The organism is Solirhodobacter sp., assembly GCF_964715405.1.
Genome location: NZ_CBAICG010000014.1, coordinates 1 through 54,841, shown reverse-complemented (window position 1 = coordinate 54,841; position 54,841 = coordinate 1). Strand labels below are relative to the sequence as shown.

Sequence of the window (54,841 nt, the reverse complement as noted above, 5' to 3'; positions counted from 1 at the left end):
CTTCGTGACGCTGCGTGACGTGGTGGAACAGGCCGGGACGGACGTGACCCGCTTTGTCATGCTGACGCGCAAGAACGACGCGGCGCTGGATTTCGACTTCGCGAAGGTGCTGGAACAGTCGAAGGACAACCCGGTCTTCTACGTCCAATACGCCCATGCGCGCGTCTGTTCCGTGCTGCGCCGCGCCACCGAGGCGGGCATCGCCTGCGACGACGCCACCCTTGCCGCGGCCGATCTGGCGCGGTTGAACCACCCGGCCGAACTGGACCTGGCGCGCAAGATCGCCGAATGGCCGCGCCTGGTCCAGATCGCGGCGCGCGGCCATGAACCGCACCGCGTGGCCTTCTACCTTTACGAATTGGCGGGCGATCTGCACGGCCACTGGAACCGCGGCAACGACGACAGCTCGCTTCGCTTCGTGCAAGAGGGCGAGATTGAGACATCACAGGCGAAAATCGCCCTGGCAAGAGCCGTGGCGGTTGTCATTTCCGCCGGTCTTGGTATCCTTGGCGTGACACCGGTCGAAGAAATGCGCTGACCAAGGCGCGCCGCCGGTTCACGAGCAGGTCACCACGGGCGGAACAACCGTCCGGGCAGCGAGGCAGAACATGGCGGAAGCGAACTTCGAGGATTTCGGAGACGCTGCGCCCGCGTTGCATGCGGGGCAGACACAGCGGCTGATCAACCTCGTCGGCGGGGCGACCTCGGTTGCGCTGATCCTCGGACTGGCGGTCTGGGGTTATCGGCTGGCGGTGCGCGACGTGAACGGCATCCCGGTGATCCACGCGATGGAAGGCCCGATGCGGATGGCGCCCGACGACCCCGGCGGGCAGATCGCCGACAACCTGGGCCTGACGGTCAACCACGTTGCGGCCGATGCCCTGGGTCAGACGCCAAGCGACAATCTGGTGCTGGCCCCGCGCCCCGTCACGCTGAGCCCGCAGGACGTCGCGCCCAACGCCCGCGTGGCCGCCGCGCCAGTGGCTGCTCCTGCGGCTCCCGTTGCGCCCGCGCCAATGGCCGCGCCAGCACTACTGGCCGCGCCCGCGCCACAGGCCGCGCCCGCGCCACTCCCCGCCGCCGCACCGGCGGCAGTTCCGGCGCCAACCGGCGCTGCGGAGACCTCTGCCAGCATGGCCGCCCCGGCCCCTGCGCCCGCCGTCCCGGCGCCCGTGGTCGCCGTTTCCGCGCCCGTCCACGGTGCGCCGATGACCTCGCCCCGCCCGATGTCGCGGCCAAAGACACCTGCGGCCCAGCCCGCAGCCGCCACCGCAGTCGCGACCACCGCCGCCACCGCGCTGGCCCCCAAGCCTACCGCCACCGCGGCGCCGTCCAAACCCGCCGCCGCTACGCCGCCCAAGGCGAACGCCGCGCCGCCGCCCAAGCCCACCGCTGCCGCGGCACCCAAGGCCCCCGCCAAAGCCCCGCCCGTGCCCGAGTCCGTCGATCCGGCGACGATCGTGGCGGGAACCCGGCTGGTGCAGCTTGGCGCCTTCGACTCGCCCGATGTGGCGGCCTCGTCCTGGGCGCTGCTGCAGGCGCGTTTTGGCGACCTTCTGGTCGACAAGTCGCGGGTGGTGCAGAAGGCGACCAGCGGCGGGCGCGACTTCTACCGGCTGCGCGCCTATGGTTTCAAGGACGATGCCGAGGCGCGCCGGTTCTGCGCCGCGCTCGACGCCGCCAACGCGCCCTGCGTGCCGGTTCTCGTGCGCTGATGGCGCCGGGGGCGACGATCCTGGGCTGTCTCGGGCCCACCCTCGCGCCCGACGAGGCGGCGTTCTTTCGCGCCGCCGATCCCTGGGGCTTCATCCTGTTCGCCCGCAACGTGGAGGCGCCCGATCAGCTTCGCCGCCTGACCGCCGACCTGCGCGCCACCGTTGGGCGCGACGCGCCGATCCTGGTCGATCAGGAGGGCGGCCGGGTGCAGCGCCTGCGCGCGCCGCACTGGCGCGAATGGCTGCCCCCGCTGGAACAGATGGCGCGGGGCGGGGCGCGGGCGATGCGGCTGCGCTATCGCCTGATCGCCGCGGAACTGCGCGCGGTGGGGATCGACGCGAACTGCGCGCCCACGCTCGACATTGCCACCGCCGCCACCCATCCGTTCCTGCGCAACCGCTGCTATGGCACGACGCTGGCGACGGTGGTGCAGGCCGGCCGCGCGGTCGCCGACGGCTTGCTGGCCGGGGGCGTGCTGCCGGTGATGAAGCATATGCCGGGCCACGGCCGGGCTGCGGGTGACACCCACCACGACCTGCCGACGGTGGCCACCGACCTTGAAACGCTGGACGCCAGCGACTTTGCCGCCTTCCGTGCGCTGAACGACCTGCCGATGGCGATGACCGCGCATCTCGTGTTTTCCGCGCTTGACCCCACCGCGCCCGCCACGCTGTCGGCCCCGATGATCCACCTGATCCGCGAGCGGATCGGCTTTTCCGGCCTCCTGATGACCGACGATCTGTCGATGCAGGCGCTGTCGGGCTCGCTGGCGGATCGGGCCGCCGGTTCGGTCGCGGCAGGCTGCGATATCGTGCTGCACTGCAACGGCAAACCCCGCGAGATGGCGGAGGTCGTCGCGGCGTCTGGTCACCTGACCCCCGAGGGTGTCGCGCGGGCCGAGGCCGCGCTGGCCGCGCGCCACGCACCCGATGCGGTTGACTTGGGCGCGCTCGCGGCCGAGTTTGAGGCGGTGATGGGCGCAGGGCGATGACGGACACCGGCTGGGACGACACGCAGGGCACCACCGTCGCGGCGCGGCTCGCGGCCGAGGCGCTGATTGTCGATGTTGACGGCTACGAGGGGCCGCTGGACCTGCTTCTGACGCTGTCGCGCACGCAGAAGGTCGATCTGCGCCGCATCTCGGTGCTGCAACTGGCCGAGCAATACCTGGCCTTCGTCGATCAGGCCAAGGCGCTGCGGATCGAACTGGCGGCCGATTATCTGGTGATGGCGGCCTGGCTCGCCTACCTCAAATCGCGGCTTTTGCTGCCGCCCGACCCGACCGACCAGGGGCCGAGCGCCGAAGACCTTGCCGCGCATCTGGCGTTCCAACTCGAACGCCTGCAAGCGATGCGCGAGGCGGCGGCGCGGCTGATGGCGCGCGACCAGAAGGGGCGCGACTTCTTTGCGCGCGGGTTGCCTGAGGATGTGCTGCGCCTGCGCCGCACGGTCTGGACGGCCTCGCTGCTGGACCTGATGCAGGCCTATGCCCGCATCCGCACGAAAGACGATTTCCGCCCCTACGCGATGGACCGCCAGAACCTTTACACGATGGAACAGGCGCTGGAGCGGATGCGCGGGCTGATCGGCTATGCGGGCGACTGGACCGATCTGGTCAGCTACCTGCCGGAGGGCTGGGAGACCGATCCCCGTCGCCGCCGATCCGCCACGGCGGCCCATTTCGCGGCCTCGCTGGAACTGGTCAAGAGCGGCCAGGTCGAGATGCGCCAGGGCGAGCCTTTCGCGCCGATCCAGATAAGGCGGAGGCCCGACGCATGACCGACGAGGCCGAACGCAGCCTGTTCGCCGCGCCCGTGATGGCCGAGCAGGAGCGGATGGTGGAGGCGATCCTGTTCGCCACCGCCGAGCCGGTAACGGTGGCCGAACTGGCGGCGCGACTGCCGCTGGGTTGCGACCCGGCCGAGGCGCTGGTGCATCTGCGTCGCCGCTACGAGGGGCGCGGGGTCCAGGTGGCGAAGGCCGGCGACGGCTGGGCCTTCCGCACTGCGCCCGATCTGGGCCATCTGATGCAGAAGGAAACCGTCGAGACCCGCAAGCTCAGCCGCGCCGCGATCGAGACGCTGGCGATCATCGCCTACCACCAGCCCTGCACCCGCGCCGAGATCGAAGAGATCAGGGGCGTCGCGGTCAGCCGCGGCACCGTGGACCAGTTGCTGGAGATGGAGTGGATCCGCTTTGGCCGCCGCCGCATGACGCCCGGCCGCCCGATCACCTTCGTGGTGACAGAGGCGTTCCTTGATCACTTCGGGCTGGAATCCGCGCGCGATCTGCCGGGTCTGAAGGAGTTGCGCGCGGCCGGGCTTTTGGACAACCGCGCTCTGCCGGGCGGCCTGACCGGCGCCGACCCCGACGAGGGCGAGGACGTCGCCGGGCAAAGCGAACTGTTCGAGGACTGAAAGGGATCGCGATGAATCTGAACGCGCTGATCAACATGCTGCTGCGGATGGTGTTCCGCTCCGCGCTCGATGCCGGGATGAAGACCGGGACGGGCCGCAACGCCGACCCCGGCCGCCCGCTGACGCCCGACGAGCGGGTGAAGGCACAGCAGGGCAAGCAGGCGGCCAGGCGCGCGCGTCAGGCGATGCAGATCATGCGCCGCATCGGGCGCTGATCGCTACTTCGCGAAGGTTGCGCCGAAGGCCGTCTTTTGCAGCGTCAGGATCACGGCGGGCACCGCATCCAGCGCGAAGGTCGTGCTGCCGTCGGCATAGCCGGTATCGGTGCTGAAATGCCAGTCGACGGTGACGTAGCCGCCGGTCGGCTGCGGCACCGTATCCATCGACAGCGCCGTCATCTGCTCTTTCACCGCCGCCGTCAGTTGCGCGATCTCGTCCGGCGTCGCGGGGCGCGAGTCGCTTTTCGTCCCGTCCGGCCCGTCGATCTCAAGCTCGGCATTGCCATCGGAAATCGACAGGAACTGCGCCTTGACCGGGTCTTCGTCGGGGCTGTTCCAGAGGTAGACGCCGATGCTCATCGCGGTATTGGCAAGGGCGGGCGCGGCCATCGGGGCAGCGAGAAGGGCGGTCACAAGGAACACGAAGGCGCGGTGCATGATTCGATCCAACCCGGAATGTCGGCGCCATGTAGGGACGCGATGCCCGCGCCGCGCAAGGGGCACCCCCTAGACCGCACGAAAATGTTTCGACAGCTTCAGCCCCTGGCCCTGATAGTTCGAGGCGATCCCCGCGCCGTAAAGCGTCTCGGGCACCGCCGCCATCCGTTCATAGACCAGCCGCCCGACGATCTGGCCGTGTTCCAGCACGAAGGGCGCCTCGTGGCAGCGCACCTCCAGCACCCCGCGTGACCCGGCGCCTCCGGCCTCGGCCCAGCCGAAGCCGGGGTCGAAGAAGCCCGCGTAATGGACCCGGAACTCGCCCACCATCGCCAGATAGGGCGCCATCTCGGCGGCGTGGTCGGGCGGGATCGTCACCGCCTCGCGGCTGACCAGGATGTAGAACGCGCCGGGGTCGAGGATGATGCGGCCCTCGGCGGTGCGCACTTCCTCCCAGAACTCGGCGGGGTCGTAGTAGCCGATGCGGTCGAGGTCGATCACCCCGGTATGCGGCTTGGCGCGGTAGCCCACCAGCGTGCCCGCGGCGGGGCGCAGATCGACCGAGAAGCCCAGCCCATCCGAGATCACCGCTTCGCCCGACACCAGCCCGACGCGGGCGTGCAGCGCGCCCAGCGCGGCATCGCTCAGTACGGCCTGACCCTGCCGCAGGCGAAGCTGGTTCAGCCGCATCCCCGGCCGCACCAGCACCGAGAAACTGCGCGGGCAGATCTCGGCGTAAAGCGGGCCGGCATAGCCCGCCGGGATGCGGTCGAACTCGGCCCCGCCATCGGTGATGGTGCGGGTCAGCAGGTCCAGCCGCCCGGTCGAGCTTTTCGCGTTGGCCAGCGCCTGAATGCCATCGGGCAGGGCCAGCCGTTCCATCAGCGGCACGACGTAGACGCAACCCTTTTCCAGCACCGCGCCGCCCTCGAGGCTGACCCGGTGCATCTCGAATTCCGCAATCCGCTCGGCCACCGTGCGCCCCGCGCCCGCAAGGAACGAGGCCCGCACGCGATAGGCGACGTCGCCCAGCCGCAGATCGAGGCTGGCGGGCTGCACCTGCGCCGCAGTCACAGGCGGATCGGCGGTGATGGCGCCCGCGGCGATCAGGGCGGTCAGCATCTGTGCGGGCAGAACGCCCGTGCCGGATGTGCCGCTCATGCCGCTGTCCCCTTGCCGCGATGTGATGGAAACGGAACCGCCCGCCTCCGGACGGAAGCGGGCGGTGCCATTTTGGTCGGGCCGGTGAGATTCGAACTCACGACCTTCCGCCCCCCAGACGGACGCGCTAACCAGGCTGCGCTACGGCCCGACGGCGACGATACATAGCGACTTTCCGGACGGGGGCAAGGGACAATTCGCATCGGAAAACCGAACCCTTAGCGGGCGCCGCGGCGGTTCGCCTCGGCCATGCGATCGCGCAGATCCCGAAGCCGGGCATAGATCCGGGCAAGCTCGGCCGCCCGTTGCGGCGCGGTGCCGGGATCAACGGCGCGGATCTGCTCCACCAGCGCCGCGCGGTCCTGAGGATCGACGGGGAAGGGTGCTGGCGGGGCGGTTTCGGGCTCTGGCAGCGGCTCTGCCGGGGCGACGACCTCGGCGGCGGCGGGGTCCACGACCGCGTGGTCCATGACCGGCGGCGGCGCGGCGCGGGGCGGCGCGACGGGGACGAAGGGCAGTTCGGGCTCCGCCACCGGCGCGTCGGCGGCCGTGTCCTCGGGCTCCGTATCGTCCATCCCGAGGTCGTCAAAGAGGTTTTCGGTCTCGCTCGCGTCGGCGTCCTCGACGATCACGCCCGGCGACGACAGCCCGGCGACATAGCGGATTCCCTGTTCGCGCAACATGCGCTGCACGCCGCGGATGGTGAGGCCGTCGTCGTGCAGCAGCTTCTTGATGCCGCCCAGCAGGGCCACGTCGGACGGCCGGTAATAGCGCCGCCCGCCCGCCCGCTTCACCGGCCGGATCTGCGGAAACCGGCTTTCCCAGAACCGCAGCACATGGGCCGGCGTTTCAAGCGAGTCGGAAACTTCGCTGATGGTGCGGAAGGCGTCGGGCGACTTTTCCATCCGCGCGCCGCCCCTCAGCCGCCGTTGCCGCTGGCCACACGATCCTTCATCAGGTGCGAGGGCCGGAACGTCAGGACGCGACGGGGATGGATCGGCACTTCGTCGCCGGTTTTCGGGTTGCGCCCGACGCGGGCGGCCTTGTCGCGCACCGAGAAGGTGCCGAACGACGAGATTTTCACCGTCTCGCCCGCCGCGAGTGCGTCCGAGACATGCAGCAGAACGCTTTCCACCAGTTGGGCGGATTCGTTTCGTGACAGGCCGACCTCGCGGAATACCGCCTCGCTCAGGTCCATGCGCGTCAGCGTCTTGTCGCCCATAGCGTCCCCCCGTTTTCACGGGAGTGTGTGGCACAAGATTTTCCGAGTCAATATCAATGACTTGGGGCAGGGGGTTCAGATCGCTCTTACCAGCGCAAAACGACCGAGCCCCAGGCCAGTCCGCCGCCGATCGCCTCGGTGACCAAGAGATCGCCCGGCTTGATCTGGCCACGCTGCTTGCCGACCGACAGCGCAAGGGGAATCGATGCCGCCGAGGTGTTGCCGTGGTCCTGCACCGTCAGCACGACATGGTCCATGCCCAGGTGCATTTTCTGCGCCGTCGCCTTGATGATGCGCAGGTTCGCCTGATGCGGCACGATCCAGTCCACGTCGGCGCTGGTCAGCCCGACCTTGGCCAGCGCGGTGTGGGCGGTTTCGGCCAGTTTTTCGACCGCATGGCGGAACACTTCCTTGCCGTGCATCCGCAGATGGCCGGTGTTCTGCGTCGCCACGCCGCCGTCGACGTAAAGGATGTCGCGGTAGCGGCCATCAGAATGCAGGTCGGTGGACAGGATGCCACGGTCGGCATTGGTGCCGGTGCCTTCGGCCGCCTCGACGATCAGCGCGCCCGCGCCATCGCCGAACAGCACGCAGGTGGAGCGGTCGGTCCAGTCCATGATGCGGCTGAAGGTCTCGGCGCCGATCACCATCACGCGGCTGGCCTGCCCGGACAGGATCAGCGCATTGGCGTTGGCCAGCCCGAACACGAAGCCAGCGCAGACCGCCTGCACATCGAAGGCAAAGCCGCGCGTCATGCCGATGGCGTCCTGCACCATCGTGGCGGCGGAGGGAAAGGTGAGGTCGGCGGTGGAGGTCGCGACGATGATCGCGTCAAGGTCGTTGGGCTGCATCCCCGCATCGGCCAGCGCCGCGCGGGCGGCGCGGGCGGCCATGTCGGAGGTGGTCTGCCCCGCGGCCGCGAAATGCCGGCGCTCGATCCCCGAGCGCGAGCGGATCCACTCGTCGCTGGTTTCCAGCGAAGCCTCGAATTCGGAATTCAACACGACGCGGTCAGGCAGATAATGCCCGACGCCCTTCACTACGGCGCGTATCGTCATTCCGGTTTACCGATCCTCTCCGCGCTCGCGGGCGCATCCTGCCGCGCCGGACCGGCCAAGGCAACCCGCGCCGCGAGCCGTTCCTGAAAGCCCGATTTCGCCAACTGGAAGGCCAGCTTCATCGCCGCCGAAATGCCGGTGGCATCGGCCGCGCCATGCGATTTCACCACGATGCCGTTCAGCCCGAGGAACACGCCGCCGTTCACCCGGCGCGGGTCGATGCGCTTTTGCAGCCGCCTGAGCGAGGTGATCGCCAGCAGCGCCGCGATTCGGCTGAGCGGGGTGGCCGCGAAGGCTTCCTTGAGGAAGTCGCCGATCAGCTTGGCGGTGCCCTCGCCGGTCTTCAGTGCGATGTTGCCGGTAAAGCCGTCGGTGACGATCACATCGACCCGATCCGATGGCAGATCGCCGCCCTCGACGTAGCCGACATAATCGAAGGCACCCGCCTCGGCGGCGCCGGCGATCAACTCGCCGGCCACCTTCATTTCGGGGCGGCCCTTGTGTTCCTCGGTGCCGACATTCAGCAGACCGACGCGCGGCCGCGCCAGATGCAGGCCATTGCGCGCATAGGACGCGCCCATCAGCGCGTATTGGCGCAGATCCTCGGCGTCGGCCTTCACATCGGCGCCGACATCCAGCATCAGGTTGAAGCCGCCGGGATTGCGCGAGGGCCACAGGCAGGCGATCGCCGGGCGGTTCACGCCGGGGATCTTGCGCAGCCGGATCATCGACAGCGCCATCAGCGCGCCGGTGTTGCCGCAGGACACCGCCACCGTCGCCTCGCCCTTGCGCACGCTCTCGATCGCCGACCACATCGAGGTGCCTTCGCCGTTGCGCATCACATGGCTGGGCTTTTCATGCATCGTCACCACGCGCGGCGCGTGGCGCACCTCGCAGCGGCCCGCCAAGGCGCGCCGCCGCCCGATCAGGCGGTTCAGCACCGCCTCATCCCCATGCACGATGAAATAGATGTCGGGGTTCTTGGTAGCCGACTGTTCAATGCCGGCGATCACGGTCGCAGGGCCCCGGTCGCCACCCATCGCATCGACGGAGATGACGATGCGGGACGAGGCGACCTTGGCTGGCTCGGGTGCGTTGGGCATCTGACAAGACGCGCCGGGCGCGGCTCTTATGCCGCGTCGTCGTCCAGACCCGCGTCGATGACCGAAGCCACCACTTCGCGCGCGGCATAGTGACCGCAGGAGGGGCAGACGTGGTGCGGGCGCTTCAGCTCACCGCAGTTCGGGCATTCCGCCGGGTTGGCGGCAACAAGTGAGTCATGCGCGCGGCGCATGTCACGGCGGGAACGGGTAACGCGGTTCTGCGGGACAGCCATGTCTCGACCTCGGTCTCTTGGGGGCGAAGCCCCTTGCTTTTATCTCAAGGTCGAAACGGTTCTGCCCGCAGGCCGCAACGTCGTCAACCCAACATGTAAACGAGGCGCGGAACATACTGCGTTTGCGCCCGCGCGCAAGTGCTTTTCTCTGCGGCCCGTCAGCCGCCCTCCTCGGGCTTGGCCAGACGGTCGCGCAGCGCGCCGAGCCCGGCGAAGGGGCGCACCTTTTCATCGGTCAGCGGCTCCGCGCCCGGCGCGGTCGCCTGCAACGCGCCCAGTTCGGCCCCCGGCGCCCGCGGGTAGAGCGGCAGCGCCAGCGCCAGCGCCTCGGCCAGCACCTCGGCGAGGTCGATCACCGCGGGCAGCGGTTCGGCGCTGTCGTCCTCGGGCATCTCGACCTCGTCGCCCTCGGGTTCGGGCATCTCGGCCAGGTAGCGGCGCAGCACGGGCGCGTCGATCCGGGTCGTCACCGGGGCCAGCGTGATCCCGCAGGGCTGCACCGCGGTGGCGCGCAACCGCGCCTCCAGCACCACGTCATGGCGCCCGGCGGGGCGGAACTCGCCCTCCAGCGTCACGGCGCGCAGGGACTGCGCCCCGACCAGCGGCGCCAGCGCGGCAAGCTGGGCGGCGTCCGGCGCCCAGTTGAAGCGATGCGGTTTGCGCGTCGGCAGGTCGGTCACGCGATAGGGCAGCGAAACGGGAAGATCGGTCATCATGTCACCTTTCCGGTGAAAGCGCGGGTCCGGGCCCGCAGGACGCCCGCGTTCCTTCCTTGAACCGGCGCCGTTCCTTCTGTAAGTCGGATAAGCGGCTGCGGGCAGCGAGGCAAGAGGGCGGAATGGGCAAGGTCATCAACCTGGTGCGCGTCACTGTGGCGGGCCTCTTGCTGGCCGCGCTTGCCGCCTGCGCCGCGACCTATATGGATCATGGCTATGTGCCGGCCGATGACGAGTTGGCGCTGGTGCATGTCGGCGACAGCCGCGACGCCGTCACTAAGGCGATCGGCCGCCCCTCGATGGAAGGCATGGTGAAGGCAGACGCCTGGTACTATGTGCAAAGCCGCTGGCGCCTGTACGGCCCGATCAAGCCGAAAGAGGTCAACCGTCAGGTTGTCGCGGTTTCCTTCACGCCCGCGGGCAAGGTCGCCAACATCGAGCGCTTCGGCCTCGAACGCGGCGAGGTGGTGGTGATCTCGCAGCGCGTCACGACCTCGACCGTGAAGGGCATCGGGCTGTTGCAGCAACTGTTTACCGATCTCGGCCGGTTCAATCCGGGCCAATTCCTCCAAAAGACCAACTGACGCCCGACGGCTGGCCTTGGTGTCGTGGTCCCGACACACGATTCGTGCTATCTTTTCCCTCACGTGCGGCGCCCGTTCAGCCAGCGGGCCCGGCGACGGAGGACAGGCATGCTGGCGCTTCGCAAGGGTCGTTACATCGCGCGTTTCGCCGAAGGGGCGGAGGATGTGCTGAAGGCGCAGCGGCTGCGCTACCTCAGCTTCATCGAGAACCGCGGCGCCGCCGCCCGCGCGGGCGGGCTGGATGCCGACGCTTTCGACACGGTCTGCCGCCATGTGCTGGTGGAAGAGGCGAAAACCGGCACCTTGGTGTGCTGCTTCCGGCTGCTTCCCTTGCGCGGCGGCGCCGAGATCGGGCGCAGCTATTCGGCGCAGTACTACAACCTTTCGGCGCTGCAATCCTTCGACGGCCCGATGGTCGAGATGGGGCGATTCTGCATCCACCCGGCTTGGCGCGACCCCGATATCCTGCGCGTTGCCTGGGGCGCGATGACCCGCTTTGTCGATGAGGCCGGGGTCGAGATGCTGTTCGGCTGCTCGTCCTTCGAGGGCACCGAGGCCGAGGCCTACCTTGACGCCTTCGCGATGCTGAAGGAACGCCACCTGGCGCCGAAACGCTGGCTGCCGCGGGTGAAGGCGCCCAACGTGTTCCGCTTTGCCCGCGTGCTGCGGCTGAAGAAACCCGATGCCAGGCGCGCCATGCTGGCGATGCCGCCACTTCTGCGCACCTATCTGGTGATGGGGGGCTGGGTCTCGGACCACGCCGTGGTGGACCGCGACCTGAACACGCTCCATGTTTTCACCGGGCTGGAAATCCGCGCGATCCCGCCCGCGCGGGCGCGGTTGCTGCGCGGCGCGGCCGGGTAGATTTTCGCCGAAGTTTCGCGCTGCCGTTGACCTTTCGCCAGCCGCCGGTTAGCTCGCGGGCATGGCAAACGCACCCCTTCTGCAACTCTCGGGAATATCGCTCGGCTTCGGCGGCAACCCGGTTTTCGACGCGCTCGACCTGGTCGTGCATCCGGGCGACCGGGTCGCGCTGGTCGGCCGCAACGGCTCCGGCAAATCGACCCTGCTGAAGGTGATGGCCGGTCTGGTGGAGCCCGACGCGGGCCTGCGCATCCTGCCGCCCGGCACCCGCGTGGGCTACATGGAGCAGGATCCCGACCTGTCGGGCTTTGCCACGCTGGGCGATTATGCCGCCAGCGAGCTTGAGGCCGATGAGGGCTACCGGGTGCCGATGGTGGCCGAGGGGCTGGATTTTTCGCCCGATCAGCCGGTCGCCACCGCCTCGGGTGGCGAAAGGCGGCGGGCGGCGCTGGCCAAGCTGCTGGCCGAGGCACCCGACCTGATGCTGCTGGACGAGCCGACCAACCACCTCGACATCACCGCGATCCGCTGGCTGGAGGCGGAACTGTCGGCCACCCGCACCGCCTTCGTGCTGATCAGCCACGACCGCGCCTTCCTGCGCACGCTCAGCCGCGCGACACTCTGGATCGACCGCGGGCAAGTGCGGCGGCGCGAGTCGGGCTTCGAGGGCTTCGAGGAGTGGCGCGACACGATCTGGGCCGAGGAGGACGAGGCCCGCCACAAGCTCGATCGCAAGATCAAGGCCGAGGCGCGGTGGGCGGTGGAGGGCATCAGTGCGCGGCGCAAGCGCAATCAGGGCCGGGTGCGCGCGCTGGCCGCGCTGCGGGACGAACGCTCGTCGCAGATCCGCCGTCAGGGCACCGCCGCGCTGGAACTGGAGTCGGGCGCGCAGTCGGGCAAGCTGGTGGTCGAGGTGAAGGGGCTGATGAAAGCCTTCGGCGCCAAGCCGATCGTCACCGATTTCTCGTTGCGCGTGCTGCGCGGCGACCGGGTCGCCTTTGTCGGGCCGAACGGGGTGGGCAAGACGACCTTGCTGCGGATGCTGACCGGCGAGGTCGCGCCCGATGCGGGCAGCGTGAAGCTGGGCACCAACCTTGAAATCGCCGTCTTCGACCAGTCCCGCGCCCAGCTCGACCTGGATGCGAGCCTGTGGGACAACATGACCAACGACCCGCAGATGCGGGTGTCGGGGCAGTCCGATCAGGTCATGGTGCGCGGCGTGCCGCGGCATGTCGTCGGCTACCTCAAGGATTTCCTCTTTGACGAAAACCAGATGCGCGCGCCGGTGCGCTCGCTGTCGGGGGGGGAAAAGGCGCGGCTGCTGCTGGCTCGGCTGATGGCGCGCGAATCGAACCTGCTGATCCTCGACGAGCCGACCAACGATCTTGACGTCGAAACCCTCGATCTGTTGCAGGACATCCTGGGCGACTATGACGGCACCGTGCTGCTGGTCAGCCATGACCGCGATTTCATCGACCGCGTCGCCTCGACCACCATCGCGATGGAGGGCGACGGGCGCGCCACCGTCTATGCGGGCGGCTGGAGCGATTATCAGGCGCAGCGGGCGCAGGCCGTGACGGCGCCGGAACCCGCGCCGCGCGCCAAGGCCGCCGAAGCGAAGCCGGTGGCGGCGGCAAGGCCCGCGGGCGGCAAGCTCAGCTTTGCCGAGCGGCACCGGCTGGCGGCCCTGCCCGGCGTGATCGAAAAGATCGAGGCCGAGATCGTGCGGCTGGGTGCCGCGATGGAATCGCCGGGCCTGTTCGAGAAAGAGCCGGTGAAGTTCCGCAAGACCGCCGAGGCGCTGGCCGACCGGCAAAAGGCGCTCGCCGCCGCCGAGGCGGAGTGGATGACGCTGGAAGAGAAGGCCGCGGGCTGATCAGCCCGCCGTCGGGTGCAGCACCGGGCGGTAGCCATTGCGCAGCGCCGTCACGGTCGGGCGCGGCGTCAGCACGGTGACGATGGCACGCAGCGGCCGGGGCAGGGCGGCGCCATAGCCCGCAGGCGCATAAGGCATCAGCCGGTCCTCGCCGAGCAAAAGCGGTGCCGTGACGCCGGGCAGGCGCAGGAAGGTGCCCGCTGGCAGATCGTCAAGCGGCGCGGCAAAGGTGATCTGCGCGCGCCCCCGCGTTACCCGCGCGGCGTGAAGTGCCAGGTCGATCGCGGGCGCCGCAAGCGGGGTCGGCGCGACGGCCGCGCGGAAGCGCAGGTAATCCGCGCGGCGGCACTCGGCGCAGGGGCGGTGCCCGGCGGCCAGCGCCACCGCCTCGTCGAGAAAGAACAGCTCGGTATAGCGGTGCGGCGCCATGATCGGGCGGCGGCGGCCCTTGAACGCCAGCACGCAGGTCACCCAATGCGGATGCCGCCAGCGCGTCGGCCCCAACCGGCCCGCGTCATCGTGCAGGCAGCCCCGGTTGCCCATGAACATCCCGCGCGCCGGGTCGGCGAGGATCTGCCCCTCGGGTGTGACGCGGTTCGGATGGGGCATGGCTCCTCGGGTCAAGGCCGCTTCGGCCATGTTTGACGGACCGATGAAGAGGTGTAAACTCGCCCGATATTCAAGCGGAAGGTCTTTTCATGCGGGAACTTCGCTGCGTCAATTTCTACGGCCATAACGATCCGCTTGTCGTCGGACTTCCGGCGGGCGTGGCCCCCTTCGGCGATCTGACCAACGAGGCCAAGCGGATCGTGCATCGCAGCATGCTGCATGTGATTTCGCGCGATCGGGTTGGCGGCCTCTACACGCCGGGCGGCTATGATCTGGGGCCGTTCTCGACCCCGAAAGCCGTTTACGACCTGCACTGGGTCTATGACTTCAACTCGGCGCTGAACCCCAGCACGGCGCGCACCGTTGCCGCCGGCATCTACGACACCATCGTCGGCGACAGCCAGCGGTGGGCCAAGGCGGTCGACAAGCCCGCGCCCGATCTGGTGTTCCTGATCACCGGATACAGTGCCGGTGGCGTCACGGCGCTGACCTTCGGCCAGTTGCTGAAGACCAACCGGCAGGAGGCGATGTACATCGGCCTGTCCGATCCCGCCTTCCAGCGCGGCGAAAGCGACAGCCTGATGCAGGCCGCCGGGGTCTCGGCGAAGTACATGAAGAATTACTACCAGACGCTGGAAAATGATCCTGCGGTGACCGAGATTCACGACGCGGTGGCGGGGTTCGCCAACTTCAACCTCGACGGCGAGGTTGACAAGGACGACCCCCACACCAGCGCCGTGAAGAAGGGCAACGACAAGATGTACTGGGACATCGTCTATTGCGTGAACGGCTTCAAACCCTGACTCCGGGGCCCCATCACCGCATCCGGAGCGCGCCGTCAAGCCGGATCACCTCGCCGTTCAGATAGTCCGCACCCAGGATGAAACGCACCAGGTCGGCGAATTCCTCGGGGCGGCCGAGGCGCTTGGGGAAAGTCACGTCAGCGGCCAGCCCGGCCTGCACGTCGGCGGGCAGCCCTTCCAGCATCGGCGTCAGGAACACGCCGGGCGCGATGGCGCAGACGCGGATGCCAAGCCCCGCCAGATCGCGCGCCAGCGGCAGCGTCATGCCCGCGATCCCGGCCTTCGAGGCGGCATAGGCGGCCTGCCCCTTCTGGCCGTCGAAGGCGGCGACCGAGGCGGTGTTGACGATCACGCCGCGCCCTTCACCGGCGTTCTTCGCCATCTCGGCGCTGACCAGCCGGACGCAGTTGAAGCTGCCCACCAGGTTGATGTCGATCACCCGGCGGAAGCTGGCCAGCGCGTGCGGCCCCTCGCGCCCCACCGTGCGCTCGCCGATGACGATGCCGGCGCAATTGACCAGCGCCGTGACGCGGCCCATCGCCGCGACCGCCGCAGCGATTCCCTCGGCAACCGAGCCTTCGTGGGTCACGTCGACCTCGGCGAAATGCGCCCCGATCTCGGCGGCGAAGGCCGGGCCGCGCGTGGCATCACGGTCGAACAGCGTGACCGCCGCCCCCGCCGCCCGCAGGCCGCGCGCGGTCGCGGCCCCAAGGCCCGAGGCACCACCCGTGACAATGGCGGCGATGTCCTTGATCTGCATGGCGCTCCTCCTGATCCCTGCGCAGGGTGGCGCAGGGCGGCGCGGCTGTCCATCCGGTCCCTGCTGAATCCTTCGGCGGTTTTTCGCCCGCGTCGGCAAGGATCAGCGCACAACATTTCGTGTAAAGTCGTGTGCTTAACCTGCCCCCTGAATGCGCCTACCTGTAGCCCACGCCGGGTCCGGGTGGCCCGGTCGGCAAGGCCACAAAAAGGCCATACAGGAGATACGGAATGAAACTCATCACGCTTGTCGCACTGGCGACCACGGCTGTCACGGGCTTCGCGCTGCCCGCGCTCGCCGGTTCCTTGCAGCAACCCGTCGCCGAGGCTCCCGTGGCAGCGCCCGCCCCGGCGGCCCCGGTGCAGATGGCCAGCGGCGACTGGACCGGCGGCTACGTCGGCCTTGGGCTGGGCTATGACCACGCCGGCACCACGCCGGACATCGGTTCGGGCTCGAGCGGGCTTGGCAGCATCTTCGGCGGCTACAACTACGACTTCGGCCGGTTCGTGCTCGGCGGTGAACTGAGTGCCAACAAGGCCCACGCGAACTGGGGCGCCGACACGGTGAAATCGACCTATGACGCCAAGCTGCGCGGCGGCATCGACCTTGGCAAGACGCTGGTCTACGCCACGGTCGGTGGCGAACATGCCGATGGCGTGCATGGCGTCGGCACCCTGGTGGGCGCGGGCATCGACTACAAGCTGACCGACCGGATCATCCTGGGCGGCGAGGCTGACTACACCAAGTTCAACAACGCCGACAACGCGGGCACCGACCTCAAGAACACCACGCTGACCGCGCGCGTCGCCTTCAAGTTCTGATCCGGCCAGCGGGGCGGCTGCGGTCGCCCCGTCCCGGCTTGTGGCGCCGACCTTTGCCAACGCTCACGAAACGGTAATCCTTTTCGGCGAGAACAGTGGTGGCGGCGCCGGAAATGCGGTAATCACATCCATGTGATGGGGCGGCGTCAAGGCTGCCCCATAGATGTGGAGATCGCACCGAACATGAAAACACTGATCAGAATTGTCGCCTCTGTGGGGCTGCTGGCGGCCTGCGCCTCCGGTTTTTCCACCAATTACGCGCAATCGGTCGATCCCGCGGTGTCGAAAGGCTGGCGGCTTGCCGCGGTCAACGTGCAGGTTCCCGACAGTCTGACCATCTCGGAAAGCAACGTGCTGGTGCCCGAGGCCGATATCGTCTGGCAGGAAGACCCTCCGGGTGACCGCCGCGCCCAGGTGGCCGCGATCATGTCTGCGGCCGTTGCCGCCGGGGCCAGCGCCCTGCAAGGCCACGAACCTGTCAACATCGTCATCGTCATGCAACGTTTCCACGCACTGACGCCCGCCGCCGAGGCGCTGCAGATGGATAACGTGGGCGTCCTCAACGTCGATTTCACGATCTCGGTTGTCGATGCCGCCAGCGGCAAGGTGCTGGTGCCCGCGCAATCGGTCATGGCCGCGCTGCCCGGCCTGACCGGCCAGGCGGCGATCGCCGCGCGTCAGCAGGGCCAGACCCAGAAGACCGCGATCGAGGCGCATGTGCGCGCCGTGGTCGCGGGCTGGCTGGGCGTCGGCCCCGACGTGCGCGGCAGCTTCGAGCGGATCGGGGCCTGACGCGGCTCACGGCATCCGGCTGTCCGCGAAGGCGGCCAGCCGGGTCAGCGCCTCCTCGATCAGCTCATCGCCGATGGTCAGCGCCAGCCGCAGGTGCCCGGCCGAGGCGTCGCCAAAGCTCTCGCCCGGCATCACTGCGATCTTCTCGGCATCGAGCAGGGCGTTGGCGAAGGCGTTGCCGCTCATCCCCGTCGCGCGGATGTCGAGCATCAGGTACATCGCGCCCGAGGACGGGATCACCCGGATCGCGTTCGAGCCCGCCAGCACCCGCATCGCGATGTCGCGGCGGCGCCGGAACGGCGCGGCGATCTGCCGCTCGAAGCTTTCGCCCAGGTTCAGCGCGAACAGGGCGGCATCCTGGATATAGGCGGGCACGCCGTAGGTCGTGTTGGTGGCCAGGTTGGTGATCGCCTCCGCGACCTCTTCGGGCGCCACCACCCAACCCAGCCGCGAGCCGGTCATGGCGTGGCTTTTCGACATCGAGCCCAGCACGATGGTGCGATCCGCCATGCCGGGCAGGGCGCGCGGGCTGAAATGCTCGCCCTGCCAGACCTGCGTATCGTAGACCTCGTCCGAGATCAGCCAGAGGTCGGCCGCCACCGCCGCCCGCGCGATTCCGTCCAGCGTGGCACGGTCGTAGACGACTCCGGTGGGGTTGTTGGGCGTGTTCACCAGCAGCGTCTTCGCCCCTTCGGCGCGGGCCAGAATATCCGCCTCCTGTGGCAGGAAGCTTTGATCCGACGTGGTCGGCACCCGCCGCGCGTGCGCGCCGGTGGCGCGGATCGTGCCGGGATAGGTGGCGTAGAACGGATCGCAGTGCAGCCCGGTATCGCCCGCGTCGAGCAAAGCCATATGGGTCGAGAACATCGCCGACTGCCCGCCGGGCGTCACCACGACGTTGCGCCAGGTGGTCGGCACCCCGGTGCGGGCCTGCACCCGTGCCGCGATCGCCTCGCGTAGCGCCGGCTTGCCGGGACCGAAGGCATAGCCGGTGTTGCCCGCCATCGCGCTGGCGTGCATCGCCTGCAGGATCGCGGGATCGGTGCGGATGTCATGCTCGCCGATCGTCAGGGTCAGCACTCGTTCACCCGCGGCCTGCATGTCGCGCGTGCGATAGTAGATTTCCCAGCCGTCCGAGCCGCCGCCGGTGATGTGGCCGTTCCGGTTCGCGATGCGCATAATACCCTCCGTCGATTGCCGCGCGACGTGGCCACGAAAGCGCCGCCAGCGCAAGCGATGGCGCGACCTGCCGCGGCTTGGCAGCGACCACGACACCCGCTAGGATGCGCGCCATGAAGGCAAACGGCACCATCTGCATCTGCATTACCGGCTGACCCAGGTCAGGCGGGCCGTTCTTCTGTTTCAAAGCCGGAACGAAGTTGCTAAGCCCGCCGCCGGGAGCGCGCGAGGAAACGTCATGGTCGAGATCAGGCTGCACAACACGAAGACGCGGGCGAAGGAAGCCTTCGTCCCGATCGACCCGAAGAACGTGCGGATGTATGTCTGCGGCCCGACCGTCTACGACCGCGCCCACCTGGGCAACGCGCGCCCGGTGGTGGTGTTCGACACCCTCTTTCGGCTGCTGCGGCACGTCTACGGGGCCGATCACGTCACCTATGTGCGCAACTTCACCGACGTGGACGACAAGATCAACGACGCGGCCTTGGCGCGGCGGCAGGCGGGCGACCCCCGAACGCTGGAGGCGCTGATCCACGAGCGCACGGACGAGACGATCCACTGGTATCATCAGGACATGGACGCGCTTGGCGCGCTGTGCCCGACGCTGGAACCGCGCGCGACGGACTACATCGGGCAGATGATCGCGATGATCGCCGGGTTGATCGCCTCGGGACACGCCTATGCGGCCGAGGGCCATGTGCTGTTCGACGTGCGCAGCTACCCCGACTATGGCCGCCTCTCGGGCCGCAGCATCGACGACATGATCGCCGGGGCGCGGGTCGATGTGGCGCCCTACAAGCGCGATCCGATGGATTTCGTGCTGTGGAAACCCTCAGGCGGCGATCTGCCAGGCTGGGAGAGCCCCTGGGGCCGGGGGCGCCCCGGCTGGCACATCGAATGCTCGGCGATGAGTGACGCGCTGCTGGGCGACAGCTTCGACATCCACGGCGGCGGCATCGACCTGCAGTTCCCCCACCACGAGAACGAGATCGCCCAGTCGATGTGCGCCCACCCGCACGGCGATTTCGCCCGCGTCTGGATGCACAACGAGATGCTGCAGGTGGAGGGGAAGAAAATGTCCAAGAGCTTGGGCAACTTCTTCACCGTGCGCGACCTGCTGGATCAGGGCGTGCCGGGCGAGGTGATCCGGTTCGTGATGCTGAGCACGCATTATTCGAAGCCGATGGACTGGACGGCGGAGAAGGCGGCGCAGGCGAAGGCGACGTTGGATCACTTCGTGGGCCTTACAATGGGCGTGATGCCCACGGAACCAGACGTGGGGATGATCAACGCGCTTTGTGACGACCTAAATACGCCCTTGGCGATCACCAGACTGCACAGTCTCGCGAAGGCGAAGGAAAGCGGCGCACTTCGCGCATCGCTGCAGTTGTTGGGCTTTGACTTCTTAACGCTCAGAAGCGGCTGGACGTTTCCGGAATTTTACGATGGCCTAGCCTCGTTCGAGCAGACCATCTCAGCTCTTCGCTCCACGGCACAAGAAACGAAAGACTTCTCTGTGGTTGACGCGATGAAGGCCGCACTCCTCGCCGCTGGCGTAGAGGTGCGCATGGGCAAGGACAGGATTGATCTTATGCCAGGTCCGAACTTCGACCCCGCCAAGCTGGAGGCGCTGAAATGACCCGCACCCGTCTCTATCTCTACGACACCACGCTCCGCGATGGCCAACAGACGCAGGGGGTGCAGTTCTCGGTGGCCGAGAAGGGGCAGATCGCGCAGGCGCTCGACGCGCTGGGGGTGGACTACATCGAGGGCGGCTGGCCGGGGGCGAACCCGACCGACAGCGACTTCTTTGCCGCGGCGCCGAAGCTGCGGGCGACCTTTACCGCCTTCGGCATGACCAAGCGCACGGGGCGGTCGGCCGCCAATGACGATGTGCTGGCGCAGGTGATGAACGCGGGCACGCCGGCCGTGTGCCTGGTCGGCAAGACGCATGATTTTCATGTGAAAACCGCGCTGGGGATCACGGGCGGGGAGAACGTCGAGAACATCCGCGCCTCGATCGCGCATGTGGTGGCCGAGGGGCGCGAGGCGCTGTTCGATGCGGAGCATTTCTTCGACGGCTACCGCGCCAACCCCGCCTTTGCGCTGGAATGCCTGCGGGCGGCAGAGGGGGCGGGCGCGCGGTGGATCGTGCTCTGCGACACCAACGGCGGCACGCTGCCCGCCGAGGTCGGGCGCATCACCGCCGAGGTGATCGCGGCGGGCATCCCCGGCGACCGGCTGGGCATCCATTGCCACAACGACACCGAAACCGCGGTGGCGGCCAGCTTGGCCGCGATCGACGCCGGGGTGCGGCAGGTGCAGGGCACGCTGAACGGGCTGGGCGAACGCTGCGGCAACGCCAACCTTGTCAGCCTGATCCCGACGCTGCTGCTGAAGGAGCCCTACGCCAGCCGGTATGAGACCGGCGTCACGGCGCAGGCGCTGGCGGGGCTGACGCGCATCAGCCGGATGCTCGACGACATCCTGAACCGGGTGCCGCTGCGCGCCGCGCCTTACATCGGCGCCTCGGCCTTTGCGCACAAGGCGGGGCTGCACGCCAGCGCGATCCTGAAGGATCCCGCGACCTACGAGCATGTCGACCCGGCGCTGGTCGGCAACGAGCGCATCATCCCGATGAGCAATCAGGCGGGCCAGTCGAACCTGCGCGCGCGGCTGGCGGCGGCGGGGATCGAGGTGGCACCGGGCGACCCGCGCCTGGCGCGCATCCTCGACGTGGTGAAGGTGCGCGAGGATCAGGGTTATGCCTATGACGGGGCGCAGGCCAGTTTCGAGCTGGTGGCGCGCGCCGAACTGGGGCTGTTGCCGCAGTTCTTCGAGGTCAAGCGCTACCGGGTGACGGTGGAGCGGCGCAAGAACAAGTACAACCGGATGATCAGCCTGTCGGAAGCGGTCGTGGTGGTGAAGATCGGCGAGCAGAAGATGCTGTCGGTCTCCGAGTCGATGGATGAAACCGGCAGCGATCGCGGCCCGGTCAACGCGCTGTCGAAGGCGCTGGCGAAAGACCTCGGGCCCTATCAGGCCTATATCGACGACCTGCGGCTGGTGGATTTCAAGGTTCGCATCACGCAAGGGGGAACCGAGGCGGTGACCCGCGTCATCATCGACAGCGAGGACGCGCAGGGGCGGCAGTGGTCGACGGTGGGGGTCTCGGCCAACATCGTCGATGCCTCGTTCGAGGCGCTGCTGGACGCGATCACCTGGAAACTGATCCGCGACGGGGCGCAGCCGTCGTGAGTCTGGCGCATTGCCGCGCACTGGTCGAGGCGGGCGACCCCGACCGGGCGCTGGTGACGGCGGGCGCGCCGGAGGCGACGCAGGCGAAGCTTTGGCCGCTCTGGGCGTTCAACCTCGAGGTCGCGCGCGCGCCTTGGGCCAGCCGCGAGCCGATGGTGGCCGAGATGCGGCTGCAGTTCTGGGCCGACGCGGTGGACCGGCTGGCCGAGGGCCGGGTGCCGGGCCGCCATCCCGTGCTGGCGCCGCTGGCCGAGGCACTCGCGGGGCAGGACGTTGCACCGCTGGCCGCACTGGTCGAGGCGCGGCGGCGCGACGTCTGGCGCGAGGGGTTTGCCGATGCGGCGGCGCTGGCGGATTACCTTGACGCGACCGCCGGGGGGCTGATGTGGCAGGCGGCGCGGATGCTGGGCGCGCTGGAGGCGGCGCAACCGGTGGTGCGCGACTACGGCGGGGGCGCGGGGCTGGCGGCCTGGCTCTGCGCCGCGCCCGGCCTGCGCGCACGCGGCTATCCGCCGTTCCCCGACGAGACGCCCGAGGCCATCGCGGCCTTGGCGCGCGCGGGGCTGGCGCGCATTGCGCGGGCGCGGGCGGCGCGGGCGGCGGTTCCGGCGGCGGCCTTTCCCGCGCTGGCGACGGGGTGGCAGGCGGCGGCGATCCTGCGCCTTGCCGCCCGAGATCCGGACCGCGTCGCGCAGGGCCGGTTGCAGCGATCCGAGTTCGCCCGGCGCGGCGGGCTGGCCTGGGCCGCGCTCAGCGGGCGGTGGTGATCACTCGTCCGCCGGGCGGAAGGCGAGCCAGATCAGCGCAGCCCCCGCCAGCATCAGCAAGGGCGCCATCATCAGGTTGACCGCCTGCCAGCCCGCCTGCGGCGTGCCGCCCGAGCAATTCAGCAAGCCCCCCGAGGCGAGCGAGGCCATCGTGACGCCGCCAAACACGATCAGGTCGTTCAGGCCCTGCATCCGGCCGCGTTCCTCGGGCGCGTGGGCGGCGGCGAGCATGGTGGTGGCGCCGATGAAGCCGAAGTTCCAGCCGATGCCGAGCAGGATCAGCGCGCCGAAGAAATTCTCGATCGCGACGCCCGACAGCGCCACCGCGCCCGCCGACGCAAGAATGACGAGGCCGATGCCGATCACCTTCTCGACCCCGATCCGGGCGATCACGAAGCCGGTGAAGAACGAGGGCACATACATCGCCAGCACGTGCCCCGTCACCACATTCGCCGCGTCCGAGGTGTGGAACCCGCAGCCGACCACGGCGAGCGGGGTCGAGGTCATCACCAGGTTCATCAGCGCATAAGACACCGTGGCACAGATCACCGCCACGGCGAAGCGGGGCGAGCGCAACAGCTCCATCCGCGACCGCCCCTGCGCCGCGTCCTGCGCGGCGGGTGCCGGGCGCGGGATGTCGAGGAACGGAAACAGCAAGAGGCCCGCGAGGTTCAGCCCGATCACCGCGAGGTAGGTGCCGAGGAAGGGCACCACCATCGCCTGCGCCGTCAGCTTGACCAGTTGCGGGCCGACCACGGCCGACAAGAGTCCCCCGGCCATGACGTAGGAGATCGCCTTGGCCTGAAATTCATGCGAGGCGGTATCGGCGGCGGCGAAGCGGTAGAACCCCTGCGCCGACATGTAGACCCCGGTCAGGAGCGAGCCGAGCAGGAACAGCGGAAACGACGCCTCGATCAGCCCGACGGCGCCGATCCCGGCACCGATCATGCCGCCGAACGTGCCGGTGATGAACCCCGCCCGCCGCCCGAACCGCTGCATCAGCGCCGAAAGCGGCGTCGCCGACAGCATCGAGCCGAGCACGATCAACGAGATCGGCAGCGTGGCAAGGCAGGGGTTGGGCGCCAGCGACTGGCCCGCAAGCCCGCCGATGGTGAAGATCATCGGCATCTGCGAGCCAAGGACAGCCTGCGCCGCGACAAGCACGGCCACGTTGCGGCGGGCGCGGCCGTCGCGCGCGGGAAAGGATGCGATATCGGTCATGTGGCATGGGTAGTTCGGCGCGCGCGCGGCGGCAAGGGGACGGCGCCTTATGGCGGACGAAAAACTCACTAGCCTCCGGCGGGAGTATTTTGGGCCAGGAAGAAGACGCAAGCATGGTCGGGCGCATCATCGAGACGGAGGGCTGCGTGGCCGAGGGCGCGGCCTGGCTGGCGGCGCGGGAACCTCGGTTCGCGGCGGCGCTGGCGCTGACCGGGCCGCTGCCGCTGCGGCGGCGCGAGGGCGGGTTCGCGGCGCTGCAGGATGCCATCGTCAGCCAGCAGGTCAGCGTCGCCTCGGCCCGCGCCATCGGCGGGCGGCTGGCGACGGCGGGGTTGGTGACGCCCGCGGCGGTGGCCGCGGCGGATGATGCGGTGCTGCGCGCCTGCGGGCTGTCGCGGCCAAAGCTGCGCTATCTGCGGGCGCTGGCGGGGGCGGGACTGGACTATGACGCGCTGGCGCGGGCGCCCGAGCCCGAGGTGGTGGAAACGCTGGTCGCGCTGCCCGGCATCGGGCGCTGGACGGCGGAGATTTACGCGATGTTCGCGCTGGGGCGGGCGGATGCCTTCGCGGCGGGCGATCTGGCCCTGCAGGAGGCGGCGCGGGTGCTGTTCGAACTGGGCGGGCGACCGTCGGAGGGTGCGCTGCGCGCGATGGCCGAGGAGTGGTCGCCGTGGCGCGCGGTTGCGGCGCGCGCGCTCTGGGCCTATTACCGCGTCATCAAGGCGCGCGAGGGGGTGACATGAGCAAGGGTCTGCAATTCGGGCGGCGGGCGCCGACCTCGGGCCGGGCGAAAAGCCTGGTGGTGTTCCTGCACGGCTATGGCGCGGATGGCGACGACCTGCTGGGCCTCGCCGATCCGCTGGCGCCGCACCTGCCGAATGCGGTTTTCGTGGCGCCGAACGCGCCGGAGCGGTGCAGCGGCAACCCGTTCGGCTATCAGTGGTTCCCGATCCCGTGGCTCGACGGGTCGTCCGAGGCGGCGGCGGCGGCGGGCATCGCGGCCTCGGCCGCCGCGCTGAACGCCTTTCTGGATGCGCGGCTGGCCGAAGAGGGGCTGACCGACGCGGCGATGGCGCTGGTGGGCTTTTCGCAGGGCACCATGATGGCGCTGGAGGTGGCGCCGCGGCGGGCGGCGCCGGTCGCCTGCGTCGTCGGCTTCTCGGGGCGGCTGATCGCGCCGGAGCGGCTGGCGGGCGAGATCACCGCCAAGCCGCCGATCCTGCTGATCCACGGCGACCGCGACGAAATGGTGCCGCCGTCGTCGATGCCCGAGGCCGCCGCCGTGCTGACCCGCGTCGGCATCGAGACCTACACCCACGTCAGCCCCGGCACCGCGCATGGCATCGCGCCCGACGGGCTGGGCGCCGCGCTGGGGTTCCTGCAGGACCGGCTGCCGCGCTGACATGTCGCGCTGTCATCTTGCCGTGAACTTGGCGGTTTAGGGACTTTGACCACGGGCACCGTATCTTGCGGGGCTTGTCAGGCGGCGAACGCCATATATAGTTTAAGGATATGGGGCGGGCGCGTCCTGCCCTGGACACGGGACGCCCCTTGGCGGCGGGATCGGAGGCGGGGACGATGGATGGGGATTTCAGGACGACCTTCGTGCGCGAACCTGCGGTGCTGCGGCATTACCCCGCGCTGGTTCTGAACGCCGATTACCGCCCGCTGTCCTACTACCCGCTGTCGCTCTGGCCCTGGCAGGAAGCGGTGAAGGCCGCCTTTCTCGACCGGGTGTCGATCGTGGCGGAATACGACGCCGTTGTCCGCAGCCCGACCACCGAGATTCGAATACCCTCGGTGGTGGTGCTGAAGGAATTCGTCAAACCGCAGAAGCGCGTGGCATTCACGCGCTTCAATCTTTTTCTGCGCGACGAATTCTGCTGCCAGTACTGCGGCGCCAGGGGCGATCTGACCTTCGACCATGTGGTGCCGCGCGCGCGCGGCGGCATCACCAGCTGGGAAAACGTGGTGGCCGCCTGTTCGCCCTGCAACCTGCGCAAGGGCTCGAAATCGCTGCGCCAAGCCGGGATGAGCCTGCGGTTGCCGCCGCGCCGCCCGACGACGGAAGACATGCAGAACATCGGCCGCCGCTTTCCGCCAAACTACCTCCACGACAGCTGGCTCGACTTCCTGTATTGGGATGCCGAACTCGAGGCGTGACCGCGACGGGGACGCTGGTGCTGGACTCTGCGCTGCATTGCGGCTAAAACACAGCCGTTAGCGCTAACGGCGGCAGCGGCCGGGTGGTGGCGCCATCGAGGGGAAAGGGCGAAGAATGGTTTCGCGCGTGATTCCGGTCGATCCGTTTGACCTGGTGGTGTTCGGCGGCACGGGTGACCTTGCCAAGCGGAAGATTCTTCCGGGACTTTTCATCCGCTTCCGGGCCGGGCAGATGCCGCCGGAAAGCCGGATCATCGGCGCGGCACGGGCCGATCTGACCGATGAGGGCTATCGCGCGATTGCCGCCGCCGCGCTGGCCGAGTTCGTCGCCAAGGACAAGCAGGACGCGGCCGTGATCGAGAAGTTTCTCGGCCAGTTGCACTACGTCCGGATCGACGCGACCGGCGAGGGCGGCTGGGCGCAGCTTGCGGGCCTGATGCGCACCGGGGTGGTGCGGGCCTTCTACTTCTCGGTCGCGCCGACGTTGTTTGGCGACCTGGCCGAGCGGCTGCACTGCCACAACATCGCCGACGACCGCAGCCGGATCGTGGTGGAAAAGCCGTTCGGGCGTGACCTGGCCTCGGCAGAGGCGCTGAACGCGGTGCTGGCCGCGCATTTCGACGAAAAGCAGATCTACCGGATCGACCATTACCTGGGCAAGGAGACGGTGCAGAACCTGATGGCGGTGCGTTTTGCCAATATCCTGTTCGAGCCCCTGTGGAACGCGCAATACGTGGACCACGTCCAGATCACCGTGGCCGAAACGGTCGGGGTCGAGGGCCGCGGCAGCTACTACGACAAGTCGGGCGCGATGCGCGACATGGTGCAGAACCACATGATGCAGCTTTTGTGCCTGATCGCGATGGAGCCGCCCTACAAGTTCGACCCCAACGCCGTGCGCGACGAGAAGCTGAAGGTGATCCGCGCGCTGGAGGCCGTGCCGGCCGAGGATATCGTGCGCGGCCAGTATCGCGGCGCGGGCAAGAAGGACGGCCCCGAGGCGGCCTCGTATCTGGAGAATTGCGGCGACCCGCAAAGCCGGACCGAAAGCTACATCGCGCTGAAGGTGCGGGTGGCGAACTGGCGCTGGCAGGGCACCCCGTTCTATCTGCGCACCGGCAAGAAGCTGCGCGCCCGCACCTCCGAGATTGCCATCATCTTCAAGGAGGCGCCGCACTCGATCTTTGGCGAAGACGAGGGCTGGAAGGCCAACGTGCTGGCGATCCGGTTGCAGCCGAACGAGGGCATGAACCTGACGGTGATGATCAAGGAACCGGGGCCGGGTGGCATGCGCCTGACCGAGGTGCCGCTGGACATGTCCTTCGCCGAGGCGCTGGGGGAAGAGGGGATGGACATTCCCGACGCCTACGAGCGGCTGATCATGGACGTGATCCGCGGCAACCAGACGCTGTTCATGCGCGGCGACGAGGTCGAGGCCGCCTGGGCCTGGACCGATCCGATCATCGAGGGCTGGGAGGCGCGGGGCGACAAGCCGCGCGGCTATGATCCCGGCTCATCCGGCCCCGAGGATGCGCTGATGCTGCTGCATCGCGACGGGCGCCGCTGGCGGGAGATACGGGAATGAAATTCATCGAATACCCCGATCGCGACCTGATGTTTCTGGCGCTGGCCAACAAGGTGGCGGGCCAGTTGGGCGATTTCCTGCGCCAGCAGGATCGGGTCTCGCTTTGCGTCACCGGCGGCAGCACGCCCGGCCCGGTGTTCGACGGGCTGTCGGCGGTCGATCTTGACTGGGGCCGGGTGGGGGTGTTCCTGAACGACGAACGCTGGGTGCCGGAAAACGCGCCGCGATCGAACACGCGGCTGGTGCGCGAACGGTTGCTGGTCGGCCGTGCCGCCTCGGCAACGCTGGTGCCGCTGCATTCCGATACCGAGACGCCGGAAGAGGCGCTCGATGCCTTGTCGGCCGGAATCGCGCCCTGGCTGCCGATTTCGGTGCTGATCCTCGGCATGGGCGCCGACATGCACACGGCCTCGCTGTTTCCCGGCGGCGACCGGCTCGCCGATGCGATGGAAGCGCGGGCGCCGATCCTGATGCCGATGCGGGCCGAGGGCGCGGGCGAGCCGCGCATCACGCTGACGGCGCCGGTGCTGGCGGGCGCGATGGTCACGCATGTGCTGATCACCGGCCCCGAAAAGCGCGCGGCGCTGGAGCGGGCGCAGGGGCTTGACCCGATGCAGGCGCCGATCCGCGCCTTTCTGGGCAATGCGACGGTTCACTGGGCGGAATAGTTCTGGGCGGAATAGCGAGGCGGACGATGGACATCTGGGCGAACCTGGCGGCGCATCACGCGGGCGTGGCCGAGCGTGGCATCCTGCGGCTGTTCGACTTCGACGACGGGCGGGCGGCCGACTTCTCGGCCCGGTGGGAAGGGATGCTGTTCGACTACTCCAAGACCAACATCGATGTCACCGGCCGCGCGCTGCTGCTGGAGCTCGCCGAGGCCTCGGCCGTGGCGGCCAAGCGGGACGCGATGTTCGCGGGCGCCAAGATCAACGAAACCGAGGGGCGCGCGGTCCTGCATACCGCGCTGCGCAACCTTGACGCCTCGGTGATCGTCGACGGCCGCGACGTGATGCCCGAGGTGCGCGCCACGCATGCCCGGATGCAGGCCTTCGCGCACGATCTGCGCGCGGGCCGGGTGCGGGGGCAGGGCGGGGCGATCACCGACGTGGTGAACATCGGCATCGGCGGGTCCGACCTTGGCCCCGCGATGGCCTATCTGGCGCTGGCCCCCTATGCCGACGGGCCGCGTTGCCATTATGTGTCCAACATCGACGGCGCGCATGTGCATGACGTGCTCAAGGGACTGAACCCGGAAACCACGCTGGTGATCATTGCCTCCAAGACCTTCACCACGATCGAGACGATGACCAACGCCGAGGCCGCCAAGCGCTGGATGGCGGGCAGGGTCGCCGCCCCGGCCGCGCAATTCGCCGCGGTGTCGACCGCGCTCGACAAGACCGCCGCCTTCGGCATCGACCCCGCCCGCGTCTTCGGCTTCGAGGATTGGGTCGGCGGGCGCTATTCCGTCTGGGGGCCGATCGGGCTGTCGGTGATGCTGGCCATCGGGCCGGAGCGGTTCGACGAGTTCCTCGCGGGCGGCGCCGCGATGGACGCCCATTTCCGCAGCGCGCCATTTGCCGAAAACCTGCCGGTGCTGCTGGCGCTGGTGGGGATCTGGCACAACCAGATCTGCGGCTACGCCACCCGCGCCGTGCTGCCCTACGAGCAGCGGCTGTCGCGCCTGCCCGCCTATTTCCAGCAACTGGAGATGGAGAGCAACGGCAAGCGCGTGGCGATGGACGGCACCGACCTGACGCGCAACTCCGGCCCCGTGGTCTGGGGCGAGCCCGGCACCAACGGCCAGCACGCCTTCTACCAGTTGATCCATCAGGGCACCCGGATCATTCCGTGCGAGTTCATGGTGGCGGTGCAGGGGCACGAGCCCGATCTGGCGCACCAGCACCTCTTGCTGGTCGCCAACTGCCTGGCCCAGTCCGAGGCGCTGCTGCGTGGCAGGAACCTCGCGGAAACCACGGGGATCATGGCGAAAAAATGCCTCACGGGGGCCGAACTGGACCGTCAGGCCCGGCACCGCGTGTTCCCCGGCAACCGGCCCTCGACGACGCTGGTCTACCCGCGCCTCACGCCCTTCGCGCTGGGCCAGATCATCGCGCTTTACGAACACCGGGTGTTTGTCGAAGGGGTGATCCTGGGCATCAACAGCTTCGATCAATGGGGCGTCGAACTGGGCAAGGAACTGGCGCTGGCGCTGATGCCGATCCTGGAGGGCAAGGCCGGCACGGAGGGCAAGGACGGCTCGACCCGGATGCTGGTGGAGCAGCTGCGGGGCTGACCCGCGCGCCGCTCAGTTTCGGTCTTCAGATATCCACGGGGGTGATGACCGCTCGAAAATCCTCCCGTGGAGGATCTCCAGCGAAGAACGCCCGGCCCCGTGGGCGTGCTGGGGGCAGACGGCCCCCCGCCCTTGGCTCAGGCCAGCGCCGCCGTCACGATGACCTCGACCAGATACTCCGGCGCGACCAGACGCGACTCGCCGGTGGCGCGGGCGGGGGTGTGGCCCTGCGGCACCCAGGCATCCCAGACCGCGTTCATCTCGGCCACCGTCGAGGCGTCGGCCAGCCAGACCTGCGCCGTCAGGATGCGGGTCTTGTCGCTGCCCGCCAGCGCCAGCAGCCGGTCCACCTCGGCCAGCGCGGTGCGGGTTTGCGCGGCGACACCGTCGCCCGGATGGCCGACCTGACCGGCCAGATAGACGATGCGGTTGTGGATCACGGCCTGGCTCATGCGCGAACCGGATTCGATGCGGGTGATGGCGGGCATGGTCGGCCTCTTTCGTGTCGGAGGGGATGGAGCGGGTGAAGGGAATCGAACCCTCGTCGTAAGCTTGGGAAGCTTCTGCTCTGCCATTGAGCTACACCCGCGGCGCGGTCAGAGGTAAGCGAGACGCCCTGCGCCGTCAAGTCGTGAAGAAGCGATCGGCGGCGGCGAGGGCGGCGGCGTCGGCGGCGATCTCGCCCGGTGCGTTGGCATCGCCCAGCAACACGCCCGCCAGCGGCGCCTGCATGTAGTCGGCGGAAAAGCGCAGGCATTCCACCGCCGGGGCAATCTGTTCGGGCGATGATCCGGAATGCGCCATCACCAGCCAGACGCGCTTTGCAGGCATCGCCGCCTTGAAGCCGGTCGCGGGCACCCGCATCCAGTGCGACCAGTGGTCGATGTAAAGCTTGGCCGACGCGGGCAGGCCATACCAGTAAAGCGGGGCGACGAAGACCAGATCACTTGCCGCCAGCGTGGCGCGCATCAGGTCGGTCGCCACGCCCTCGGGCGCCGCGTAGGTATCGCCGTGGCGGCGGTCGTGGAAGGCGGGCAGCGCCGGATCGGTCAGATCGCGCCAGGTCTGGATGGTGTCGGCGGGCAGGGCGGCGGCGGCGCGGCGGGCCAGCGCCAGGCTATTGCCGTTCTGGCGCGCGCTGGCGCAGAGGAAAAGGAAATGGCGGGCATCGCTCACGGCGCGGGCTCCTGTCGCGTCTCGGTCGCGCCGATCATAGCCAGCGGGCGCGCAGGCGCCATGCCCGATGGTGCGACCAAACGGCAGCGGACCGCCCCGATATTGGGCGGCCCCTTCTGTCGCGGTTCCAGGTGTGGGGACGGTTGACGGATGCGGCAGAAGCCCGGATCACATCGCGGGCAGCAGCACCGTGTCGATGACGTGGATCACGCCGTTCGACTGCATCACGTCGGCGATGGTGACGGTGGCGGTGTCGCCCTGGCCATCCATGATCATCAGCATGCCGTCCTTCGCGGTCGCGGTGAACTTGCAGCCGCCGACGGTATCGAGCGTGACCATGCCGCCGTCCTTCATCGCCTCGGCCGCGATCATCTTGGCGGTTTCCTTGGCGGCCAGCACATGGCAGGTGAGGATCTTCACCAGCTTGTCGTGGTCTTCCGGCTTCAGCAGGCTCTCGACGGTGCCCGCGGGCAGCTTGGCGAAGGCTTCGTTGGTGGGGGCAAAGACGGTGAAGGGGCCCTTGCCTTCCAGCGTCTCGACCAGCCCCGCGGCCTTCACGGCGGCGACGAGGGTGGTGTGGTCCTTCGAGTTCACGGCGTTCTCGATGATGTTCTTGGTGGCGAACATCGCGGCGCCGCCGACCATCGGGTTGTCGGCAAGAACAGCGCCGGCGACGCCGGTGAAAGCGGTGGCGATGGCAAGGGTGCGGAGGGTGAAGGTCATGTTCGTCTCCTCAAGGGGTTGGCGGACAGGGCGTTTCCCTGATCCATGCCCGAAGCTACGAAGACGGCGCGGCGGAAGTTTCAGCGGCGGCGCGAAATCTTCGCGCGGCGGCGATCACAGGGTGGTGAGCGGCCCGGTCGCCAGCACGGTGGTCGGCTTGCCGTTCGGCGATCCGCCCGCGGGCTCGATGCTGACCGCCAGCACAATGCCAGGCGCAAGGCCCGCCACATGCTGGCTGTCCTTCGGCGCGCTGACGAGGCCCAGCGGCTTGGGAACGCCGTCCGCCCCGATCGACCACAGTTGATAGTCATGCCCCGCGGTCGGGCCGGGGCCTGCGGTGCGGGTCACGGTCAGCGTGCCGGTCGCGGGCGCGTAGGCGGCGGTGAACACGACGGCCTGACCGGTTGCGGCAAGGGTGGCGAGATAGGTCGGCGCCGATGGCCGCGGCAGACCGACCAGCAGCACGGCGATCAGCGCGACCGCGACAAGGGCGCCGCCCAAGCCACCGAACCAGAGCCGGAACCCCCGGCGGCGCGGGGCCGCGCCGAACAGCCGCGCCTCGATCGCGGGCAGCAGGTCGGGCGCGGGCGCCTCGGTGTAGTCGTCATTGAGGGGGGCAAGGCGGTCCTCCCACACCGCGATGCGGGCGGCAAAGGCCATGTCGTCGCGCAGGCGGCGCTGCACCGCCAGCCGGTCGGGCAGCGGCAGCGTGCCCAGCACATACTCGGCGGCGAGCATGTCGTCGCCCTCGGGGGCTTGGGGATCGTCGGGGGCGCTCATCCGTCCATGCACTCTTTCAGGCGCGCCAGGCTGCGCCGCAGCCAGGTGCGCATCGTGTTCAGCGGCACCGCGAACCGCTCGGCCAGATCCTGATAGGACAGGCCGTCGAGATAGGCGCCCTTCACCGCCGCGGCGCGGTCGGGGTCGAGCGTGTCGAAGCATTCGGCGATCCGGCGCGCCTCGCCGCGCGCCACCAGCACCGTTTCGGCGCGCGGCTGCGGATCGGCGATGGACTGAAGCGCGTCGTCACCATCGGTCCGTGCCGTGGGTCGGGTGCGCAGCCGGTCGATCGCATGGTGACGCGCGATCGAGATGAGCCAGGTCATCCCGCGCGCCTTGCCCGCATCGAACCGGGCGGCGTTCAGCCAGACCCGGGTGAACACTTCCTGCAACGCCTCCTCGGCTTCGGCCCTGTTGCCCAAGATACGCAAGGATACGCCCATGAGTTTCGCCGACGCAGCGGAATAAAGCGCGCGAAACGCCGCGCGGTCCTGCGCGGCGACCCGGATCAGCAGTGCGGCAACGGGATCGTCGGTCATGGGCGACGAGATGTGGCCGCCGCGCGCCGCGTCAAGGCCGATCAGCCCCGGCGCCGCCGTCCACCGCCACCACCCTGCGGGTTGAACGACACATTCGGCAGGGTGACGATCTTCGCCAGTTCGGGGAAGGGCGCGGTGGCGTGCGGGATCGCGTTCGCCGCCACGAAATGTTCCTGAAAGCGCGGCTCGATGGCGGTCTCGACCTTGTGGATCTCGCGCACCACGCGTTCCACCTCATCCCGCGCGGCGACATTGCACAGCGCGATGCGCGCGCCGGTGCCCGCGGCATTCCCGGCCGAGAAGACCTTGTTCAGCGGCGCGTCCGGGATCATGCCCAGCACCATCGCGTGCTTGGGCGAGATATGCGCGCCGAAGGCACCGGCCAGCACGACCCGGTCGACGGTGTCGATGTGCAACTCGTCCATCAGCAGCCGCGCGCCCGCATAGAGGGCCGATTTGGCAAGCTGGATCGCCCGGATGTCGCCCTGCGTCACCAGAATGCGCGGGCCGCCCTCGGCGCTGCCGTCATAGAGCAGGTAACTGTGCGTGCGCCCCTCGGGGATCAGCCGCGCGCTGCCGGTCTGTTCGGCCGAGCCGATCAGGCCCGAGGGATCGACAATCCCGGCCATCCGCATTTCGGCCACCGCCTCGATGATGCCCGAGCCGCAGATGCCGGTGATGCCGCTGGCCGCCGTCGCGGTGGCAAAGGCGGGATCGGTCGACCACAGATCGCAGCCGATCACCTTGAAGCGCGGCTCCTTGGTGACCGGGTCGATCTCCACCCGCTCGATGGCGCCGGGCGCGGCGCGCTGGCCGGAACTGATCTGCGCGCCCTCGAAGGCCGGGCCGGTGGGCGAGGAACAGGCCAGCACCTTGTCCTTGTTGCCCAGCAGCAGTTCCGCGTTGGTGCCGACATCGACGATCAGCACCATGTCGTCGGACTTGTTGGGCTCTTCCGCCAGCGCCACGGCGGCGCAATCGGCACCGACATGGCCGGCGATCAGCGGCAGGATATAGACGCGGGCATTGGCGTTCACCGAGGTCAGCCCCAGTTCCGCCGCGTCGAGCGACATCGAATCCGAGGTCGCCAGCGCGAAGGGCGCCTGCCCAAGCTCCACCGGGTCGATGCCCAGCAGCAGGTGGTGCATCACCGGATTGCAGACGAAGACCGCCTCCATGATCCGGGTCGGGTCGATCCCGGCCTCGGTCGAGATCGTCTGGGCGAGGCCGTTGAGCGCGGTGCGCACCGCCCCCGTCATCTCGCGGTCGCCGCCGGGGTTCATCATCACATAGCTGACCCGGCTCATCAGGTCTTCGCCAAAGCGGATCTGCGGGTTCATCACCCCGGCCGAGGCCAGCACGCGGCCATCGCGCAGGTCGCACAGATGCGCCGCGATGGTGGTGGAACCAAGGTCGATCGCCAGCCCGTAGATGCCGCCCTCGTAAAACCCCGGCCAGATGTCCAGCACGCGGGTGCGTGCGTCGTGGTTGCCCTTGTGCAGCGCGACCGTCACCTTCCACTCGCCCTTGCGCAGCGCCGGTTGCAGTTTGCGCAGCACGTCGAGATCGGCGTAAACGGCGCCGATGCCCCATTGCTCGCGCAAGCTTGCGCCCAGCCGTTCGAGATCGCCCGAGGGTTCGTGCATGTCGGGCTCGGCGACCTCGACGTAGTAAAGCCGCGTCGCCGGGTCCATCGTGATGTCGCGCATGGTGGCGGCCTTGCGCACCACCTGCTTGTGCACCTGGCTTTCGGGCGGTACGTCGATCACCACGTCGCCCTGCACCTTGGCCTGGCAGCCCAGCCGCCGCCCGTCGATCATGCCGCGCTTGGATTTGTAGCGTTCCTCGACCGCGTTCCAGTCGCTCAGCGCGCCCGCCTCGACCGTCACGCCATGCTTGGGAAACTCGCCGTAGCCCGGCGTGATCTGGCATTTGGAGCAGATGCCGCGCCCGCCGCAGACCGAATCGAGATCGACTCCCAACTGGCGCGCGGCGGTCAGCACCGGGGTGCCGATGGGGAAATGCCCACGCTTGCCGGAAGGTGTGAAGATCACGAGCGGATCACGGGTCTCGGTCATGTCTCGGTCTCCGGCAGGAAAAGGCGTCCCGCAAAGTCATAGTTTGCTTTGGCCCGGGCGCAACGTCCAACCGCGGCATTCGGCGATGCGTCCGCGTCACCGAAGGTCAAGATCTTTCGCAGAAAAATTCTTTGGCGCTTCCGGTGCGGGCGATCGGATTTGCAGGTCACACGCAGGTCAAACACGCCACGGCCAGCGGAATACCCGGCCGTGGCGGGGGGGGGTGCCGATGTCAGCTCCGGGCGCGACCGGCGCGGCCGCCCGAACGTCCGCCACGGCCACCGGCCGCCGCTGCCGCCGCCGAGGCTTCGGCGAAGGTGGCGCCCGCCTCCACCGCCTCCAGCACGCGGGCGAAGCGGATCCATTCGCCGCCATTGGCGTCGTGGTTCATCAGGAAGTTGGCGGCGCGGATCGCCTCCATTTCCGGCAGGCGAACCGGGTTCATGATCGCCGAGGTCATCCCCGCGCCGATCGCCATCGGCAGGAAGGCCGCATTGATGCCATGCCGGTGCGGCATCCCGAACGAGATGTTCGACGCGCCGCAGGTGGTGTTCACGCCCAGTTCGTCACGCAACCGGCGCACCAGCGTGAAGACCTGCTGCCCGGCCGAGCCAAGCGCGCCGACCGGCATCACCAGCGGATCAACGACGATGTCATGCGCCGGAATGCCGAAATCGGCGGCGCGTTCGACGATCTTCTTCGCCACGGCAAAGCGCACATCGGGGTCTTGCGAAATCCCGGTATCGTCGTTCGAGATCGCCACCACCGGCACGTTGTATTTCTTCACCAGCGGCAGCACGAGTTCCAGCCGCTCTTCCTCACCCGTCACCGAGTTCAGCAGCGGACGCCCCTCGCAGGCCGCCAGCCCGGCCTCCAGCGCCGCGGGCACCGACGAGTCGATGCAAAGCGGCACATCGACGATGGCCTGAATCCGCGCGATCAGCTCGCGCATCAGCGGCGGCTCGACGAAGTTGTTGTCGGCATAGCGCGGGTCTGCGGCCATCCTGTTGGTGAAGACCGCGCCCGAGTTCACGTCCAGCACGGTAGCGCCGCAGGCGACCTGTTCCAGCGCGTCCCTGAGCACGGTCTCGAAGTTCCCGGCCTCCAGTTCCGCCGCCAGCTTCTTGCGGCCGGTGGGGTTGATGCGCTCGCCAATCACGCAGAACGGCTCGTCGAAGCCGATGATGACGGTCTTGGTTTTCGATTCGATCACGGTCCGGGTCATGGTCTGTCCTCAGTCTTGCGCGGCCGGAACAGCGGCGGCGCCGCCATGCTCGGTGGCCCAGGTTGCGTTGGTCTTGATCCCGCCGAGCGGGAAGAAATGCACGGCCTCGATGCCGAAACCGGGATGCGCGGCCTTGTGCGCGGCGATCCCGGCGATGAACTCGTTCGGCTCGAACGGCATCAGCAGCTTGGTGACATCCTTGGCGCGCTTTTGCAGCACGCGCAACGAGGCGCCAACCCCGCAGGCGATGGCGAATTTCAGCAGCGTTTGCAGCTTGGCGGGCCCCGCGACGCCGATGTGGATCGGCAGCTTGATCCCTTCGGCGGCCAGTCGGTCGGCCCAGGCGATCACCGGGCCCGCCTCGAAGCAGAACTGGGTGGCGATCGCCATTTTCGCATCGGTGCGCTCGGAAAACGCCTGTTTCCACGCCAGCGCCTGCATCACCATGCGGTCGCTGCCGTCGGCGTCGATGTCCTTGTTGCCCTCGGGGTGGCCCGCGACGTGCAGCCGCTCGAACCCGGCAAAGAGCCCGGTTTCGATCAGTTGCATCGAGCTGTGGAATTCGCCCGCCGGAGTGTTCACGCCGCCGCCCAGCAGCAGCGCCTGCTTCACGTCGGCCTCGCCCTGATAGCGGGCGATCCAGTCGGCCAGCGTGGCGCGGTCGTGGATGATGCGGGCCGGGAAGTGCGGCATCACCGGGTAGCCCTGCGCATGCAGGCGTTTGGCGGTGGCCACCATGTCGGCGATCGGCGTGCCCTCGATATGGGCGATGTAGACGCGGGTGCCGCGCGGCAGAAGGGCGCGGAAATCCTCGATCTTTTCGGCGGTGCGCGGCATCACCTCGATCGAGAAGCCGGTCAGAAGCGCCTCGACCTCGGCCGAGGAACCCTCGGGTTTCGGCGCTTCGGCGCGGCGGAAGTTCAGCAGAGCCATTGCGGCCTCCCAGGGGTCATGCGGCGCGGGCTCAGGCCCGGCCCTCGTTGGCGATCAGCACCTTCAGGCGCTCCGTGTCGTGTTCGGCTTCCAGCCGCGCGGCTTCAGCGGTGGCGATTTCTTCGGGGTCGCCCTCGACCTCATAGGGGGCGGCCTTGCGCCATTCGGCCAGGTAGGCGTCGGCATCCTTGGCACCGCTTTTCATGGCGCAGCGGTCGATCGCCTGTTCGAAGCGCTCCGACAACTGCCGCTTGGAGCCCCGGCGGCCCTTGCCGACGATGACCTGCGCGGGAATGTCCCGCCAGTAGACGATCGTGACTTCGGGCATCGCTGATTCCCCCGCGGTTTGCGTTGTCGCCGGTATAGGCGTGCGGCGCCGACATCCGGTGTCGGATTTCGACATCCCGCACGCGGCGAGCGACCCGCCCCCCGTTTGCTTCTAAGGCACCCCGTCGGCACGGGCCAGCACGCCGCGTCGGAAAAATCCGCACCAGGATGATGCGCCGTGGGGCAGGGTGCGCAGCGCGCGCTTGCGCGGCGGGGCCCCGGTCACTAGTCTGTCATCAACTTGACATCGGAGGGCGACGCGATGACGCCCGAGCGTCCCTACGGGGCGGACGCGATCCCGGTGGCAGACGACGTGCAACCGGTCGAGCCGACCGCCCCGCGTACATCAGACCCGGCGCAGCTTTATGCGGCGCTGGATCTTGGCACGAACAGTTGCCGGATGCTGATTGCCCAACCCCGGGGCAGTCAGTTTGACGTCATCGACAGCTTTTCCAAGACCGTGCAGCTTGGCATCGGGCTGGAGGCCTCGGGGCGGCTCAGCCGCGCCTCGATGGCGCGGACGGTGCAGGCGCTGCGCATCTGCCAGAAGAAGATCGAGAAGCACGAGGTCAAGCGGATGCGGCTGGTGGCGACCGAAGCCTGCCGCCGGGCCCGCAACGCCCGCGACTTCATGCGCAGCGTCGAGTATGAAACCGGGCTGGTGCTGGAAATCATCGCGCCCGAGGAAGAGGCGCGGCTGGCCGTCGTGTCCTGCGCGCCGCTGGTCAGCCCCCGGACGGAACAGTTGCTGGTGGTCGATATCGGCGGCGGCTCGACCGAACTGGTCTGGATCGACCTGTCCGGCGTGCCGCACCGTGACCGCCCGCGCGCCATCATGCGGCTGCACGCGGGGTTCCATCAGCCCGACCGTGGCGTGCCCGCCGCGCGGGTGGTGGACTGGATTTCGGTGCCGCTGGGGGTGGCGACGCTGAAGGACCAGTTCATCGACGTCGAGGATGACGCTGCCCGGTTCGCGCTGATGAGCTGGTTCTTCGAGGAGAACCTGGCCAACTTCTCGCCCTACAACGCCGAAAACCCGCGCGAGGGGTTTCAGATCATCGGCACCTCGGGGACGGTGACGACCGTCGCGGCCTCGTTCCTGGGGCTGAAACGCTATGACCGCAACAAGGTCGATGGCTTGCGGATGACCTCCGACCAGATCGACACGGTGATCCGCGACTACCTTGATCTTGGCCCGGAAGGGCGGCGCACCGACCCGCGCATCGGGCGCGACCGCCATACGCTGATCATGTCGGGCGCGGCGATCCTGCAAGCCCTGATGCGAATCTGGCCGACCGATCGCCTGTCGGTCGCCGATCGTGGGTTGCGCGAGGGGCTGCTCTACGCGCAGATGAGCGCCGACGGCGTATTGGAAGACGGACCTTACCTGACATGAGCACACCCAAAAGCACCTCGGGCCGCGGGGCGCGCGAATTGCGCGTCAAGGTCAAGACGGCGAAGGGGCGCAAGCTCAGTTCCACGCTCTGGCTCGAACGGCAGTTGAACGACCCCTACGTCATCGCCGCCAAGCGCGAGGGCTACCGCGGCCGCGCGGCGTTCAAGATCCGCGAACTGGATGACAAATACGGCTTCCTGAAGCCCGGCGCCCGCGTCGTCGATCTGGGCTGCGCGCCCGGTGGCTGGTGCCAGGTCGCGGTGACCCGCGTCAACGCGCTGGGGGAAAAGAAGGGCAAGCCTGTCGGCACCGTGCTGGGCGTCGATCTGCAAGAGGTCGCGCCGATTGCCGGGGCCGATATCCACATGCTGGATTTCCTGGAGGATTCGGCGGAGGCGCTGGTGAAGACCTGGCTCGGCGGCAATGCCGACGTGGTGATGAGCGACATGGCCGCCGCCGCCTCCGGCAACAAGCAGGTCGACCACCTGCGCATCATCGCGCTGTGCGAGGCGGCGGCGGAGTTTGCCTTCGACGTGCTGGAGCCGGGCGGCACCTTTGTCGCCAAGGTGCTGGCCGGCGGCGCCGAGGCCGAGTTGCAGGCGCGGCTGAAGCGCGCCTTCACCAAGGTGGTGAACGTCAAGCCCCCCGCCAGCCGCGCCGACAGTTCGGAAAAGTTCGTGGTGGCGACCGGGTTCAAGGGGCGCCCGGCGGATGACGTGGACACGCGGGCCGCAGAGGGCACGCTGTAAAACACCTCAACTCGGGGTGTCGGGGATTGGACAGCGGGCCTGGGCGCGCCATATTGCGCCTTGTCACTACGGTGGAGGACATCCGATGACATTGAAGACTTATGCCAAAACGCCCGAGGCGCTGGCCAAGCTGACCCCGGAACAGGTGCACGTGACCCAGCACAGCGGGACCGAACGGCCGTTCATGAACGCCTTCCACGATTTCAAGGGCGAGGGCCTTTACGTCGACATCGTATCGGGGGAACCCCTGTTCACCTCGCTCGACAAGTTCGATTCGGGCTGCGGCTGGCCCAGCTTCACCCGCCCGCTGGTCGAACAGAACGTGGTCGAGAAATCCGACGTCAGCCTTGGCATGCGCCGCGTCGAGGTGCGTTCCGCCCATGCCGACAGCCATCTTGGCCATGTCTTCAACGACGGCCCGCTCGAGTTGGGGGGGCTGCGCTACTGCATCAACTCGGCCTCGCTCCGCTTCATCCCGGTCGAGGAACTGGAGGCCGAGGGCTACAGCGATTACCGCGCGATGTTTGACTCGGATCAGGGGGAGGAGGAGTGATGGCCGACATGACCGAACGCGCGATCCTGGCGGCGGGCTGCTTCTGGGGCGTGCAGGACTTGCTGCGCCGCAAGCCCGGCATCCTGAAAACCGTTGTAGGCTATTCCGGCGGTGAAGTGCCGAACGCGACCTACCGCAACCACGGCAACCATGCCGAGGCGGTGGAGATCCTGTTCGACCCGACGCAGATCAGCTATCGTGACCTGCTGGAATTCTTCTTCCAGATTCACGATCCGAGCACACCCAACCGGCAGGGCAACGACCGTGGGGCAAGCTATCGCTCGGCGATCTACACCACGTCGGACGAGCAGACGCGGGTGGCGCTGGACACCATCGCCGATGTCGATGCCTCGGGTCTCTGGCCCGGCAAGGTGGTGACCGAGGTCGCACCGGCCGGTGACTTCTGGGAGGCCGAGCCCGAGCATCAGGATTATCTGGTGCGCATTCCGCACGGCTACACCTGCCACTTCGTGCGGCCGAACTGGAAACTGCCGCGCCGGGCGGCGGCGGAATAGCCTAAGGCAGGATCGCGTCCACATCCTGCTGCGGGACGCCGAAGGCCGCCATCAGGCTCGCGGCGCCCGCGCGCAGCACATTGAAGGGCCATTTCAGCACTTCGTAGCCCAGATTCTCCCAGGTGACCTGCGCCTGATCGGGATCCGCGGCGACCAGCGTCATGTTGGTGAATCCGGCCCAGCGAAACGAGGCCCAGGCGCGCGGCAGATGGAAGCGGTTGGTGACCAGGATCACCGGCGCCGCGAGGTCGCCGCCGAGGTCGCGCGACAGCACCCGGCGGGTAAAGAGCGCATTCTGCAAGGTGGAACGCGAGTCCGGCTCCAGCCGGATCGCGGCGGGGTCCACCCCCGCCAGCACCGCGCGCGAGACCATCTGCGCGGACTGGTTTGCCCCGGCCTCGTCCCAGAGCGCGCCGGTGAACAGCAGGATCGGCGCCGCCCCCGCCTGCCAGAGCGCGACGCCGCGATCCACCCGCGCGGCGGTTTCGGCGCCTAGCCGCACGGTGTCCACATCGCCCCCCAGCACGATGATCGCGCGCGCGTCCGGTGGCAGCGCGGGGTCGTGGTAGGTCAGCACCGCAACGACCGGCATCGCCAGCGACACCAGCGCGACAACCAGCCCGAGGGCGACAAGACGGATCAGCCAGCGCATTTCAGCTTGCCGGAGCGGTCAGGGACTGCGGCGCGCTGGTCTCTTCGCTCGCCTCGCGCGCGTCCAGCCGGTCGGCGTTGTAGAGCGCCGGGAACAGCCGCGCCCAAGTGCCGGTGACGATCAGCGTGCCGATGCCGCCAAAGACCGCCGCACCGACCGGGCCAAGGAGGCGGGCGACCACGCCGCTTTCGAACTCGCCCAGTTCGTTCGAGCCCGAAATGAACAGGCCCGACACCGCCGAGACGCGGCCGCGCATGTGGTCCGGCGTGACGATCTGCACCAGCGTCTGGCGCACATAGACCGAGATCATGTCGGCCGCCCCCAGCACCGCCAGCGCGAGAATCGACAGCGGCATCGACTTCGACAGCGCGAAGACCAGCGTCGCCAGCCCGAAGGCGCCCACGGCGGCAAACATCCGCGCCCCCGCGCGGCGTTTCAGCGGCCACCGGCTGAGGATCAGCGCCATCGTCGCGGCGCCAATGGCCGGGCCGGAGCGCAACAGGCCGAAGCCGTCCGGGCCGACATGCAGGATATCCGAGGCGAAGGCGGGCAGCAGCGCCGTCGCCCCGCCCAGCAGCACCGCGAAGAGGTCGAGCGAAATCGCGCCGAGGATGATCTTGTTGGTCCAGACATAGTGCAACCCCTCGCGCACTTGCTCGATCCGGCTACCGGGGCGGCGTTCGGGGCGGGTGTCGGCGCGGATGAAGGTGAGGGTCAACACGCCAAGCGCATAAAGCACCGCCGCCACCTCATAGGCCGCAGCGGGCGAGATCGCGACAAGCAGACCGCCGATCCAGGGCCCGACGATCACCGCCCCCTGCCACGACAGCGACTTGAGCGAGATCGCCTGCGGCATGTCTGCGCGTGGCACCAGCATCGGCACCACCGCTGACCCGGCGGGCGACAGGAACGCCCGCGCGCCACCGAACAGCGCCGCGATGGCGAAGATTGGCGCCACCGAGGGGCTGGGATGCAGCGCCATCGCGACGAGGCCGAGGACACAGACGAACTCTACCCCCAGGCTCGCCATCACGATTCTGCGGCGGTCGTGCCGGTCCACCACCGTGCCCGCGTAGAGCGTCAGCACGAACAGCGGCAAGAACTGGCACAGGCCCACCATGCCGACCAGAAAGGCGCTGTGCTCGATGTCCAAAGTGGTGCGGCCAAGCGCGTAGATCTGCCAGCCGATGGTGACCGCCTCGATCTGCACCGCGACATTGACGAACAGCATCGCCAGCCAGAACAACCCGAAATCGGGGTGGCGCAGCAGGAAGACGGTCTTGGTCTGGGGGGCGGTCATGGAATCGGGTCCGGGCAGGAACGGTCGGGCAAGGCGCGCGGCCTACTGTGCAGCTTCACGGCTGGACGGCAAGCGTCAAAGGGCAGGACCACCGAGGCATTGCGTGCGACCGGACTCACTTCTTCCGCGAAGAATTGCCTTGATTTTTCTGCGAAAAATCGGGGTTTGGAGGGGGGAAACGGGTCATTCCCACTCGATTATCAACGGAAGCCGTAAGGCATTGAATTAACAGCACTAAAAATATTTTTGGGAGCGGTATACCGTCAGGCGTCCCGACAAAAATGTCGGCTCTTGAAATCACTGGGATTTTTCGGGATGCTCCCAAAACCGTGCTTTCGGGGACTATCGTCAAACGAGGAATGCAGGAGACAATCCGACTAGATCCGTGCATCCCACCTATTCCACATTAAAATGCTATCATCCCGACTTCCGAATGTCACGCTGGCGCATCTCGGCGAAACTGGCTCTATGCGGGACCGGCCGTCAGTAAGACGCACACGTCATCCTTTGGCGTCATGATTGTCGTCCGGATCTTCGCGCGCGTGACACTGACCCGGAAATTCTGACGTGCCTGCGTCATCGCCCCATCATGAATATTTCCTCGGACGATTCGATCTGGATTGCCGACAACCTCATTCTTCACTCGCTTTGGCCATCCTTCGAAGATGATAACTTCGTCGAACTGTTTCCCCTTCGCCTTGTGCATGTTCATCACCACGATGCCAGATTCCGGCTTATGAGCCGCTGCGAAATGCTCCTGAATAAAAGACTGGCGGGTAATCGCGAGCGCGTTGTCGTAGGCGCCAGCATTGCGCCAATCTTGCGCTAAACCCTGACGGAGCTGTGTCCCTCGCTCCAGCAAGCGCACATTACGAACATCCTTTGCAGCATCTTTCAAACGCTGACAGGGGCCGCCCTCCAGCACGCCGCGCACAGCGACCCAATCGGCATCAGGGTCACCTGTAAATGTCAACGCGGCATTCGCCTGATGAACGGCGTAAGTTCCGTTTAGAACGCTGTTACCCGGTGGCGCCCGTCCCTTCGCCAGACATTCGTTCCACTTGGCCAGCGCCCCGCGAAATCGCGCTGCCTCGTCCATGTCCCCCTTGGTCGGTGTTGCGCCACCTCGGCCGTGAAAATAGCTACACATCAACTCGACGAATTCGTCGAAACATCCGTCGTTCCGACGCTGCTGGAGCAAGAAGGCTATGATCTCTGCGGCGAGGATTGGACCCTCCATATCGACTGCCGCCGCGTGAAGGATCGGTGGGACATTGCCGAATGGCGCGCGCAGGACGTCAGACACCATCCGCGTCATTTTCTTGGTCGGCACGAGAACCGCGAGCGACCATTCGCGCCGGTCGGCGTCAATCAACCGCTTCCGGGCTTGCAGCACCTGGCCAATAAGGGAGGCGTAAGCTTGGTTTGGGTTCGACCCAAACGGCGCAAAGGCTATGCCCTTGTAGTCCTTATGCCGAAAATTGCCGGTCAGGATGTCGTTGCCGAACAAGGCAATCTCCGTCCCCTTGCTCCGATGGTTGTCACCTGCAAGATCGTGAACCGTTGGCGCGAAGGCCGCCACGAAGTGGTTTAACCTTTCCGGATCGGCGCCGATAAAGTCGAAAATGCGCTGTTCCGGGTCGGCCAGAGTGATGAGCGTACTAGTGGCACCAAGGGCTTGAACCACTCGCCACTGATCGGCGCTGGTGTCCTGAAACTCATCCAGGATAATGTATGGATACATTGTCGAGATAAGCGACCGAACCTTATCCGAGCCATGAAGCAGGGTCGCCACGCGGCCTGCGAAAAGGTCGAAGCAGACCTTCCCTTCTTCGGTCGCCAGCCGGACGCGCTCCGCGTCCTCCTTCGCGCGCTTCTCCGCCTTTTCCTCGTCCGACAGGTGCTTGGCCGCCTTGTAGCCGCTTCGCACCGACGATAACGCGATCGCCTCATTCGGCGGCGTAAGGATCGTCATCCGCCGCGGAAACCCGACGAGGTAACCGTGTGTTTTGAGGATGCGCCAAAAAAACGAGTGGTAGGTATCGACATCGATCCGTCGCCTTTCCTCCCGCGTGATTGCGCGTTCTTCGTCGATCGCCTCTAGGACACGTGAAACGGTCGCACGCGCGAAGCTGAGGAAGAGGATGCTCTGACCGGGCTTCAACTCCTCGCATGCAATTTTCGCCGCTTTGAGGATGGAGACAGTCGTCTTCCCCGAGCCGGGCCCCCCAGTGACGAGTTGATGCCCAACGGTTTGGAGAATCTCCTCCTGCGTTTTAGTCAGATCCACCACGACAGAACCGCCTATCCAAATAGATCATCGTCGCCGTTTTCGTCTTCGTCGCCGGCCGGCAGCGGATCACATAGCGCTTTCAATGCAATGCAGACGTCGCGAAGCCACTGCGGGATTTCGGCTTCAGAGCACTGGGCCAAAAACTCTGCTATTCCCCAATTGCCTTTCGACCAGCCGAAATACTCCCCAAGCGCGGCAGCAGCCTGGATTTTTGGTTGTGGGTATTTTGCGAGAAGGTGCGGCGGCCAATCCAGTTTATCAGCAAAGCGCTCCAATGCAGCCTGGGTGGTATTCTTGAGGATTAGCTCCTCAATACCCTTCTCGCCGTGCATGAACAAAGATTCCACCTGCGCCTCGATAGCTGCCTTGCCGGCATCGGCCTGTTTGTCGCACAACGCAAAGGTCCGCTTTCCGAGGCTCTTGTACAGCGCCCCAAGGTCGGCGATCTGTGTCTCGCTACCGGCATCGATCACGCAAACGCCCAAGGCTTCCATAGACGCATAGGTCGCCGGGTTGAGTTCAGCCAATCGACGCGCGACGACTGGGAATGAGGTAGCCTCCGTCGCACCTTCCGCAATGAGCACGCGGCGCGAAAGCAGACCCTCACAAAACCGGGTTCGGAAATCCTGCCGATAGCGTTTGTGCTTGATGCTCTCCGGCAACTGAATCTTGGCTTGGCTCAGTTGGCCATCATCCGACCGCGACAGGATTACTGTTTCGTTGAGGTTGAACTCCTCGAGCACATACGGCGAGTGCGACGTGAAAAGCGACTGCGATGACAGTTTGCGAAGTTCATGGACAATTCGCTTCTGAGCGTATGGTGGAATCGCCGTTTCAGCTTCCTCCATCGCGAAAATAACATTCTGCTTGTCCTCGGCGATCTGTGAAAGCATCGCGAGCACCAGCATGTTGATCGTCCCCGTTCCCTGCCGGTAGAAGGGAGCGGCGTGATCTCCGGCGCCTGTGGCGATGAATGCGGTGATCACCTTGCGCAAATGCTCTCGTGTCAGATTCGAGACCTTCAGGTGCGGCTTCACGCCCCATTCGCGCGGAACATATTTCTTCAGCGACCTATCGATGCTTTCCAGCACCCCGGAGATACCGATTGCCGGATCGCTCGCGACATCGAACTCCGCGAGCGTTCCGATTGTCCCTTCCCAAATCTGCGGCCGGATTTCCTTGAGTCGGAGGATGATGTCCAGCAGGCTGCCGTGTTCCAAGCTGAGAGCACGAGATCCGGTCCTGAGCGAACGTAGGAACAGAAAGCCACAGTGTTGCTTGTCCTTCTTTGAGAACGATGCAGGAGTTTCATCCTCTGAAAGGCTACGTGCGAAATAGCTGTTGCCGACAAAATCATCCTCATCGGAATCGTATTCGCCGATGAATGTTACGCGCAGCGCTGCCTTAATCTCCGCAGCATCAACCCCGGCCGGGTTCGGATCCTGATAGAAATCTCCAGTAGTGGTATTGAGCCATTCGACATGGGCTCCAAATCGCGCCTCCTGCTCTGGCGACAGATTAGTGATCGTCACCTCGACCGTGATTTTCGGCGCGGCGCCAAGTTCGGCGCCTTCTGGAGCCTCGGGCTTTGGGATGGGAAGATAGCGACCCTGATAGAAATCATGCTCATCCACGGGCGGTCGTCGGCTCAGCCGGTCTGGACCCAAGGCCAGATCGATAGCTTCAAAAACCGACGATTTGCCGGTGTTGTTGTCGCCGATTAGTACGGCATGGTCTGGCAGGACAAGCTTACCCGACCGGATGCCGCGAAAATTTTCGATAGATACAGAGAATATTTTCACTGGCCGCCCCTTTGTGCGCCCGCACGATTAGCCCTCGTTGCTATGTCAGCGCATCGCACCATCAGCGCATCGAACGGCTCGGAGTCGTCGAAGAGAAGCCCGTCCTCGACCATGCGGACGTAATCGTCTTCCAACGCCTTCGCACCATCGCCGACCGGAACGAGATGCAAGCCGCCGTTGATGGCCGCTGCGTAGTCGATCGGCGTTCGGTCGGCGGCCTTCTCTGCAAAGAACATCGACTTGTGCCTGGCAACGGCGTTCGCCAGTTCGCGATCGGCGAAAGCAGCTTCTGCAAAGCCGGCTTCATCCAGCCGGGCAATGTCGTGCCAGTGTCGCGCGAAGCGTTCGCCACGCAGCCGCTCCTGAAGGCAGAAGACGTGGATGGCGGTCGCCTTCTCCCAAAACGTCCGTTCCGCGAGCATGACGCGGGGCCGCGCCGCCGGGAATATCAGCCCTTCGATCAGCCCGGCTGCATCGCAGACGACTTCGCGTAGGCTCGCCGGTTCACCCGTCGAGCGGGCGCCGAACTCCAGCATGACGCTGGGCGCGACATAGCCGGAGCCTGCCGCGGTCGCCTCATAGTCGATAAAGAGCTTCTCATCCTCGACGCGGACGGATGCCGCCAGACCTTCGACGGCCAGCGCGTTCGCGATCACGGGTTGCACAGTTTCCGCGACCCATTCCGGCAAACGCCGGCGGACTTCGCTGGACCAGCGCTTCTCCTCGCTGCGGGTTTTCGGGAGAGCCTCGCCTTTGTCCCCAACCAAATCAGGCGCAATCGCACGAATGTCGTAGGTCAGATCCACATCCTCCGAAAATCGGCGGATGACCTGATAGGCTTTCGACAAGGACGTGCCGCCCTTGAACACCAGATGTTCGCCGAGCGGCGCGGCGTAGAGGGTCGCCAGCGCCCAAACCACCCACACGTCCTTCTCCAGAAGATGCGTAGGACGGCCCGAACGGTCAGCCGCGACACCCAGCGCATCGCGGCGATCCTGGGTCGATAGTTGAAGGAAAACGTCAGCCATAGGCAACCTTCCCGACGCTCTGCGCGAGCCATGTCGGAAGCTGAGGCGCGGCCGCGACCAGCTCGCCAAACACTCCGGGCGGCATTTTCTGCTTCAGTGTCTTGAGCGCAGTTTCCGCCCGCTCAGGGCCGAGCCAGGCAAGCGCCCGGACGGCCTCCCCGGCTGGCCTACTGGCCAGAGCCAATTGCCAGCGCGGCGCATGCCGCAATTCCACAACCTGCTTGCCGAGGTGCATCGTCCGGCTGCGTCCGGATGTCAGATAGACCGAACGGACAGGCACCTGCGTCGTCAAGCCAAGAGCGTTTGCCGCAGCGGCGCCGTTCGAGACAATGACCTCGCCGCGTTGAGTCGCCAGAGCCTCAACGGCCTGCTCGACCGAAGGCGTTCGCGTTCCGAACCGGCTGGCGACGGGACGAAGATAGACTCCACGACCCGCGCGAATGAGCTGTCCACGCTCGGCCAGGCGCGATAGCGCTTGATCCACCGCAGCTCGATTTCCAAGGTGGAGCAGCCCCTTAGCGGACACAGGCACCCCTTCGGGCAGTCCCGCCGCATGCGTCAATATCTGTTCGGTCAGCCGAGTCATCGTCGTTCTCCTGTTAGAAGCATATACGGTTTTCTGACACTTTTCAATGAAGCCCGCATGAGGGTGAAGCCGGGTAAGGGGGAAAGCCTTCCCCTGCGGCCGAGCCATGATCTCGGCCGACCCCTTCTGCGGGGACCTCCCCCGCAACGCCCCCTTTAGAGTGAGAGTGCGGACGGGATTTCCGTGACGGGTTTAGGGCTGGAGAAGAGGTCTCCGGCGCCCGTCGCGGAGAACCGCGATGTTCAGGAATAACCGCAACGGGCGTGCCGGCAACGACCGGGCGAGCCTTTACGACGACATCACCAGCAAGATCATCGCCGAGCTGGAGGCAGGCCGCTTCCCCTGGGTTCAGCCCTGGGGCACGGCCACGGCCAAGGCGCCCCTCGCCATGCCGAGGAACGCTGCAACCGGACGACACTATTCGGGGATCAATGTGCTGATCCTGTGGGGCGCCGTGATCCAGCACGGCTTTCCCGGCCAGAGCTGGCTCACCTTCCGCCAAGCCTTGTCCCTCGGCGGGAATGTCCGCAAGGGCGAACGCGGCACCACCGTTGTCTATGCCGACCGTTTCACCCCGGAGGACGAGAAACGCCGCGCCCGCGAGACCGGCGAGGAAGCGGCAGCGGTCCCGTTCCTCAAGCGCTTCACAGTGTTCAACGCGGCGCAATGTGACGGCCTGCCAGAAGACGTAACCATCGTTGCTCCGCCGCCTCCGCCCGGCCTCATCGAGCCCCGGGTCAAGGCCCTTATCCAGGCCACCGGCATCGACTTCCGCATCGGCGGCGATCGCGCCTTCTATGTCCCGGCGCACGACTATGTGCAGGTGCCTCCACCCCAAGCGTATTTCGAGTCGATCAATTGGCACCGGACGGCCCTGCACGAGCTGGGGCACGCCACAGGCCACCCCGCGCGCCTGAACCGCGATTTCTCGGGTTCATTCGGAACGAAGAAATACGCTTTCGAGGAGCTGGTCGCCGAGATCAACGCCGCCTTCTGCTGCGCCTCGCTTGGCATCACTCCCACCGTTCGCCATGCCGACTACATCGGCTCCTGGCTCGAGGTGCTGCGTGAGGATAACCGCGCCATCGTCCGTGCCGCCTCCCAGGCCAGCAAGGCGGCCGATTGGCTGCTCGGCTTTCTGCCGGACGCCGATATCGGCCTCGCCGATGACGAACGGCAAGCGGCGTGATGACACTGAAAACCGGAAAGGCGGAAAATCTGACTTCCGCCTTCACGCCTTTCCGCTTTTCCGGCGCTGTCCTTCTCAGAGTGAGAGGGCGGCGCTTCGCTTCGTGACGGGTTGGAGGTCGAGAGAGAGGCTCTCGCCGCCCGTCGCGGAGTAAGGAACATGGCGACTGCCGTTCAAAAAATCACCCTGTCGTCGGCGCGCGACATCCCCTTCAACAAACTGGTGCTCAGCCAAGCCAATGTGCGGCGCGTAAAGGCCGGGACATCGATCGAGGAGCTGGCCGAGTCCATCGCCCGGCGCGGCCTCATTCAGAGCCTGCATATCCGTCCTGTCCTTGACGCCGATGGCGCCGAGACCGGCATGTTCGAGGTCCCCGCAGGCGGCCGGCGCTATCGCGCGCTTGAACTGCTGGTGAAGCAGAAGCGCCTGGCCAAGACCGCGCCAGTGCCCTGCGTTGTTGGCGACGCCAGAAGCGGCATCCTCATCGATGAAATCTCGCTGGTCGAGAACATGGAGCGCGCGCCCCTCCATCCACTCGATCAATTCCGCGCTTTCAAGGCGATGCGCGACAAAGGCATGACCGAGGAGGCCGTCGCGGCCGCCTTCTTCGTCAACGCCAATGTTGTGAAACAGCGCCTGCGCCTCGTCTCCGTCTCGACAAAGCTGCTGGAGATTTATGCCGACGACGGCATGACGCTCGAACAGCTCATGGCCTTCAGTGTCTCGTCAGACCATGCCCGTCAGGAGCAGGTGTGGGACGCGATCAAGGATAGCTGGCAGAAGGAGCCCTATCACATCCGCCGGATGCTGACCGAGACCGCAGTACGCGCCGCCGACAAGCGAGCCGTCTTCGTGGGTGTTGAAGCGTACGAAGCGGCCGGCGGCGTCGTGCTGCGCGACCTGTTCCAGTCCGACGATGGCGGCTGGCTGCAAGACCCGGCCCTACTCGACCGCCTGGTGGCCGAAAAGCTCAAGGTCGCCGCTGACGAAATCGCGGGCGAAGGCTGGAAATGGGTCGAGGCCGCCCTGAGCTTTCCCTACGGCCACGAGCGTGGGCTGCGCGAGCTTGCAGGGACAACGGTCGATCTGACGGTGGAGGAACGCGCAGCCCGTGAGACGCTACGAAACGAATATGACCGGCTCGAAGCCGAATATTCCGAAGCCGACGAGCTGCCGGACGAGGTCGATGCGCGTCTCGGCGAAATCGAAAAGGCCCTCGACGCCTTCGAACAGCGCCCGGCGATCTACGACCCGGCCGACATCGCCATCGCGGGCGTTTTCATCAGCATCGACGCCAACGGCTCGCTGTCGGTGAATCGCGGCTATGTCCGCTCCGAAGATGAACGTCCAGCCGACCATGACGGCAACGATACGCCAGCAACTGACGGCGATAGAGTTCATGCGACCGCGCCAACCGTTCAACGCGCCGTCGTCACCATCGGTGGCCAGGCTGTGGCGCCGGATGACGACGAGGAAGAGGGCATCAAGCCGCTGCCCGAGCGCCTCGTCACCGAACTCACCGCGCATCGCACCCTGGCGCTACGCAACGCGGTAGCCGAGCATCCCGACATCGCCATGACCATGTTGCTGCACAAGCTGGTCAGCGACACCTTCCGGCGTCCCGCGCCGACCGGCTGCCTCGAGGCCAGTGTCCGCCATGTCACCTTCTCCGCCCAATCGGAGGAACTGAAGGACAGCGCGCCGGCGCGCGAGATCGCCGAGCGGCATGAAAGGTGGGGCGATCATATCCCCGCAGAGGATCAGGCTCTGTGGGATTGGTTGAGCCAACTGGACGACGGAACGCGCGTCGACCTGCTTGCCCATTGCGTCAGCTTCGGCGTGAACGCGCTGTTCGAGCGGCCGAACCCTTACGGATCGGGCGTCAGCCAACACGGTCTGGACGTGCGCATCTCCCAGGCAGACCGGCTGGCGAGGGCTACTGGACTCGACATGGTCGCGGCAGGCTGGCGGCCAACAGTCAGCAACTATCTTGGCCGCGTCACCAAGCCCCGCATCATCGAAGCCGTCCGAGAGGGCGCGGGCGAACGATCCGCCCAGCTCATCGACCATCTGAAGAAGGGCGACATGGCCAATGAAGCTGAGCGCCTGCTGGCCGACACGGGCTGGCTGCCTGAGCCGTTGCGTCTGATCGATTCCAACGACGCACAGGCCATCGAACCGGGAACAGAGAGCGACGCTGACGATGACGCCGCCTTGCCGGACTTCCTCAGCGAGGACGGCGACGACGAGGAATCCGACGGAAGCGAGGAAGAAGACGCCCTCACGATCGCGGCCGAATGACCCACACGGCGGGGGGGCGCCAAGAGGTCGCTTCCCCGCAACCTTGTAAGGAGACCTTCCATGATTGAATCCGACCTTTCCAACAGTCGCCGCGCCACCTTCCAGTACCTCGTGCCTGTTCATGTAGAGGTCAAAGACGGTCTTGTCGTTTGCGTCACCGTCGTCGACGAAACTCCAGTGCGTGATCCAATCCTGGTCGAGGGCGATGCCAGCTACCTTCCGGAAGCCGTGGCCGCCGCTGACAATGGCCAGCCCTGGCCATCCTGGCGGTTCGGCTACTGACCGACTTCGATCATCCCTCAACCCAGCCCGGCCATCGCGCCGGGCTTTCTCGTTTCAGGAGCCTATGATGGCCGACTATTTCACCCATTTCTCATGCCTGCTCGACGTTGGCACGTCCGAGAACGCCGCCCGCGCGCTCGACCTCTACAACAAGCTGTCCGAGGAAAGCGCATCGGAGGAACCGCCCTCCGAAGGCTTCCTGCTCTCGATCCAGCCCGAGCATGGCGGCAACCAGCTCTGGATGCGCGATGACATGACCGGTGACCCCGAGCGCCTCCTCCAATTCGTGAAGCGCTGCGGCGCCGAGTTCGGCCTCATGGGCCGCTGGGGATTCCAATACGCCAACACCTGCTCGAAGCCCCGGCTCGATGGGTTCGGCGGCGGCGCCCATGTCATCGACCTCGCGACCGGCGAGACTGTGGACTGGATCTACACCGACGGCTGGCTCAACCAGACCATCTCCGCCGAGGGAGGGCCGCTATGAGCATCCCCTCTCATGCCCGAAGCAATTTCCAGACCCTGCTACGCGCGGCAAGTGACGGAAATCTCGCCCTCATGGAGTGCCTCGACGCTGTGAGCGGCAGCCCGCGCTACGTCATTTGCGCCGTGGGGCGCGACAATGGCGACTACCTCTTCACGCCCTTCGGCCATCTCGCTGACGGTAATCCCTACGACGCCTATCTGCCGCCCGATCCTGACGATCCCGAAGGCTTCGTGCGGCCAGAAAGTGGAGAGGCGCCATGACCGGCATCGACGCCATCTTCGCAGCGGATCGTCAGCATCCCCCGCACGAACGGTCTTTGCCCTGGAAGGACACCCGCGACGGCCTTACCGTCGTCGTCGAGCCCAAGCCCCATTGGGCCAGCGACATGCGGGCGTTCCGGACCGAGAGCCGAGAATATTGCGCCTATGCCGATTGGACCGCGAACGGATCGCGGGCCAGATTCTTCGGGCACGTCGATACCTGCGGAGAGGACCTGATCTGCAAGGCCCGCATTCTGCTCGCCGGAGAGATCGCGGTAGGGCTCTGGAACTGATCCCCTCAAAAAGCGCCTCACCTCACGGTCGGGCGCTTTTTTCATGCTGCGATCTTGAGAGTGAGAGTGCGGCCGGAACGGGTTTGAGCCGGTGCGGTCGAGAGAGAGCGCCGCGCAGGCTCTCCCCTTCGCGCTCTCCTTAAGGTTCCCACCATGACCATGATTTCAGCATCCGCGTCGTCCGCTGCCGCGCCGCTTGTGCTCGGCCGTAATCTCGCACCTGCCGCCACCGTCGCGGCAGCCGGCCTGCTTCTGCCCCATCTCGAACGCGGCAAGCGCGTCGATGCGGCCACCCTGCGTGCGGCGATGGAAACTGCCTTCGGCGCGTCGGACGCCACCGGCGCCTGGGATTGGAAGACGGCCTATGACGCCTGCGAAGCGGCGACCGTCCTTTTCCTGCGCAAATACGGACGCGCGCTTTTCCGCAAAGCCGGGTCTCCGGCTTCCCGGCTTTCCGCGTTGTCAAAAATCGCCGGTCTTCTGCCGACACATACGCGCCGGTCCGCGGAGAGCCAGACCTTCCAGCAATTCTCGACGCCGATCCCGCTCGGCCTGGTCGCGGCCCAAGCTGCGGCCGTGACTCCGGCCGACCGGGTGCTGGAACCTTCGGCGGGCACCGGCCTCCTCGCCATCCTCGCCGAGATCGCCGGCGGCGCGCTCGTCCTCAACGAGCTGGCCGACACCCGCGCCAGCCTGCTGTCCCTTCTTTTTCCGGCCATTCCCATCACCCGCTTCGACGCGGCCCAGATCGACGATCATCTCGATCCCGCCGTCACGCCCACCGTCGTGCTGATGAATCCGCCCTTCTCTGTCATGGCCAATGTCGAGGGCCGCATGGCGGACGCCGCCTACCGACACGTCGCCTCCGCGCTGGCGCGTCTGGCGCCCGGTGGCCGGTTGGTGGCGATTACCGGTGCCCGCTTCGCGCCTGATAACCCAGCCTGGCGGCACGCCTTCATTCGGCTGCAAGCGCGCGGACGCATCACCTTCTCCGCCGTCATCGACGGATCGGTCTATGCCAAACACGGCACAACAATCGAGACGCGCCTAGTCGTCATAGACAAGCTGCCTGCCGACGATCCCGCCAGGTTCCCGGCAACGCTTGGCGTCGCGCCGGATGTCACCACGCTGCTGGGCTGGCTCGACAACCATCTGCCGGAACGACTCGCCCTCGATTCCTCCCTCACGGTGTCGGTTGCCGCGCCTTCTGTTCCTCGCAGCGTGCGCGGCTCTATCAACAGCACTGCCAAAGCCGCCCTGGCGACCGCGCCGATCGCCGAACCGGAGAGCTTGCCGCTCGCCTATGAGACCATCGACTGGCAGGCCGGAGAAGGCGGTCGTCTGTCCGATGGCATCTATGAGGAATACGGGGCACCTCGAAAAATTGCGCCTGATCTGACGGCGGTGTAGATATTGGGTCAGCATTGGACGGAGGCCGGTTGTCATGGCGCAGATGGGTTTCTTTGATCTTTCAGATCGTTACGCGAGCCTGGATGCGAAGAAGGACCCGCTGGTCG

59 protein-coding genes and 2 tRNA genes (1 of these 61 cut by a window edge) are annotated in these 54,841 nt (G+C 67.1%); 32 read left to right on the top strand and 29 right to left on the bottom strand.

The window, feature by feature from the left end; genetic code table 11:
• The 6 genes from argS to AC11WY_RS08455 form a co-directional block, all read left to right on the top strand.
• A protein-coding gene (gene argS / locus AC11WY_RS08480) for an arginine--tRNA ligase (protein ID WP_482924415.1) crosses the window boundary here: on the top strand, positions 1-538 show its final stretch. Its footprint begins 1,208 nt before the window's first position; only the last 538 of its 1,746 coding nucleotides appear in the window; its start codon lies off the left edge, out of view; the stop codon is at positions 536-538.
• 70 nt (positions 539-608) lie between these two features.
• Positions 609-1,715, top strand: coding sequence for an SPOR domain-containing protein (locus AC11WY_RS08475; protein WP_482924413.1), 1,107 nt, complete (start codon positions 609-611; stop codon positions 1,713-1,715).
• The gene (locus tag AC11WY_RS08470; protein ID WP_482924411.1) at positions 1,715-2,707 is read left to right on the top strand and encodes a glycoside hydrolase family 3 N-terminal domain-containing protein; all 993 of its coding nucleotides are present in this window, start codon (positions 1,715-1,717) and stop codon (positions 2,705-2,707) included. Before AC11WY_RS08475 ends, AC11WY_RS08470 begins: the two co-directional genes overlap by 1 nt.
• Positions 2,704-3,495: a segregation and condensation protein A gene (locus tag AC11WY_RS08465; protein WP_482924409.1), complete on the top strand. Its 792-nt coding sequence runs from the start codon at positions 2,704-2,706 to the stop codon at positions 3,493-3,495. The genes AC11WY_RS08470 and AC11WY_RS08465 overlap by 4 nt, the downstream gene beginning before the upstream one ends.
• Positions 3,492-4,133 carry an SMC-Scp complex subunit ScpB gene (gene scpB / locus AC11WY_RS08460; protein WP_482924407.1) on the top strand — a complete coding sequence of 214 codons (642 nt, stop codon included), beginning with the start codon at positions 3,492-3,494 and terminating at the stop codon, positions 4,131-4,133. Before AC11WY_RS08465 ends, scpB begins: the two co-directional genes overlap by 4 nt.
• Before the next feature lie 11 nt (positions 4,134-4,144).
• Complete coding sequence (locus AC11WY_RS08455; RefSeq protein WP_482924406.1) at positions 4,145-4,348, top strand: hypothetical protein; 204 nt, start codon at positions 4,145-4,147, stop codon at positions 4,346-4,348.
• A gap of 3 nt (positions 4,349-4,351) precedes the next feature.
• Here AC11WY_RS08455 and AC11WY_RS08450 read toward each other — a convergent pair whose 3' ends face one another.
• The 9 genes from AC11WY_RS08450 to AC11WY_RS08410 form a co-directional block, all read right to left on the bottom strand.
• The gene (locus tag AC11WY_RS08450; protein ID WP_482924404.1) at positions 4,352-4,789 is read right to left on the bottom strand and encodes a hypothetical protein; all 438 of its coding nucleotides are present in this window, start codon (positions 4,787-4,789) and stop codon (positions 4,352-4,354) included.
• Between the two features lie 69 nt (positions 4,790-4,858).
• On the bottom strand, positions 4,859-5,950 hold the full coding sequence (locus AC11WY_RS08445) for a 2'-deoxycytidine 5'-triphosphate deaminase (protein ID WP_482924402.1): 1,092 nt from the start codon (positions 5,948-5,950) through the stop codon (positions 4,859-4,861).
• A 73-nt stretch (positions 5,951-6,023) separates the two neighbouring features.
• A tRNA-Pro gene (locus AC11WY_RS08440) sits at positions 6,024-6,101 on the bottom strand.
• 67 nt (positions 6,102-6,168) lie between these two features.
• A complete protein-coding gene (locus AC11WY_RS08435; RefSeq protein ID WP_482924400.1) occupies positions 6,169-6,855 on the bottom strand; it encodes a MerR family transcriptional regulator in 687 nt (228 codons plus the stop codon).
• Between the two features lie 14 nt (positions 6,856-6,869).
• On the bottom strand, positions 6,870-7,172 hold the full coding sequence (ihfA, locus tag AC11WY_RS08430) for an integration host factor subunit alpha (RefSeq protein ID WP_482924399.1): 303 nt from the start codon (positions 7,170-7,172) through the stop codon (positions 6,870-6,872).
• Between the two features lie 86 nt (positions 7,173-7,258).
• On the bottom strand, positions 7,259-8,230 hold the full coding sequence (locus AC11WY_RS08425; protein ID WP_482924397.1) for a beta-ketoacyl-ACP synthase III: 972 nt from the start codon (positions 8,228-8,230) through the stop codon (positions 7,259-7,261).
• Positions 8,227-9,333, bottom strand: a complete 1,107-nt coding sequence (plsX, locus tag AC11WY_RS08420) for a phosphate acyltransferase PlsX (RefSeq protein WP_482924395.1) — start codon at positions 9,331-9,333, stop codon at positions 8,227-8,229. Before plsX ends, AC11WY_RS08425 begins: the two co-directional genes overlap by 4 nt.
• Before the next feature lie 26 nt (positions 9,334-9,359).
• Entirely contained in the window at positions 9,360-9,566 is a 207-nt protein-coding gene (gene rpmF, locus AC11WY_RS08415) for a 50S ribosomal protein L32 (RefSeq protein WP_482924393.1), read from the bottom strand.
• A 158-nt stretch (positions 9,567-9,724) separates the two neighbouring features.
• Entirely contained in the window at positions 9,725-10,279 is a 555-nt protein-coding gene (locus AC11WY_RS08410) for a YceD family protein (RefSeq protein WP_482924391.1), read from the bottom strand.
• Positions 10,280-10,404: 125 nt separating this feature from the next.
• Between AC11WY_RS08410 and AC11WY_RS08405 the strand changes: the two genes are divergently transcribed.
• The 3 genes from AC11WY_RS08405 (at position 10,405) to AC11WY_RS08395 (ending at position 13,606) form a co-directional block, all read left to right on the top strand.
• Complete coding sequence (locus tag AC11WY_RS08405; RefSeq protein ID WP_482924389.1) at positions 10,405-10,866, top strand: outer membrane protein assembly factor BamE; 462 nt, start codon at positions 10,405-10,407, stop codon at positions 10,864-10,866.
• Positions 10,867-10,974: 108 nt separating this feature from the next.
• Entirely contained in the window at positions 10,975-11,730 is a 756-nt protein-coding gene (locus AC11WY_RS08400) for a GNAT family N-acetyltransferase (protein WP_482924388.1), read from the top strand.
• Between the two features lie 61 nt (positions 11,731-11,791).
• Positions 11,792-13,606 carry an ABC-F family ATP-binding cassette domain-containing protein gene (locus tag AC11WY_RS08395; protein WP_482924386.1) on the top strand — a complete coding sequence of 605 codons (1,815 nt, stop codon included), beginning with the start codon at positions 11,792-11,794 and terminating at the stop codon, positions 13,604-13,606.
• Here the strand turns inward: AC11WY_RS08395 and AC11WY_RS08390 are convergent, their stop codons facing one another.
• Complete coding sequence (locus tag AC11WY_RS08390; protein ID WP_482924384.1) at positions 13,607-14,215, bottom strand: hypothetical protein; 609 nt, start codon at positions 14,213-14,215, stop codon at positions 13,607-13,609.
• 89 nt (positions 14,216-14,304) lie between these two features.
• Here AC11WY_RS08390 and AC11WY_RS08385 point away from each other — a divergent pair, with 89 nt between their 5' ends.
• The gene (locus AC11WY_RS08385) at positions 14,305-15,018 is read left to right on the top strand and encodes a hypothetical protein (RefSeq protein ID WP_482924382.1); all 714 of its coding nucleotides are present in this window, start codon (positions 14,305-14,307) and stop codon (positions 15,016-15,018) included.
• A 13-nt stretch (positions 15,019-15,031) separates the two neighbouring features.
• Here AC11WY_RS08385 and AC11WY_RS08380 read toward each other — a convergent pair whose 3' ends face one another.
• Positions 15,032-15,778, bottom strand: coding sequence for an SDR family NAD(P)-dependent oxidoreductase (locus tag AC11WY_RS08380; RefSeq protein ID WP_482924381.1), 747 nt, complete (start codon positions 15,776-15,778; stop codon positions 15,032-15,034).
• 230 nt (positions 15,779-16,008) lie between these two features.
• Here AC11WY_RS08380 and AC11WY_RS08375 point away from each other — a divergent pair, with 230 nt between their 5' ends.
• Both AC11WY_RS08375 and AC11WY_RS08370 read left to right on the top strand, forming a co-directional pair.
• Positions 16,009-16,599 carry an outer membrane protein gene (locus AC11WY_RS08375; RefSeq protein WP_482924379.1) on the top strand — a complete coding sequence of 197 codons (591 nt, stop codon included), beginning with the start codon at positions 16,009-16,011 and terminating at the stop codon, positions 16,597-16,599.
• A 183-nt stretch (positions 16,600-16,782) separates the two neighbouring features.
• A complete protein-coding gene (locus tag AC11WY_RS08370) occupies positions 16,783-17,391 on the top strand; it encodes a DUF6778 family protein (protein WP_482924377.1) in 609 nt (202 codons plus the stop codon).
• Between the two features lie 6 nt (positions 17,392-17,397).
• On the opposite strand, the gene AC11WY_RS08365 is transcribed toward AC11WY_RS08370, so the two are convergent.
• Positions 17,398-18,570 (bottom strand): pyridoxal phosphate-dependent aminotransferase, encoded by a 1,173-nt coding sequence (locus AC11WY_RS08365; protein WP_482924375.1) that lies wholly within the window; start codon positions 18,568-18,570, stop codon positions 17,398-17,400.
• 238 nt (positions 18,571-18,808) lie between these two features.
• On the opposite strand from AC11WY_RS08365, the gene cysS reads away from it, so the two are divergent.
• From cysS to AC11WY_RS08350, 3 genes are read left to right on the top strand one after another with little or no spacing between them, the layout of a single operon-like run.
• The gene (gene cysS / locus AC11WY_RS08360) at positions 18,809-20,209 is read left to right on the top strand and encodes a cysteine--tRNA ligase (protein ID WP_482924373.1); all 1,401 of its coding nucleotides are present in this window, start codon (positions 18,809-18,811) and stop codon (positions 20,207-20,209) included.
• Positions 20,206-21,828: a citramalate synthase gene (cimA, locus tag AC11WY_RS08355; protein ID WP_482924371.1), complete on the top strand. Its 1,623-nt coding sequence runs from the start codon at positions 20,206-20,208 to the stop codon at positions 21,826-21,828. Before cysS ends, cimA begins: the two co-directional genes overlap by 4 nt.
• Positions 21,825-22,595 (top strand): squalene/phytoene synthase family protein, encoded by a 771-nt coding sequence (locus tag AC11WY_RS08350; protein WP_482924369.1) that lies wholly within the window; start codon positions 21,825-21,827, stop codon positions 22,593-22,595. The genes cimA and AC11WY_RS08350 overlap by 4 nt, the downstream gene beginning before the upstream one ends.
• Here the strand turns inward: AC11WY_RS08350 and AC11WY_RS08345 are convergent, their stop codons facing one another.
• The gene (locus tag AC11WY_RS08345) at positions 22,596-23,816 is read right to left on the bottom strand and encodes an MFS transporter (protein ID WP_482924367.1); all 1,221 of its coding nucleotides are present in this window, start codon (positions 23,814-23,816) and stop codon (positions 22,596-22,598) included. It lies immediately after the preceding gene.
• Positions 23,817-23,929: 113 nt separating this feature from the next.
• Between AC11WY_RS08345 and AC11WY_RS08340 the strand changes: the two genes are divergently transcribed.
• From AC11WY_RS08340 to pgi, 6 genes are all read left to right on the top strand, one after another.
• Positions 23,930-24,559 (top strand): DNA-3-methyladenine glycosylase family protein, encoded by a 630-nt coding sequence (locus AC11WY_RS08340; protein ID WP_482924365.1) that lies wholly within the window; start codon positions 23,930-23,932, stop codon positions 24,557-24,559.
• On the top strand, positions 24,556-25,218 hold the full coding sequence (locus AC11WY_RS08335) for an alpha/beta hydrolase (protein WP_482924363.1): 663 nt from the start codon (positions 24,556-24,558) through the stop codon (positions 25,216-25,218). The genes AC11WY_RS08340 and AC11WY_RS08335 overlap by 4 nt, the downstream gene beginning before the upstream one ends.
• Before the next feature lie 176 nt (positions 25,219-25,394).
• The gene (locus AC11WY_RS08330; RefSeq protein WP_482924361.1) at positions 25,395-25,979 is read left to right on the top strand and encodes an HNH endonuclease; all 585 of its coding nucleotides are present in this window, start codon (positions 25,395-25,397) and stop codon (positions 25,977-25,979) included.
• Positions 25,980-26,094: 115 nt separating this feature from the next.
• Positions 26,095-27,564: a glucose-6-phosphate dehydrogenase gene (gene zwf, locus AC11WY_RS08325; protein ID WP_482924359.1), complete on the top strand. Its 1,470-nt coding sequence runs from the start codon at positions 26,095-26,097 to the stop codon at positions 27,562-27,564.
• Positions 27,561-28,232 (top strand): 6-phosphogluconolactonase, encoded by a 672-nt coding sequence (pgl, locus tag AC11WY_RS08320; protein ID WP_482924357.1) that lies wholly within the window; start codon positions 27,561-27,563, stop codon positions 28,230-28,232. Before zwf ends, pgl begins: the two co-directional genes overlap by 4 nt.
• Positions 28,233-28,258: 26 nt before the next feature.
• Positions 28,259-29,860 carry a glucose-6-phosphate isomerase gene (gene pgi, locus AC11WY_RS08315; RefSeq protein WP_482924355.1) on the top strand — a complete coding sequence of 534 codons (1,602 nt, stop codon included), beginning with the start codon at positions 28,259-28,261 and terminating at the stop codon, positions 29,858-29,860.
• 137 nt (positions 29,861-29,997) lie between these two features.
• On the opposite strand, the gene AC11WY_RS08310 is transcribed toward pgi, so the two are convergent.
• The 10 genes from AC11WY_RS08310 to AC11WY_RS08265 form a co-directional block, all read right to left on the bottom strand.
• The gene (locus tag AC11WY_RS08310; protein ID WP_482924353.1) at positions 29,998-30,348 is read right to left on the bottom strand and encodes a RidA family protein; all 351 of its coding nucleotides are present in this window, start codon (positions 30,346-30,348) and stop codon (positions 29,998-30,000) included.
• A 27-nt stretch (positions 30,349-30,375) separates the two neighbouring features.
• Positions 30,376-30,449 (bottom strand) — tRNA-Gly (locus AC11WY_RS08305).
• A 35-nt stretch (positions 30,450-30,484) separates the two neighbouring features.
• Entirely contained in the window at positions 30,485-31,036 is a 552-nt protein-coding gene (locus AC11WY_RS08300) for an NAD(P)H-dependent oxidoreductase (RefSeq protein WP_482924352.1), read from the bottom strand.
• 168 nt (positions 31,037-31,204) lie between these two features.
• Positions 31,205-31,759 carry a fasciclin domain-containing protein gene (locus tag AC11WY_RS08295; protein ID WP_482924350.1) on the bottom strand — a complete coding sequence of 185 codons (555 nt, stop codon included), beginning with the start codon at positions 31,757-31,759 and terminating at the stop codon, positions 31,205-31,207.
• Positions 31,760-31,873: 114 nt separating this feature from the next.
• Positions 31,874-32,539, bottom strand: a complete 666-nt coding sequence (locus AC11WY_RS08290; protein WP_482924348.1) for an anti-sigma factor — start codon at positions 32,537-32,539, stop codon at positions 31,874-31,876.
• Complete coding sequence (locus tag AC11WY_RS08285; RefSeq protein ID WP_482924346.1) at positions 32,536-33,078, bottom strand: sigma-70 family RNA polymerase sigma factor; 543 nt, start codon at positions 33,076-33,078, stop codon at positions 32,536-32,538. The genes AC11WY_RS08290 and AC11WY_RS08285 overlap by 4 nt, the downstream gene beginning before the upstream one ends.
• Before the next feature lie 41 nt (positions 33,079-33,119).
• Positions 33,120-35,156 (bottom strand): ASKHA domain-containing protein, encoded by a 2,037-nt coding sequence (locus AC11WY_RS08280; RefSeq protein ID WP_482924344.1) that lies wholly within the window; start codon positions 35,154-35,156, stop codon positions 33,120-33,122.
• A 232-nt stretch (positions 35,157-35,388) separates the two neighbouring features.
• Entirely contained in the window at positions 35,389-36,381 is a 993-nt protein-coding gene (locus AC11WY_RS08275) for a methyltetrahydrofolate cobalamin methyltransferase (protein ID WP_482924342.1), read from the bottom strand.
• A 9-nt stretch (positions 36,382-36,390) separates the two neighbouring features.
• On the bottom strand, positions 36,391-37,314 hold the full coding sequence (locus AC11WY_RS08270) for a methylenetetrahydrofolate reductase (RefSeq protein ID WP_482924340.1): 924 nt from the start codon (positions 37,312-37,314) through the stop codon (positions 36,391-36,393).
• A 31-nt stretch (positions 37,315-37,345) separates the two neighbouring features.
• Positions 37,346-37,642 carry a virulence factor gene (locus AC11WY_RS08265; protein ID WP_482924338.1) on the bottom strand — a complete coding sequence of 99 codons (297 nt, stop codon included), beginning with the start codon at positions 37,640-37,642 and terminating at the stop codon, positions 37,346-37,348.
• Between the two features lie 261 nt (positions 37,643-37,903).
• Between AC11WY_RS08265 and AC11WY_RS08260 the strand changes: the two genes are divergently transcribed.
• From AC11WY_RS08260 to msrA, 4 genes are all read left to right on the top strand, one after another.
• A complete protein-coding gene (locus AC11WY_RS08260; protein ID WP_482924337.1) occupies positions 37,904-39,037 on the top strand; it encodes a Ppx/GppA phosphatase family protein in 1,134 nt (377 codons plus the stop codon).
• A complete protein-coding gene (locus tag AC11WY_RS08255) occupies positions 39,034-39,786 on the top strand; it encodes an RlmE family RNA methyltransferase (protein ID WP_482924335.1) in 753 nt (250 codons plus the stop codon). The genes AC11WY_RS08260 and AC11WY_RS08255 overlap by 4 nt, the downstream gene beginning before the upstream one ends.
• A gap of 85 nt (positions 39,787-39,871) precedes the next feature.
• Positions 39,872-40,339, top strand: a complete 468-nt coding sequence (gene msrB, locus AC11WY_RS08250; RefSeq protein WP_482924333.1) for a peptide-methionine (R)-S-oxide reductase MsrB — start codon at positions 39,872-39,874, stop codon at positions 40,337-40,339.
• Positions 40,340-40,347: 8 nt separating this feature from the next.
• Positions 40,348-40,854, top strand: a complete 507-nt coding sequence (gene msrA / locus AC11WY_RS08245) for a peptide-methionine (S)-S-oxide reductase MsrA (protein WP_482924481.1) — start codon at positions 40,348-40,350, stop codon at positions 40,852-40,854.
• A 1-nt stretch (position 40,855) separates the two neighbouring features.
• On the opposite strand, the gene AC11WY_RS08240 is transcribed toward msrA, so the two are convergent.
• The 6 genes from AC11WY_RS08240 to AC11WY_RS08215 form a co-directional block, all read right to left on the bottom strand.
• Positions 40,856-41,506, bottom strand: coding sequence for a YdcF family protein (locus tag AC11WY_RS08240; protein ID WP_482924331.1), 651 nt, complete (start codon positions 41,504-41,506; stop codon positions 40,856-40,858).
• A gap of 1 nt (position 41,507) precedes the next feature.
• A complete protein-coding gene (locus AC11WY_RS08235) occupies positions 41,508-42,806 on the bottom strand; it encodes an MFS transporter (protein WP_482924329.1) in 1,299 nt (432 codons plus the stop codon).
• Between the two features lie 466 nt (positions 42,807-43,272).
• On the bottom strand, positions 43,273-45,099 hold the full coding sequence (locus AC11WY_RS08230) for a UvrD-helicase domain-containing protein (RefSeq protein ID WP_482924327.1): 1,827 nt from the start codon (positions 45,097-45,099) through the stop codon (positions 43,273-43,275).
• Positions 45,100-45,110: 11 nt separating this feature from the next.
• Complete coding sequence (locus AC11WY_RS08225; RefSeq protein WP_482924325.1) at positions 45,111-46,901, bottom strand: ATP-dependent nuclease; 1,791 nt, start codon at positions 46,899-46,901, stop codon at positions 45,111-45,113.
• Positions 46,898-47,929: a nucleotidyl transferase AbiEii/AbiGii toxin family protein gene (locus AC11WY_RS08220; RefSeq protein ID WP_482924323.1), complete on the bottom strand. Its 1,032-nt coding sequence runs from the start codon at positions 47,927-47,929 to the stop codon at positions 46,898-46,900. The genes AC11WY_RS08225 and AC11WY_RS08220 overlap by 4 nt, the downstream gene beginning before the upstream one ends.
• The gene (locus AC11WY_RS08215) at positions 47,922-48,515 is read right to left on the bottom strand and encodes a DUF6088 family protein (protein ID WP_482924321.1); all 594 of its coding nucleotides are present in this window, start codon (positions 48,513-48,515) and stop codon (positions 47,922-47,924) included. The genes AC11WY_RS08220 and AC11WY_RS08215 overlap by 8 nt, the downstream gene beginning before the upstream one ends.
• Before the next feature lie 238 nt (positions 48,516-48,753).
• Between AC11WY_RS08215 and AC11WY_RS08210 the strand changes: the two genes are divergently transcribed.
• The 7 genes from AC11WY_RS08210 (at position 48,754) to AC11WY_RS08180 (ending at position 54,734) form a co-directional block, all read left to right on the top strand.
• On the top strand, positions 48,754-49,704 hold the full coding sequence (locus AC11WY_RS08210; RefSeq protein WP_482924319.1) for an ArdC family protein: 951 nt from the start codon (positions 48,754-48,756) through the stop codon (positions 49,702-49,704).
• A 159-nt stretch (positions 49,705-49,863) separates the two neighbouring features.
• Complete coding sequence (locus AC11WY_RS08205) at positions 49,864-52,005, top strand: ParB/RepB/Spo0J family partition protein (protein WP_482924317.1); 2,142 nt, start codon at positions 49,864-49,866, stop codon at positions 52,003-52,005.
• A gap of 60 nt (positions 52,006-52,065) precedes the next feature.
• Positions 52,066-52,287, top strand: coding sequence for a hypothetical protein (locus AC11WY_RS08200; RefSeq protein ID WP_482924315.1), 222 nt, complete (start codon positions 52,066-52,068; stop codon positions 52,285-52,287).
• Positions 52,288-52,354: 67 nt separating this feature from the next.
• Complete coding sequence (locus tag AC11WY_RS08195; protein ID WP_482924314.1) at positions 52,355-52,771, top strand: hypothetical protein; 417 nt, start codon at positions 52,355-52,357, stop codon at positions 52,769-52,771.
• Positions 52,768-53,031, top strand: coding sequence for a DUF6117 family protein (locus AC11WY_RS08190; RefSeq protein WP_482924312.1), 264 nt, complete (start codon positions 52,768-52,770; stop codon positions 53,029-53,031). Before AC11WY_RS08195 ends, AC11WY_RS08190 begins: the two co-directional genes overlap by 4 nt.
• A complete protein-coding gene (locus AC11WY_RS08185; RefSeq protein WP_482924310.1) occupies positions 53,028-53,324 on the top strand; it encodes a hypothetical protein in 297 nt (98 codons plus the stop codon). The genes AC11WY_RS08190 and AC11WY_RS08185 overlap by 4 nt, the downstream gene beginning before the upstream one ends.
• Positions 53,325-53,477: 153 nt before the next feature.
• On the top strand, positions 53,478-54,734 hold the full coding sequence (locus AC11WY_RS08180) for a hypothetical protein (protein WP_482924308.1): 1,257 nt from the start codon (positions 53,478-53,480) through the stop codon (positions 54,732-54,734).
• The last annotated feature ends 107 nt before the right edge of the window (positions 54,735-54,841 follow it).

Bases quoted from the DNA above. Each gene is read 5' to 3' on its own strand.
- AC11WY_RS08475 (WP_482924413.1), top strand. From the start codon at position 609: ATGGCGGAAGCGAACTTCGAGGATTTCGGAGACGCTGCGCCCGCGTTG.
- AC11WY_RS08470 (WP_482924411.1), top strand. From the start codon at position 1,715: ATGGCGCCGGGGGCGACGATCCTGGGCTGTCTCGGGCCCACCCTCGCG.
- AC11WY_RS08465 (WP_482924409.1), top strand. From the start codon at position 2,704: ATGACGGACACCGGCTGGGACGACACGCAGGGCACCACCGTCGCGGCG.
- scpB (WP_482924407.1), top strand. From the start codon at position 3,492: ATGACCGACGAGGCCGAACGCAGCCTGTTCGCCGCGCCCGTGATGGCC.
- AC11WY_RS08455 (WP_482924406.1), top strand. From the start codon at position 4,145: ATGAATCTGAACGCGCTGATCAACATGCTGCTGCGGATGGTGTTCCGC.
- AC11WY_RS08450 (WP_482924404.1), bottom strand. From the start codon at position 4,789: ATGCACCGCGCCTTCGTGTTCCTTGTGACCGCCCTTCTCGCTGCCCCG.
- AC11WY_RS08445 (WP_482924402.1), bottom strand. From the start codon at position 5,950: ATGAGCGGCACATCCGGCACGGGCGTTCTGCCCGCACAGATGCTGACC.
- AC11WY_RS08435 (WP_482924400.1), bottom strand. From the start codon at position 6,855: ATGGAAAAGTCGCCCGACGCCTTCCGCACCATCAGCGAAGTTTCCGAC.
- ihfA (WP_482924399.1), bottom strand. From the start codon at position 7,172: ATGGGCGACAAGACGCTGACGCGCATGGACCTGAGCGAGGCGGTATTC.
- AC11WY_RS08425 (WP_482924397.1), bottom strand. From the start codon at position 8,230: ATGACGATACGCGCCGTAGTGAAGGGCGTCGGGCATTATCTGCCTGAC.
- plsX (WP_482924395.1), bottom strand. From the start codon at position 9,333: ATGCCCAACGCACCCGAGCCAGCCAAGGTCGCCTCGTCCCGCATCGTC.
- rpmF (WP_482924393.1), bottom strand. From the start codon at position 9,566: ATGGCTGTCCCGCAGAACCGCGTTACCCGTTCCCGCCGTGACATGCGC.
- AC11WY_RS08410 (WP_482924391.1), bottom strand. From the start codon at position 10,279: ATGACCGATCTTCCCGTTTCGCTGCCCTATCGCGTGACCGACCTGCCG.
- AC11WY_RS08405 (WP_482924389.1), top strand. From the start codon at position 10,405: ATGGGCAAGGTCATCAACCTGGTGCGCGTCACTGTGGCGGGCCTCTTG.
- AC11WY_RS08400 (WP_482924388.1), top strand. From the start codon at position 10,975: ATGCTGGCGCTTCGCAAGGGTCGTTACATCGCGCGTTTCGCCGAAGGG.
- AC11WY_RS08395 (WP_482924386.1), top strand. From the start codon at position 11,792: ATGGCAAACGCACCCCTTCTGCAACTCTCGGGAATATCGCTCGGCTTC.
- AC11WY_RS08390 (WP_482924384.1), bottom strand. From the start codon at position 14,215: ATGCCCCATCCGAACCGCGTCACACCCGAGGGGCAGATCCTCGCCGAC.
- AC11WY_RS08385 (WP_482924382.1), top strand. From the start codon at position 14,305: ATGCGGGAACTTCGCTGCGTCAATTTCTACGGCCATAACGATCCGCTT.
- AC11WY_RS08380 (WP_482924381.1), bottom strand. From the start codon at position 15,778: ATGCAGATCAAGGACATCGCCGCCATTGTCACGGGTGGTGCCTCGGGC.
- AC11WY_RS08375 (WP_482924379.1), top strand. From the start codon at position 16,009: ATGAAACTCATCACGCTTGTCGCACTGGCGACCACGGCTGTCACGGGC.
- AC11WY_RS08370 (WP_482924377.1), top strand. From the start codon at position 16,783: ATGAAAACACTGATCAGAATTGTCGCCTCTGTGGGGCTGCTGGCGGCC.
- AC11WY_RS08365 (WP_482924375.1), bottom strand. From the start codon at position 18,570: ATGCGCATCGCGAACCGGAACGGCCACATCACCGGCGGCGGCTCGGAC.
- cysS (WP_482924373.1), top strand. From the start codon at position 18,809: ATGGTCGAGATCAGGCTGCACAACACGAAGACGCGGGCGAAGGAAGCC.
- cimA (WP_482924371.1), top strand. From the start codon at position 20,206: ATGACCCGCACCCGTCTCTATCTCTACGACACCACGCTCCGCGATGGC.
- AC11WY_RS08345 (WP_482924367.1), bottom strand. From the start codon at position 23,816: ATGACCGATATCGCATCCTTTCCCGCGCGCGACGGCCGCGCCCGCCGC.
- AC11WY_RS08340 (WP_482924365.1), top strand. From the start codon at position 23,930: ATGGTCGGGCGCATCATCGAGACGGAGGGCTGCGTGGCCGAGGGCGCG.
- AC11WY_RS08335 (WP_482924363.1), top strand. From the start codon at position 24,556: ATGAGCAAGGGTCTGCAATTCGGGCGGCGGGCGCCGACCTCGGGCCGG.
- AC11WY_RS08330 (WP_482924361.1), top strand. From the start codon at position 25,395: ATGGATGGGGATTTCAGGACGACCTTCGTGCGCGAACCTGCGGTGCTG.
- zwf (WP_482924359.1), top strand. From the start codon at position 26,095: ATGGTTTCGCGCGTGATTCCGGTCGATCCGTTTGACCTGGTGGTGTTC.
- pgl (WP_482924357.1), top strand. From the start codon at position 27,561: ATGAAATTCATCGAATACCCCGATCGCGACCTGATGTTTCTGGCGCTG.
- pgi (WP_482924355.1), top strand. From the start codon at position 28,259: ATGGACATCTGGGCGAACCTGGCGGCGCATCACGCGGGCGTGGCCGAG.
- AC11WY_RS08310 (WP_482924353.1), bottom strand. From the start codon at position 30,348: ATGCCCGCCATCACCCGCATCGAATCCGGTTCGCGCATGAGCCAGGCC.
- AC11WY_RS08295 (WP_482924350.1), bottom strand. From the start codon at position 31,759: ATGACCTTCACCCTCCGCACCCTTGCCATCGCCACCGCTTTCACCGGC.
- AC11WY_RS08290 (WP_482924348.1), bottom strand. From the start codon at position 32,539: ATGAGCGCCCCCGACGATCCCCAAGCCCCCGAGGGCGACGACATGCTC.
- AC11WY_RS08285 (WP_482924346.1), bottom strand. From the start codon at position 33,078: ATGACCGACGATCCCGTTGCCGCACTGCTGATCCGGGTCGCCGCGCAG.
- AC11WY_RS08280 (WP_482924344.1), bottom strand. From the start codon at position 35,156: ATGACCGAGACCCGTGATCCGCTCGTGATCTTCACACCTTCCGGCAAG.
- AC11WY_RS08275 (WP_482924342.1), bottom strand. From the start codon at position 36,381: ATGACCCGGACCGTGATCGAATCGAAAACCAAGACCGTCATCATCGGC.
- AC11WY_RS08270 (WP_482924340.1), bottom strand. From the start codon at position 37,314: ATGGCTCTGCTGAACTTCCGCCGCGCCGAAGCGCCGAAACCCGAGGGT.
- AC11WY_RS08265 (WP_482924338.1), bottom strand. From the start codon at position 37,642: ATGCCCGAAGTCACGATCGTCTACTGGCGGGACATTCCCGCGCAGGTC.
- AC11WY_RS08260 (WP_482924337.1), top strand. From the start codon at position 37,904: ATGACGCCCGAGCGTCCCTACGGGGCGGACGCGATCCCGGTGGCAGAC.
- AC11WY_RS08255 (WP_482924335.1), top strand. From the start codon at position 39,034: ATGAGCACACCCAAAAGCACCTCGGGCCGCGGGGCGCGCGAATTGCGC.
- msrB (WP_482924333.1), top strand. From the start codon at position 39,872: ATGACATTGAAGACTTATGCCAAAACGCCCGAGGCGCTGGCCAAGCTG.
- msrA (WP_482924481.1), top strand. From the start codon at position 40,348: ATGACCGAACGCGCGATCCTGGCGGCGGGCTGCTTCTGGGGCGTGCAG.
- AC11WY_RS08240 (WP_482924331.1), bottom strand. From the start codon at position 41,506: ATGCGCTGGCTGATCCGTCTTGTCGCCCTCGGGCTGGTTGTCGCGCTG.
- AC11WY_RS08235 (WP_482924329.1), bottom strand. From the start codon at position 42,806: ATGACCGCCCCCCAGACCAAGACCGTCTTCCTGCTGCGCCACCCCGAT.
- AC11WY_RS08220 (WP_482924323.1), bottom strand. From the start codon at position 47,929: ATGGCTGACGTTTTCCTTCAACTATCGACCCAGGATCGCCGCGATGCG.
- AC11WY_RS08215 (WP_482924321.1), bottom strand. From the start codon at position 48,515: ATGACTCGGCTGACCGAACAGATATTGACGCATGCGGCGGGACTGCCC.
- AC11WY_RS08210 (WP_482924319.1), top strand. From the start codon at position 48,754: ATGTTCAGGAATAACCGCAACGGGCGTGCCGGCAACGACCGGGCGAGC.
- AC11WY_RS08205 (WP_482924317.1), top strand. From the start codon at position 49,864: ATGGCGACTGCCGTTCAAAAAATCACCCTGTCGTCGGCGCGCGACATC.
- AC11WY_RS08200 (WP_482924315.1), top strand. From the start codon at position 52,066: ATGATTGAATCCGACCTTTCCAACAGTCGCCGCGCCACCTTCCAGTAC.
- AC11WY_RS08195 (WP_482924314.1), top strand. From the start codon at position 52,355: ATGGCCGACTATTTCACCCATTTCTCATGCCTGCTCGACGTTGGCACG.
- AC11WY_RS08190 (WP_482924312.1), top strand. From the start codon at position 52,768: ATGAGCATCCCCTCTCATGCCCGAAGCAATTTCCAGACCCTGCTACGC.
- AC11WY_RS08185 (WP_482924310.1), top strand. From the start codon at position 53,028: ATGACCGGCATCGACGCCATCTTCGCAGCGGATCGTCAGCATCCCCCG.
- AC11WY_RS08180 (WP_482924308.1), top strand. From the start codon at position 53,478: ATGACCATGATTTCAGCATCCGCGTCGTCCGCTGCCGCGCCGCTTGTG.